Source organism: Nocardioides sp. W7 (assembly GCF_022919075.1).
Lineage (GTDB): Bacteria > Actinomycetota > Actinomycetes > Propionibacteriales > Nocardioidaceae > Nocardioides.
Genome location: NZ_CP095078.1, coordinates 3570466 through 3628136, shown reverse-complemented (window position 1 = coordinate 3628136; position 57671 = coordinate 3570466). Strand labels below are relative to the sequence as shown.

General features: G+C 70.7%; 51 protein-coding genes (2 of these 51 only partly in view). 33 read left to right on the top strand and 18 right to left on the bottom strand.

What is annotated here, in order from left to right; all coding sequences use genetic code 11:
- A protein-coding gene (locus MUB56_RS17165; protein WP_244928229.1) for an aldo/keto reductase crosses the window boundary here: on the bottom strand, positions 1-315 show its 5' end (the start). 645 nt of this gene lie to the left of the window's left edge; the window shows 315 of its 960 coding nt (coding positions 1-315); the start codon lies at positions 313-315; its stop codon lies off the left edge, out of view.
- A gap of 74 nt (positions 316-389) precedes the next feature.
- Between MUB56_RS17165 and MUB56_RS17160 the strand changes: the two genes are divergently transcribed.
- Entirely contained in the window at positions 390-1214 is an 825-nt protein-coding gene (locus MUB56_RS17160) for an undecaprenyl-diphosphate phosphatase (protein ID WP_244928228.1), read from the top strand.
- Positions 1215-1227: 13 nt separating this feature from the next.
- Here the strand turns inward: MUB56_RS17160 and corA are convergent, their stop codons facing one another.
- Positions 1228-2208 (bottom strand): magnesium/cobalt transporter CorA, encoded by a 981-nt coding sequence (gene corA / locus MUB56_RS17155; protein WP_244928227.1) that lies wholly within the window; start codon positions 2206-2208, stop codon positions 1228-1230.
- A 43-nt stretch (positions 2209-2251) separates the two neighbouring features.
- Here corA and MUB56_RS17150 point away from each other — a divergent pair, with 43 nt between their 5' ends.
- From MUB56_RS17150 to mshC, 4 genes are read left to right on the top strand one after another with little or no spacing between them, the layout of a single operon-like run.
- Positions 2252-2983: a histidine phosphatase family protein gene (locus MUB56_RS17150; protein WP_244928226.1), complete on the top strand. Its 732-nt coding sequence runs from the start codon at positions 2252-2254 to the stop codon at positions 2981-2983.
- A 10-nt stretch (positions 2984-2993) separates the two neighbouring features.
- On the top strand, positions 2994-3569 hold the full coding sequence (locus MUB56_RS17145; protein WP_244928225.1) for a DUF3090 domain-containing protein: 576 nt from the start codon (positions 2994-2996) through the stop codon (positions 3567-3569).
- Positions 3566-4348: an SCO1664 family protein gene (locus tag MUB56_RS17140; RefSeq protein ID WP_244928224.1), complete on the top strand. Its 783-nt coding sequence runs from the start codon at positions 3566-3568 to the stop codon at positions 4346-4348. The genes MUB56_RS17145 and MUB56_RS17140 overlap by 4 nt, the downstream gene beginning before the upstream one ends.
- A 24-nt stretch (positions 4349-4372) precedes the next feature.
- Positions 4373-5611: a cysteine--1-D-myo-inosityl 2-amino-2-deoxy-alpha-D-glucopyranoside ligase gene (gene mshC, locus MUB56_RS17135; RefSeq protein WP_244928223.1), complete on the top strand. Its 1239-nt coding sequence runs from the start codon at positions 4373-4375 to the stop codon at positions 5609-5611.
- 108 nt (positions 5612-5719) lie between these two features.
- On the opposite strand, the gene MUB56_RS17130 is transcribed toward mshC, so the two are convergent.
- Complete coding sequence (locus MUB56_RS17130; protein ID WP_244928222.1) at positions 5720-6568, bottom strand: PAC2 family protein; 849 nt, start codon at positions 6566-6568, stop codon at positions 5720-5722.
- Between the two features lie 201 nt (positions 6569-6769).
- On the opposite strand from MUB56_RS17130, the gene metH reads away from it, so the two are divergent.
- The 4 genes from metH to MUB56_RS17110 all read left to right on the top strand — a co-directional run bounded on the left by metH (position 6770) and on the right by MUB56_RS17110 (position 16301).
- Positions 6770-10456, top strand: a complete 3687-nt coding sequence (gene metH, locus MUB56_RS17125; RefSeq protein ID WP_348536731.1) for a methionine synthase — start codon at positions 6770-6772, stop codon at positions 10454-10456.
- A 479-nt stretch (positions 10457-10935) separates the two neighbouring features.
- On the top strand, positions 10936-15117 hold the full coding sequence (locus MUB56_RS17120; RefSeq protein ID WP_244928221.1) for an Ig-like domain repeat protein: 4182 nt from the start codon (positions 10936-10938) through the stop codon (positions 15115-15117).
- 218 nt (positions 15118-15335) lie between these two features.
- The gene (locus MUB56_RS17115; RefSeq protein WP_244928220.1) at positions 15336-15989 is read left to right on the top strand and encodes an HAD family phosphatase; all 654 of its coding nucleotides are present in this window, start codon (positions 15336-15338) and stop codon (positions 15987-15989) included.
- A 57-nt stretch (positions 15990-16046) separates the two neighbouring features.
- Positions 16047-16301 (top strand): hypothetical protein, encoded by a 255-nt coding sequence (locus MUB56_RS17110; RefSeq protein WP_244928219.1) that lies wholly within the window; start codon positions 16047-16049, stop codon positions 16299-16301.
- 22 nt (positions 16302-16323) lie between these two features.
- Here MUB56_RS17110 and MUB56_RS17105 read toward each other — a convergent pair whose 3' ends face one another.
- Positions 16324-17184 (bottom strand): PD-(D/E)XK nuclease family protein, encoded by an 861-nt coding sequence (locus MUB56_RS17105; RefSeq protein WP_244928218.1) that lies wholly within the window; start codon positions 17182-17184, stop codon positions 16324-16326.
- A 56-nt stretch (positions 17185-17240) separates the two neighbouring features.
- Between MUB56_RS17105 and MUB56_RS17100 the strand changes: the two genes are divergently transcribed.
- The 3 genes from MUB56_RS17100 to arc all read left to right on the top strand — a co-directional run bounded on the left by MUB56_RS17100 (position 17241) and on the right by arc (position 21301).
- Positions 17241-18371 (top strand): site-2 protease family protein, encoded by a 1131-nt coding sequence (locus tag MUB56_RS17100; RefSeq protein ID WP_244928217.1) that lies wholly within the window; start codon positions 17241-17243, stop codon positions 18369-18371.
- Between the two features lie 98 nt (positions 18372-18469).
- On the top strand, positions 18470-19351 hold the full coding sequence (locus MUB56_RS17095; RefSeq protein ID WP_244932431.1) for a tRNA (adenine-N1)-methyltransferase: 882 nt from the start codon (positions 18470-18472) through the stop codon (positions 19349-19351).
- 186 nt (positions 19352-19537) lie between these two features.
- A complete protein-coding gene (arc, locus tag MUB56_RS17090) occupies positions 19538-21301 on the top strand; it encodes a proteasome ATPase (protein WP_244928216.1) in 1764 nt (587 codons plus the stop codon).
- Positions 21302-21448: 147 nt separating this feature from the next.
- Here arc and MUB56_RS17085 read toward each other — a convergent pair whose 3' ends face one another.
- From MUB56_RS17085 to MUB56_RS17075, 3 genes are read right to left on the bottom strand one after another with little or no spacing between them, the layout of a single operon-like run.
- Positions 21449-22630 (bottom strand): benzoate/H(+) symporter BenE family transporter, encoded by a 1182-nt coding sequence (locus MUB56_RS17085; protein ID WP_244928215.1) that lies wholly within the window; start codon positions 22628-22630, stop codon positions 21449-21451.
- Positions 22627-23103: a YbaK/EbsC family protein gene (locus MUB56_RS17080; RefSeq protein ID WP_244928214.1), complete on the bottom strand. Its 477-nt coding sequence runs from the start codon at positions 23101-23103 to the stop codon at positions 22627-22629. The genes MUB56_RS17085 and MUB56_RS17080 overlap by 4 nt, the downstream gene beginning before the upstream one ends.
- A 10-nt stretch (positions 23104-23113) precedes the next feature.
- Positions 23114-23740 (bottom strand): methyltransferase domain-containing protein, encoded by a 627-nt coding sequence (locus tag MUB56_RS17075; protein ID WP_244928213.1) that lies wholly within the window; start codon positions 23738-23740, stop codon positions 23114-23116.
- A 76-nt stretch (positions 23741-23816) separates the two neighbouring features.
- On the opposite strand from MUB56_RS17075, the gene dop reads away from it, so the two are divergent.
- The 14 genes from dop (at position 23817) to MUB56_RS17005 (ending at position 38341) form a co-directional block, all read left to right on the top strand.
- Positions 23817-25325: a depupylase/deamidase Dop gene (gene dop, locus MUB56_RS17070; RefSeq protein WP_280637298.1), complete on the top strand. Its 1509-nt coding sequence runs from the start codon at positions 23817-23819 to the stop codon at positions 25323-25325.
- A gap of 17 nt (positions 25326-25342) precedes the next feature.
- A complete protein-coding gene (locus MUB56_RS17065; protein ID WP_244928212.1) occupies positions 25343-25540 on the top strand; it encodes a ubiquitin-like protein Pup in 198 nt (65 codons plus the stop codon).
- Complete coding sequence (gene prcB / locus MUB56_RS17060) at positions 25537-26382, top strand: proteasome subunit beta (RefSeq protein WP_244928211.1); 846 nt, start codon at positions 25537-25539, stop codon at positions 26380-26382. Before MUB56_RS17065 ends, prcB begins: the two co-directional genes overlap by 4 nt.
- On the top strand, positions 26379-27269 hold the full coding sequence (gene prcA / locus MUB56_RS17055; protein ID WP_244928210.1) for a proteasome subunit alpha: 891 nt from the start codon (positions 26379-26381) through the stop codon (positions 27267-27269). The genes prcB and prcA overlap by 4 nt, the downstream gene beginning before the upstream one ends.
- Positions 27270-27458: 189 nt before the next feature.
- Positions 27459-28439, top strand: a complete 981-nt coding sequence (locus MUB56_RS17050) for a hypothetical protein (RefSeq protein ID WP_244928209.1) — start codon at positions 27459-27461, stop codon at positions 28437-28439.
- A 122-nt stretch (positions 28440-28561) separates the two neighbouring features.
- Positions 28562-29923, top strand: a complete 1362-nt coding sequence (gene pafA, locus MUB56_RS17045) for a Pup--protein ligase (RefSeq protein ID WP_244928208.1) — start codon at positions 28562-28564, stop codon at positions 29921-29923.
- Positions 29924-30115: 192 nt separating this feature from the next.
- Positions 30116-31063 carry an FKBP-type peptidyl-prolyl cis-trans isomerase gene (locus MUB56_RS17040; RefSeq protein ID WP_244928207.1) on the top strand — a complete coding sequence of 316 codons (948 nt, stop codon included), beginning with the start codon at positions 30116-30118 and terminating at the stop codon, positions 31061-31063.
- Between the two features lie 10 nt (positions 31064-31073).
- The gene (locus tag MUB56_RS17035; protein WP_244928206.1) at positions 31074-32048 is read left to right on the top strand and encodes a WYL domain-containing protein; all 975 of its coding nucleotides are present in this window, start codon (positions 31074-31076) and stop codon (positions 32046-32048) included.
- Entirely contained in the window at positions 32045-33028 is a 984-nt protein-coding gene (locus tag MUB56_RS17030) for a WYL domain-containing protein (protein WP_244928205.1), read from the top strand. The genes MUB56_RS17035 and MUB56_RS17030 overlap by 4 nt, the downstream gene beginning before the upstream one ends.
- Before the next feature lie 45 nt (positions 33029-33073).
- Positions 33074-33358 carry a twin-arginine translocase TatA/TatE family subunit gene (gene tatA / locus MUB56_RS17025; RefSeq protein WP_244928204.1) on the top strand — a complete coding sequence of 95 codons (285 nt, stop codon included), beginning with the start codon at positions 33074-33076 and terminating at the stop codon, positions 33356-33358.
- Between the two features lie 8 nt (positions 33359-33366).
- A complete protein-coding gene (gene tatC, locus MUB56_RS17020; protein WP_244928203.1) occupies positions 33367-34221 on the top strand; it encodes a twin-arginine translocase subunit TatC in 855 nt (284 codons plus the stop codon).
- Between the two features lies 1 nt (position 34222).
- Complete coding sequence (locus MUB56_RS17015) at positions 34223-34624, top strand: hypothetical protein (protein ID WP_244928202.1); 402 nt, start codon at positions 34223-34225, stop codon at positions 34622-34624.
- A 36-nt stretch (positions 34625-34660) separates the two neighbouring features.
- Complete coding sequence (locus MUB56_RS17010) at positions 34661-35533, top strand: diacylglycerol kinase (RefSeq protein ID WP_244928201.1); 873 nt, start codon at positions 34661-34663, stop codon at positions 35531-35533.
- Between the two features lie 9 nt (positions 35534-35542).
- The gene (locus tag MUB56_RS17005) at positions 35543-38341 is read left to right on the top strand and encodes a DEAD/DEAH box helicase (RefSeq protein WP_244928200.1); all 2799 of its coding nucleotides are present in this window, start codon (positions 35543-35545) and stop codon (positions 38339-38341) included.
- A 97-nt stretch (positions 38342-38438) separates the two neighbouring features.
- On the opposite strand, the gene MUB56_RS17000 is transcribed toward MUB56_RS17005, so the two are convergent.
- Positions 38439-39104 (bottom strand): SDR family oxidoreductase, encoded by a 666-nt coding sequence (locus tag MUB56_RS17000; RefSeq protein ID WP_244928199.1) that lies wholly within the window; start codon positions 39102-39104, stop codon positions 38439-38441.
- 28 nt (positions 39105-39132) lie between these two features.
- Entirely contained in the window at positions 39133-40062 is a 930-nt protein-coding gene (locus tag MUB56_RS16995) for a 5'-3' exonuclease (protein ID WP_348536692.1), read from the bottom strand.
- A gap of 51 nt (positions 40063-40113) precedes the next feature.
- On the opposite strand from MUB56_RS16995, the gene MUB56_RS16990 reads away from it, so the two are divergent.
- A complete protein-coding gene (locus MUB56_RS16990; RefSeq protein ID WP_280637297.1) occupies positions 40114-40569 on the top strand; it encodes an Lrp/AsnC family transcriptional regulator in 456 nt (151 codons plus the stop codon).
- 109 nt (positions 40570-40678) lie between these two features.
- Here the strand turns inward: MUB56_RS16990 and MUB56_RS16985 are convergent, their stop codons facing one another.
- The 5 genes from MUB56_RS16985 to MUB56_RS16965 are packed head-to-tail and all read right to left on the bottom strand — an operon-like array spanning position 40679 to position 46605.
- Positions 40679-42157, bottom strand: a complete 1479-nt coding sequence (locus MUB56_RS16985; protein WP_244928198.1) for a lysine 2,3-aminomutase — start codon at positions 42155-42157, stop codon at positions 40679-40681.
- A gap of 58 nt (positions 42158-42215) precedes the next feature.
- Positions 42216-42824: a GNAT family N-acetyltransferase gene (locus tag MUB56_RS16980; RefSeq protein WP_244928197.1), complete on the bottom strand. Its 609-nt coding sequence runs from the start codon at positions 42822-42824 to the stop codon at positions 42216-42218.
- Positions 42814-44433 (bottom strand): amidohydrolase, encoded by a 1620-nt coding sequence (locus tag MUB56_RS16975; RefSeq protein WP_244928196.1) that lies wholly within the window; start codon positions 44431-44433, stop codon positions 42814-42816. The genes MUB56_RS16980 and MUB56_RS16975 overlap by 11 nt, the downstream gene beginning before the upstream one ends.
- The gene (locus MUB56_RS16970; protein ID WP_244928195.1) at positions 44430-45866 is read right to left on the bottom strand and encodes an AMP-binding protein; all 1437 of its coding nucleotides are present in this window, start codon (positions 45864-45866) and stop codon (positions 44430-44432) included. The genes MUB56_RS16975 and MUB56_RS16970 overlap by 4 nt, the downstream gene beginning before the upstream one ends.
- Positions 45859-46605 carry an enoyl-CoA hydratase-related protein gene (locus MUB56_RS16965; RefSeq protein ID WP_244928194.1) on the bottom strand — a complete coding sequence of 249 codons (747 nt, stop codon included), beginning with the start codon at positions 46603-46605 and terminating at the stop codon, positions 45859-45861. The genes MUB56_RS16970 and MUB56_RS16965 overlap by 8 nt, the downstream gene beginning before the upstream one ends.
- 517 nt (positions 46606-47122) lie before the next feature.
- Between MUB56_RS16965 and lnt the strand changes: the two genes are divergently transcribed.
- The 3 genes from lnt to MUB56_RS16950 are packed head-to-tail and all read left to right on the top strand — an operon-like array spanning position 47123 to position 49918.
- Complete coding sequence (gene lnt / locus MUB56_RS16960) at positions 47123-48664, top strand: apolipoprotein N-acyltransferase (protein ID WP_244928193.1); 1542 nt, start codon at positions 47123-47125, stop codon at positions 48662-48664.
- A 10-nt stretch (positions 48665-48674) separates the two neighbouring features.
- Positions 48675-49454 (top strand): polyprenol monophosphomannose synthase, encoded by a 780-nt coding sequence (locus MUB56_RS16955; protein WP_280637296.1) that lies wholly within the window; start codon positions 48675-48677, stop codon positions 49452-49454.
- Entirely contained in the window at positions 49451-49918 is a 468-nt protein-coding gene (locus tag MUB56_RS16950) for an FxsA family protein (protein WP_244928192.1), read from the top strand. The genes MUB56_RS16955 and MUB56_RS16950 overlap by 4 nt, the downstream gene beginning before the upstream one ends.
- 28 nt (positions 49919-49946) lie before the next feature.
- Here the strand turns inward: MUB56_RS16950 and MUB56_RS16945 are convergent, their stop codons facing one another.
- The 3 genes from MUB56_RS16945 to MUB56_RS16935 all read right to left on the bottom strand — a co-directional run bounded on the left by MUB56_RS16945 (position 49947) and on the right by MUB56_RS16935 (position 52722).
- Positions 49947-50336, bottom strand: a complete 390-nt coding sequence (locus MUB56_RS16945) for an RNA polymerase-binding protein RbpA (RefSeq protein WP_244928191.1) — start codon at positions 50334-50336, stop codon at positions 49947-49949.
- 203 nt (positions 50337-50539) lie between these two features.
- The gene (locus MUB56_RS16940; RefSeq protein ID WP_244928190.1) at positions 50540-51913 is read right to left on the bottom strand and encodes an MFS transporter; all 1374 of its coding nucleotides are present in this window, start codon (positions 51911-51913) and stop codon (positions 50540-50542) included.
- 2 nt (positions 51914-51915) lie between these two features.
- On the bottom strand, positions 51916-52722 hold the full coding sequence (locus MUB56_RS16935; protein WP_244928189.1) for a glycerophosphodiester phosphodiesterase: 807 nt from the start codon (positions 52720-52722) through the stop codon (positions 51916-51918).
- 68 nt (positions 52723-52790) lie between these two features.
- Here MUB56_RS16935 and MUB56_RS16930 point away from each other — a divergent pair, with 68 nt between their 5' ends.
- Entirely contained in the window at positions 52791-53042 is a 252-nt protein-coding gene (locus MUB56_RS16930; RefSeq protein WP_244928188.1) for a zf-TFIIB domain-containing protein, read from the top strand.
- Positions 53043-53480: 438 nt separating this feature from the next.
- Here the strand turns inward: MUB56_RS16930 and MUB56_RS16925 are convergent, their stop codons facing one another.
- Entirely contained in the window at positions 53481-55007 is a 1527-nt protein-coding gene (locus MUB56_RS16925) for a UDP-N-acetylglucosamine 1-carboxyvinyltransferase (protein WP_244928187.1), read from the bottom strand.
- A 92-nt stretch (positions 55008-55099) separates the two neighbouring features.
- On the opposite strand from MUB56_RS16925, the gene MUB56_RS16920 reads away from it, so the two are divergent.
- Positions 55100-56116, top strand: a complete 1017-nt coding sequence (locus MUB56_RS16920) for a zinc-dependent alcohol dehydrogenase family protein (RefSeq protein WP_244928186.1) — start codon at positions 55100-55102, stop codon at positions 56114-56116.
- Positions 56113-57671 carry the 5' portion of an alkaline phosphatase D family protein gene (locus MUB56_RS16915; protein WP_244928185.1) on the top strand. The gene runs 118 nt beyond the window's last position, so the window shows 1559 of its 1677 coding nt (coding positions 1-1559); it begins with the start codon at positions 56113-56115; the stop codon falls past the right edge of the window. The genes MUB56_RS16920 and MUB56_RS16915 overlap by 4 nt, the downstream gene beginning before the upstream one ends.

Below are 57671 nucleotides of genomic sequence, written 5' to 3'. Positions count from 1 at the left end.
GTCGAGGGTCGTGAGCAGGTGACCGCGGGAGACGTCGTACGCCCGACCGCCGCCGCGGGTGCCGCTGATGCCGGCCTTGGTCGCGAGGACCACCTCGTCGCGGGCGACCACGTCGCCGATCAGGGTGCCGATCAGCTCCTCGGACGCCCCGTTGCCGTACCCGGCCGCGGTGTCCAGGAGCGTCCCGCCCGCCTCGGCGAACGCGACCAGCTGGTCGCGGGCCTCGTGCTCGTCGGTGTCTCGTCCCCACGTCATCGTGCCGAGCCCGAGGCGTGACACCTTGAGGCCTGTGGCGCCCAGCGACCTGTGCTGCATGGCGACAAGGTAGTAGGCAACACCACACCAGGTGACGTCGGCACGCCCAGCGAACCTCCGTAGGATCCCGTCTCGTGTGGGAATACCTCGAGGCTCTGGTCCTCGGCACCATCCAAGGCCTGACGGAGTTCCTGCCGATCTCCAGCAGCGCGCACCTGCGGATCTTCCCCGAGATGTTCGGTTGGGGGGACCCGGGTGCGGCGTTCACGGCGGTCATCCAGATCGGCACCGAGCTTGCGGTGCTCATCTATTTCCGTCACGACATCTGGCGGATCGGGTCGATGTGGCTGCGCTCCCTGGTCAAGCCGGAGTACCGCGGTCACCTGGACGCCCGGATGGGCTGGTTCATCATCATCGGCTCGCTGCCGATCGTGCTTCTCGGTGTCGCGCTCAAGGACGTGATCGAGGAGGACTTCCGCAGCCTCTGGATCATCGGCACCACGCTGATCGTCCTCGGTGTCGTCCTCGGCATCGCCGACCGGGTCAGCCGCAACAACAAGCAGATCAAGCAGATCACCCTCCGGGACGCGGTCCTGATGGGCCTCGCCCAGGCCTGCGCGCTCGTGCCCGGGGTGTCGCGCTCCGGCGCCACGATCTCGATGGGCCGGTTCCTCGGCTACGAGCGTGAGGCCGCGACCCGCTACGCCTTCCTGCTCGCGATCCCGGCGGTCGTCGGCGCCGGACTGTTCGAGCTCAAGGAGATCCCGCACGGCGACAACACCTACGGCTGGGGTCCGACGATCGTCGCCACGGCCGTGTCGTTCGTCATCGGGTACGCCGCGATCGCGTGGCTGCTGCGTTACGTCTCGACGAAGTCGTACACGCCGTTCGTGATCTACCGGATCGGGCTCGGTGCGTTGACCCTCATCCTGGTGGCGACCGGCGTGCTGAACGCCTGAGCGGATCCGAGGCTCACAGCCAGCCCGACTTCTTGAACCAGATCCACAGGCCGGCGGACACCGAGGCCATCAGGACCAGGGCGAACGGATAGCCCACGGTCCACTCCAGCTCCGGCATGTGCTCGAAGTTCATGCCGTAGATCCCGGCGATCAGCGTCGGGACCACGACGAGTGCCGCGCCCGCGGAGATCTTGCGCATGTCGTCGTTCTGCTGCACCGAGATCTGCGCCAGGTGCGCGTCGAAGGCCGAGGAGAGCAGCGACTCGAGGTTCTCGGCGATCTCGTGCGCCTGGGTGAGGTGGTCGAGGACGTCGCGGAAGAACGGCCGAGCGTCCTCGTGGATCACGGAGACCTCGCCCGCCACCAGGCGCCGCAGCGGCTCGCGCAGGGGCTGCACCGCGCGCCGTACCTCGGCGAGCTCGCGCTTGAGGGTGTAGATCCGGGCCGAGTCCTGGGTGCGCTCGGTCGAGAAGACGGACGTCTCGACCTCGTCGACGTCGATCTCGAGCTCACCCATCACGTCGAGGTAGCCGTCCACGACGGTGTCGCACACGGCGTACATCACCGCGCCGGGACCGTGGGCGAGCAGGCTCGGCTCGGTCTCGAGCTGGGCCCGGGCGCTCTGCAGCTGGGAGCCGTCTCCGTGCCGGACGGTCACGACGAAGTCGGCGCCGAGGAAGATGTTGATCTCCCCGGTCTCCACCGCGTCCTCGGCATCGACGTACCAGAGCGTCTTGAGGACCAGGAACAGGCTGTCCTCGTACCGCTCCAGCTTGGGCCGCTGGTGGGCCTGGACGGCGTCCTCCACCGCCAGTGCGTGCAGTCCGAACGCCTCGGCCACCTCGTCGAGCTCGCGCGGGCTGGGCTGGTACAGCCCCAGCCAGACGAAGTCGCCGGGATTCTCGACCCCGGCGCGAAGGCGGCCGAAGTCGCCGGGCTCGCAGGCCAGGTCCACCCGGGTGCCGGCCCGATAGAGCGCGCTGTCGACGATCACGGAGCCACGCTAGCGCCGGGTACGCCCCGCTACAGTCCGCGACATGGCAACAGTCATCCTCGTCCGGCACGGCAGGACCACGGCGAACGCCTCCGGGATGCTCGCGGGGCGCACCGCCGGGGTGAAGCTCGACGAGACGGGCCGCGCCCAGGCGGCGCGAACCGCGGAGCGGCTGGCTGCCGTCCCGCTCACGGCCGTTGTGACCAGTCCGCTCGAGCGGTGCCGGCAGACCGCCCGCGCACTGCTCGCCGAGCAGGCCGGTGAGCCGACGACGCAGGTCGAGAAGGGCATCACCGAGTGTGACTACGGCGAGTGGCAGGGCCGGCCGCTGCGCGACCTGGCCAAGGAGAAGCTCTGGCAGGTCGTGCAGTCCCAGCCCTCGGCCGCGACCTTCCCCGGCGGTGAGTCGATGACCCAGATGCAGGCGCGGTCGGTGTCGGCGGTACGACGCCTCGACGCCGCCTTCGAGGCCGAGCACGGTCCGGGCGCGGTGTGGGTCGCCGTCAGCCACGGCGACATCATCAAGTCGGTGCTCGCCGACGCGCTCGGCATGCACCTCGACCTGTTCCAGCGGCTCAACGTCGACCCGGCGTCGGTCTCGATCGTCCGCTACACCGAGTCGCGGCCCTACGTGCTCGCGACCAACACCCACGCCGGCGACCTGGGCTGGCTGGTGCCGCCCAAGAGCGCCAAGCGGGGCCGGAGCCGGCGTACCTCCGACGCTGCGGTGGGCGGCGGGGCCGGCCCTGTTCCGGCCCCTGGGGCGCGGTCATAGGGTGAGTCACATGCCTCTCGTCCACGGCTTCGACCCGCCGGAGCGCTTCGTCACCGGCACGGTCGGTCCGCCCGGGTCCCGCACCTTCTTCCTGCAGGCGCGCAGCGGCGCGCGGCTGGTGAGCGTCGCCCTGGAGAAGCAGCAGGTCGCGGCGCTGGCCGAGCGTGTCGACGAGCTGCTGGACGACGTGATGTCCAGCGACCAGCCGGCGTCGCTGATCCCGGCCGTCGCCCCGCTGGGGCTCGACGACACCGCCCCCCTGGAGCAGCCGATCGAGGAGGAGTTCCGCGCCGGCACCATGACGCTGTCGTGGGACCCCGCCGACGAGCGCGTCGTGATCGAGGTGTTCCCGTTCACCGAGGCCGCCGTCGTCAGTCCCGAGCAGCTCGACGAGGACATCATCGAGCCGGAGCCCGACGAGGTCCTGGTCGTCCGGCTGCCTCCGGGCGCGGCCCGAGCCTTCGTCAAGCGCAGCGAGCAGGTCCTCGAGGCAGGCCGACCGAGCTGCCCGTTCTGCGGCAACCCGATCGACCCCGACGGGCACCTGTGCGTGCGCGCCAACGGCTTCCGCAGACGGGACCCGTGACGGAGCCGACGGCGGATCTGCTGGAGGGAGAGCTGGCCCTCGACGGGCGGATCATGCCTGCCTCCAACGCGACCTTCCTCGCCACGATCGCCGCCGACGAGGGTCCGGTCCAGGTCGTCTACAAGCCGGTCGCCGGCGAGCGGCCGCTGTGGGACTTCCCGGACGGCGACCTGGCCGGCCGCGAGCGAGCGGCGTACCTCGTCTCCGAGGCGCTCGGCTGGGACGTCGTCCCGCAGACCTGGCTCCGCGACGGTCCGCACGGGTGGGGCATGGTGCAGCGCTGGCAGCAGGTCGACGGCGCGCAGGAGGCCGTCACGCTGGTGGCCGAGGGCCAGGTGCCGACCGGATGGCGGCACGTCTTCGACGGGATCGACGGACGCGACCTGCCGGTCTCGCTGGTTCACGAGGACACCGTGCCGCTGCGCCGGATGGCGATCTTCGACGTGGTCGTCAACAACGCCGACCGCAAGGGCGGGCACGTGCTGGCGATGGCCGGCGGACACCGGTACGGCGTCGACCACGGCATCGCCTTCCACGCCGAGAACAAGCTCCGGACCGTCCTGTGGGGCTGGCTGGGGGAGCCGCTCGTCGACGACGAGGTCGAGGCCGTGCGCGCCCTCGGAGTCGCCGCGGGCGGCCCGCTCCGGGACGCGCTGGCCCCGCTGCTGACCGACCGGGAGATCAACGCGTTCGCCCGCCGCTGCCGGCGACTCGCCGAGCACGGCGTGATGCCGGCGCCGCGCGGGGAGTACCCCGCCATCCCGTGGCCGCCCTTCTGACCTGCCTCCTCTAGAGTTCAGGTCATGCGTGCCTGGCCCTCCCCGGAGATCCCTTCCCTGCGGGTGGCCGGTCCGCCCGTGTCGCTCCACGACACGGCCACGGGAGGTCGGGTCACGACCCGCCCCGAGGGATCGGCGCGGCTCTACGTCTGTGGCATCACGCCGTACGACGCCACGCACCTGGGCCACGCCGCGACGTACCTCGCCTTCGACCTGCTCAACCGGGCCTGGCGCAGCGCCGGCCACGAGGTCACCTACGTCCAGAACGTCACCGACGTGGACGACCCGCTGCTGGAGCGGGCCACCAAGGTCAAGGTCGACTGGGTCGAGCTCGCCGAGCGCGAGACCGAGCTGTTCCGCCAAGACATGACCGCCCTGCGCGTGCTGCCCCCCGCGCACTACGTCGGCGCCGTCGAGTCGATCCCGCTGGCCGTCGAGCTGATCGAGCGGCTCCAGGCCGCCGGCGCGGTCTACCGGGTCGACCGGGACCTCTACATGTCGGTGACCGCCGACGCCGCGTTCGGCGCCGAGTCGGGCCTGGACCGCGACGAGATGCTGCGGATCTTCCCCGAGCGCGGCGGCGACCCGGACACCCCCGGCAAGAAGGACCCGCTCGACTGCGTCCTGTGGCGCGGCGCGCGGGAGGGCGAGCCGTCGTGGCCCAGCCCGTTCGGTCCCGGCCGACCCGGCTGGCACATCGAGTGCGCGGCCATCGCCATGCACCACCTCGGTGGCAACTTCGACGTCCAGGGCGGCGGCAGCGACCTGGTCTTCCCGCACCACGAGATGTGCGCCGGCCACGCGCAGGTCGCCGCGCCCGGCACGCCCTTCGCGCAGGTCTACGCCCACGCCGGGATGGTCGGGTACGACGGCGAGAAGATGTCGAAGTCGCGGGGCAACCTCGTCTTCGTCTCCGCGCTCCGCAACAGCGACGTCGACCCGATGGCGATCCGGCTCGCGCTGATGCGCCACCACTACCGCTCCGACTGGGAGTGGACCGACGCCGAGCTCTGGGGCGCCGTCGACGCCCTCGCCGACTGGCGTCGCGCCCTCGCCCTGGGCGCCGGTGCCGCCGCCGCTCCGGTCGTCGCCGAGGTGCTCGCCGCCCTCGCCGACGACCTCGACGCCCCCCGCGCCCTCGCGGCCGTCGACGGCTGGGTGCGCGCCACGCTCGGCACCGACGGCCTCGCCGACACCAGCGACCCCGATGCCGCCCTGGCCGTGCACGCGGTGCTCGATGCTGCGCTTGGGCTCGCGCTCTGACTCAGGCGCCGCTGAACGCGTTCAGAGGCGTTGCCGTTTGGTCACCAACGGCGCGCCCTGCCGTCCGGAGCTGACGTTGGTGACCAAACGGCACGGACCGGCGAGCCCTCAGCCCTCGTCCTGCCGCCGCTTCAAGTACCGCTCGAACTCGCGCGCGATGGCCTCACCGGACGCCTCGGGCAGGTCGGTGGTGTCGCGGGTCTCTTCGAGCGCCCGGACGTAGTCGGCGACGTCCTCGTCCTCCTCGGCGAGCTCGTCCACGCCGCGCTCCCACGCGCGGGCGTCCTCGGGGAGGTCGCCGAGCGGGATGCTGACCTCGAGGAGGTCCTCCAGCTGGCCGATCAGCGCGAGGGTGGCCTTGGGGCACGGTGGCTGGGCGACGTAGTGGGGGACGGCGGCCCAGTACGACACCGCCGGGATGTCGAGGCGCACGCACGCGTCCTGGAAGACGCCCACGATCCCGGTCGGTCCTTCGTACGTCGACTGCTCCAGCTTCAGGCGGTCGACGAGCTCCAGCTCGGTGGCCGTGCCGGTAACCGGGATCGGTCGCGTGTGCGGCGTGTCGGCGAGCAGCGCGCCGAGCGTGATGACGAGCTCGCCGCCGAGGTCGTCGCAGGCCGCCAGCAGCTCGGCGCAGAACTGGCGCCAGCGCATGTTCGGCTCGATCCCACGCAGCAGGATCACGTCGCGGTCCAGGTCGGGAGGTGAGGCGATCGCGATCTGGGTGCTGGGCCAGGTGATCCGTCGGTGGCCGTGCTCGTCGCTGCCGACCACGGGCCGGTTCACCTGGAAGTCGTAGAAGTCCTCGGGATCGATGGCCCCGACCACCCGGGCGTTCCAGACCTTCATCAGGTGGTCGACGACCGACGAGGCCGCGTCGGCGGCGTCGTTCCAGCCCTCGAAGGCGGCGATCACCACGGGATCGACCAGGTCCGGGGCATCTTCGATCTCGATCACCCGTCCAGCCTAGTCACGGCCCGGGATTTCGCCGGGCTCCCCGGCAGGTGTCACGATCTGAGAATCCCGTCCAGCACGTGGACATTGGTTCCTAGGGTGGAGGGCGGCCGCCCTGCACCCGGCCCGAGAGGAGTCCCCGTGAGTGGTCAGATTGACGAGACCCGGTTCGAGGCCCGGCTGCGCCCCGACTGCGCGGAGGCGCTGACCGAGACGCTGCGCGAGCGGATCATGATCCTCGACGGCGCGATGGGGACGGCGATCCAGCGCGACCGTCCGGACGAGGCCGGCTACCGCGGTGAGCGGTTCGCCGACTGGCCGAGCGATCTGCAGGGCAACAACGACCTGCTGACGCTGACCCAGCCCGACATCATCGGCGGCATCCACCGGGAGTATCTCGAGGCCGGCGCCGACATCATCGAGACCAACACGTTCAACGCGAACGCGGTCTCGCTCAGCGACTACGGGATGCAGGACCTCGCCTACGAGCTCAACTACGCGGCGGCCCGGCTCGCTCGCGACGTCGCCGACGCGGTGGCCACCCCGGAGCGACCGCGGTACGTCGCCGGCGCCCTCGGCCCGACCACCCGCACCGCCTCGATCTCGCCGGACGTCAACGACCCCGGCGCCCGCAACGTCTCCTACGACCAGCTGGTCGCGGCGTACCTCGAGGCCGCCCGCGGCCTCGTCGACGGCGGCTCGGACCTGTTCTTCATCGAGACCATCTTCGACACCCTGAACGCGAAGGCGGCGATCTTCGCGGTCGAGACGCTGTTCGAGGAGTACGGCCGCCGCTGGCCGGTCGTGGTCTCCGGCACCATCACCGACGCCTCCGGCCGCACCCTGTCCGGCCAGGTCACCGAGGCGTTCTGGACCTCGGTGCGCCACGTCGCGCCGCTCGCCGTGGGGCTGAACTGCGCCCTCGGTGCGACCGAGATGCGCCCCTACATCGCCGAGATCTCCCGGATCGCCGACTCGTTCGTCTCCTGCTATCCCAACGCCGGCCTGCCCAACGCCTTCGGCGAGTACGACGAGGCGCCGGACGAGACCGCCGCGGTGGTGGCCGAGTTCGCCGACGCGGGCTTCGTGAACCTGGTCGGCGGCTGCTGCGGCACCACGCCCGACCACATCGCGGCGATCGCGCGCGCGGTCGAGGGGAAGACCCGGCGCGAGCCCTCGACGGTCGAGCCCGCCATGCGCCTCTCGGGCCTCGAGCCGTTCACGATCAGCGAGCAGAGCCTCTTCGTCAACGTCGGCGAGCGCACCAACATCACCGGGTCGGCGAAGTTCCGCAACCTGATCAAGGCCGGCGACTACGACACCGGGCTCTCGATCGCCGCCCAGCAGGTCGAGAACGGCGCACAGGTCATCGACGTCAACATGGACGAGGGCATGATCGACGGCGTCGCGGCCATGGACCGCTTCACCAAGCTGATCGCCAGCGAGCCCGACATCAGCCGGGTCCCGATGATGATCGACTCCTCGAAGTGGGAGGTGATCGAGGCCGGCCTGAAGAACGTCCAGGGCAAGGCCATCGTCAACTCCATCTCCATGAAGGAGGGCGAGGAGAAGTTCCGCGAGCAGGCCCGGCTGGTCAAGAAGTACGGCGCGGCCGCGGTCGTGATGGCCTTCGACGAGGACGGCCAGGCCGACAACCTCGAGCGCCGCAAGGCGATCTGCGAGCGCGCCTACCGGATCCTGGTCGACGAGGTCGGCTTCCCGGCCGAGGACATCATCTTCGACCCCAATGTCTTCGCGGTGGCGACCGGCATCGAGGAGCACGCGTCGTACGGCCTGGACTTCATCGAGGCCACCCGTTGGATCAAGGCGAACCTGCCCGGCGCGAAGGTCAGCGGCGGCATCTCCAACGTGAGCTTCTCCTTCCGGGGCAACAACCCGGTGCGCGAGGCGATCCACGCCGTCTTCCTGTTCCACGCCATCGAGGCCGGCCTGGACATGGGCATCGTCAACGCCGGTGCCCTGGTGCCCTACACCGAGGTCGAGCCGGAGCTGCGCGAGCGGATCGAGGACGTCGTACTCAACCGCCGTCCCGACGCGGCCGAGCGGCTGCTGGAGATCGCGGAGGCGCACAACAAGGTGGGCGAGGAGGTCGAGGCGACCGCCGAGGAGTGGCGCTCGCTGCCGGTCGGCGAACGGATCACGCACGCCCTCGTGAAGGGCCTCGACGCCCACGTCGAGGCCGACACCGAGGAGCTGCGCCAGGAGATCGCCGCCCGCGGCGGCCGGCCGATCGAGGTCATCGAGGGTCCGCTGATGGACGGCATGGACGTCGTCGGCGACCTGTTCGGCGCCGGGAAGATGTTCCTCCCGCAGGTCGTGAAGTCGGCGCGGGTGATGAAGAAGGCCGTCGCCTACCTGATCCCGTTCATCGAGCAGGAGAAGATCGACAACCCCGCCCTGGCCACCGTCAAGGAGACCAACGGCACCATCGTGATGGCGACCGTGAAGGGCGACGTCCACGACATCGGCAAGAACATCGTCGGGGTCGTGCTGCAGTGCAACAACTACGAGGTCATCGACCTCGGCGTGATGGTGCCCGCGCAGAAGATCCTCGACACTGCCAAGGAGGTCGACGCCGACATCATCGGGCTGTCCGGCCTGATCACCCCGTCGTTGGACGAGATGGTCACGATGGCGACCGAGATGCAGCGCCTCGGGCTGAAGATCCCGCTGCTCATCGGCGGCGCGACGACCTCGCGCGCCCACACGGCGGTCAAGGTCGACCCGAAGTACGACGGACCCGTCGTCTGGGTCAAGGACGCCTCCCGATCCGTGCCGACGGCCGCCGCGCTGCTCCACGAGACCCGGCGGGTCAAGCTGCTCGCCGACCTGAAGGCGGACTACGACTCGTTGCGCACCCGGCACGCCGCCAAGAGCGACCGGCCGCAGCTGTCGTACGCCGACGCGGTGGCCAACGCCTCGCCGATCGACTGGTCGTCGTACACGCCGCCCGCGCCGCGCGAGCCCGGCATCCACGTCCTCGACGGCTACGACATCGCCGAGCTGCGCGAGTACATCGACTGGCAGCCGTTCTTCAACGCCTGGGAGATGAAGGGGAAGTTCCCCGACATCCTCAACAGCCCCACCGCCGGCGAGACGGCCCGCAAGCTGTACGACGATGCGCAGACGATGCTGGACCAGATCATCGAGGAGAAGTGGCTGACCGCGAGGGCCGTCTTCGGCCTCTTCCCGGCGGCCGCCGACGGCGACGACACGGTGGTGTACGACGACGACCGCAGCACCGAGCTGACCCGGCTGCACCACCTGCGCCAGCAGGGCAAGCATCGCGACGGCGTACCCAACCGCTCGCTCGCCGACTACGTCGCTCCGGCCTCGACCGGTCTCGCCGACCACGTCGGCGCGTTCGCCGTGACGGCCGGCATCGGCCTCCCCGCGCGGGTCCAGGCGTTCAAGGACGATCACGACGACTACAACGCGATCCTCATCGAGTCGCTGGCCGACCGGCTCGCCGAGGCCTTCGCCGAGCGGCTGCACCAGCGGGTCCGCACGGAGTTCTGGGGCCACGTCGACGACGAGCAGCTGTCCAACGAGGACCTGATCGCCGAGAAGTACGCCGGCATCCGACCCGCGCCCGGCTACCCCGCCTGCCCCGACCACACCGAGAAGAGCACCCTCTGGGAGCTGCTCGACGTGGAGGCCCACACCGGCATCGAGCTCACCGAGTCGATGGCGATGTGGCCTGGGGCCTCGGTGTCGGGCTGGTACTTCAGCCACCCCGACGCCCAGTACTTCGTCGTCGGCCGGCTCGCCCGCGACCAGGTCGCGTCGTACGCCGAGCGCAAGGGCTGGAGCCTCGCCGTGGCCGAGAAGTGGCTCTCCCCGAACCTGGGCTACGACCCGGATGACTGAGTCGGCTGCCGGCGCGGGTGACTGCCGTTTGGTCACCAACGGCATCGAATCGCCCTCCTAGCCTGCGGTTGGTGACCAAACGGCAACGGCCCCCGAGCTGCCGGCCGCCGTCCTGTGCGACATGGACGACATGGACGACATGGACGACACGTGCTGCGCAATCGGGTCCATCCGGGAGCGTTGAAGTACAACCTCGAGGGATCAGACCTCGTACACCACGTCCCTGGACTTGACCTCGACTCCTTCGGTGGAGCCGGGCGAGTGTCGCTGGCCTGCAGCTCCTCAGATCTACGGCGTTCGCCCGCCGTGCACGCTGTAGGCGGCCCGACAACACCCTCAGGTCACCGGCGACGACCAGCCTCGTGGCGATCCCCGTCATCGCGGCGGCCCCTCGGTCTCCTCACGGCTGTGCCGTGCCGACGGCTGAACTCCTTCTGAGAGGCGCCATCTTCGTCATGCCACATCTCTCGTCCGCTCCCGTGCGAGGACTTGTCCTCACCCTGGCCGGGGCTCTCCTCGCCGGACTGACCGGTCCCGCGCTGGCCTCGGCAGCCCCGCCCCCAGGCGCAACCAGCATCCAGACCCAGGTCCTTCCGCCCTCGGTCTTCGTCGAGGACGGACAGACGGTCGCCGGCACGGTGGCGCTGGCAGCCGCCGACGCCGAGGTCGCCAGTGTCCGGGTCGGAGAGGCCGACCTGGCCACCAGCCCGATGGGCAGCGCGTTCCGCCTGGTCGGAGAGGTGAGCAGCTACGACAGCGCCAACGACTACAGCCTCGAGGTCAACGGCGTCGAGCTCCCCCTGCCCAAGACCACGATCGCCGGCGGTGGCGCCGGCACCACGTGGGGCGCCTTCGACAGCGGCCCGCTGCCCGCAGGCCTGCTCCGGGCGGACGGCAACGCGCTGCGCTTCGTGCCCGGACCGAATGCCACTGGAGTCCCCGACCGGGTCTACCTGCGCGACCTCGCGGTGGTGCTGGCGGACGGAGCCGAGATCGTCGACCCCGGCTCCGCCGGGACTCGGATCGACGTCGGCTACGACCGTCCGCTCTATGAGTTCGGCTACCCGTTCAACGTCGTGGTGCCCGCGGCTAGCGTCACCTCACAGGGGTGGCTGTGGGACACCACCACGGTGCGCGACGGCATGCAGCCGGTGACGTTCACCCTGGACGATGAGACCACCGTCACCATCCGGTTGCGCGTTGACAATCAGCCGCTGGGCCTCGACCTGGTCGACGGCCAGCACCTCCAGGGGGTGGTCCCGCTGAACGCCACCGGCGACGCACCCGTCGAGGTCCGCATCGGCGAGGAGGTCCTGGAACCGAGCGTCAGCACCCAGTCCGCGACCTTCCACGCGCTGTCCAGCAGCTACGACGCACCCTGGACCTACCAGCTGTTCGTCAACGACGTCGAGGTGACGCTGCCGAAGGGTCCGATCGGTAGCTCCGGGACCACGACCTTCGGAGAGCTGGCGAGCTCCCGGATCCCTACCGGGACCCTGCGGGCCGGCACCAACACGCTCCGGTTCGTGCCCGGTCCGAACGGAAGCGGGGTGCCGGACCGGGTCTACCTCAAGGACGTCCGCCTGGTCCTCGCCGACGGCACCGAGATCATCGATCCCACCTCCCGCGACACGATCATCAACGTCGGCTACGACCGTCCGACGTACGAGTTCGAGTATCCGGTGACCATGGAGCTGGCAGCCCCCACCCTGGAGACCAACGCCTGGTCGTGGGATACCTCCATCTACCCCGACGGTGAGTACGTCGTCTCGGTCAGCGACCCGACCGGCTCGCTGACCCGCACCGTAGAGGTCGACAACACCGCGCCGGCCCTCACCGTCACCACGCCCGCCGACGGCAGTCGCCACCAGGGCTCTCCGTTCGTGATCGATGCGACCGCCTCCGACCCGATCGACGGCGACCTCGCCCTCACCCTCACCCTGGACGGCGAGCCGGTCGAGAACGGCAGCCGCTGGGACCCCGAGAAGATGACCAACGGCGAGCACACCCTGCTCGTGGAGGCGACGGACTCCCACGGCCTCACCTCTCAGCGCACCGTCACCTTCGAGACCTGGGCCGACACCCCGTTCGCGCCCACGGACCCGAGCCCGGCTGACGGCGACCTTGACGTGCCCACCCGGACGACGTCGCTGGGGGTGACGGTCGCCGACCCGACCGGAGATCCCTTGGACGTGACGTTCAAGCTGGCACGCCAGCAGGACTTCGGCAACGGCGCCGGGCTCGAGGCGCGGCAGGGCTCCACCACGGACGGCGAGCCGGCTCTCGGCTCCGGACAGAGGCTGCCGGACCCCGAGGCCGTCGCGGCCCTGGAGGAGGCGGACGGCGAGCGCGTGGAGACGACCGAGGCCGAGCGCTACCCGTTCCAGCAGTTCGACGTGGCCGTGCCCGAGGAGGCGGCCACCGACCGCGATCTGGCGGTCAGCTGGACCGGCCGCACCCGTCCCGGACACCGGGTGGTGCTCTCGGTGTTCGACCACCGCACCGAGACCTGGGTCGAGGCCGCCTCCGCCGTGGCCGGCGAGGACGACCTCACCCTCCGAGGCTCGGTCCGCACCGGGCCGTCCGTGCAGGACGGCAAGGCCACCGTGCAGGTCCAGGTGCTGCCGGGCTACATCGCGCCGACGAACGACGGGGCTGTGAAGTTCGCCTGGATGACCGACACCCAGAAGCTGGCGGAATCGGATCCGGAGACCTTCGACAAGGAAGCACAGTGGATCGTTGACCAGCGCGAGTCCGAGAACCTCGCTTACATGTTCCTGACCGGCGACATCGTCGACGACGTCGATCAGGAGTTCCAGTGGGTCAATGCCTCCGAGTCGCTGCAGATCCTCGATGACGCCGACGTCCCCTATGGGCTGGTGCCGGGCAATCACGACTTCGAGTCCGGCTACAGCCACTACCGCAAGTATTTCGGCGAGGAGCGCTTCGCTGATGACCCGTGGTACGGCGGCACGGCCAGTGACAACGTGCAGCACTACGACTACATCTCCACCCCGGAGGCGGACTACATGTTCGTGTACCTGACCTGGCGGGCGAGCGCCGCCGAATGGGCCTGGGTCAAGGACGCGATCGCGTCTCATCCCGACGCCAACGTCATCATCGGCACCCACGAGCAGTTCGACCCCACCGGTCAGCTGACCGGGCAGGGCACCCGCTTCATGAGCGAGATCATCGAGCCGTACGACAACGTGGTCGCGATCATGTCGGGGCACAAGGACTACAGCTACGTCTGGGTCAACCGTCTCGGCGACGGTCGCATCGTCCTGCAGGTGCAGGTCAACTGGCCGTCGGTCAAGGCCGGCAGCTACAGCGGCGGAGCCGGGTTCATGCGCACGGTCGAGCTCGATCCGGACGCGCAGACTTTCACCAACCGCACCTTCACCGTGCTCGACGTGTACCCGACCGCAGGCGGCCCCGACCATGCCTGGCCGCTCACCGGGTGCGAGTCGCTGACCGAGGCCCCGAGCATCGAGCGTGAGATGACCGAGGAGTGCATCACGACCGAGAACTTCGTGCGGCCGATCACGCTGCAGAAGGCGGAGCGCTCGCTGGCCACCGACCACGTCGAGGTGACCGCCCGCACCGAGGAGGTCATCGCCGAGCTCGACGCCGTTGCCTCCGGCGCGCGCGCCGAGGTCCCGGCCGGGGAGCTGTCGCTCGACAGCGACTACAGCTGGTACGTCGAGGTCGCCGACGAGGACGGCCACTCGGTGGTCTCCGACGTCTGGTCGTTCTCGACCGTCGCCGCGACGCCGACCACCATGTCGGCCGACGACCTCACCGTGGTGGACGGCGGGACGGTGCGGCTGAGCGCCGCCCTGGATCCCGTCGCCGCCACCGGCTCCGTGCTCTTCCGCAGCGGTGACGATGTCCTCTGCGAGGCCGTGCTGGCTGGGGGAGTCGCCAGCTGCGAGGCCGCCGCCATGCCCGGTGTCGGCACCCACAGCATCGAGGTGGAGTACGCAGGCGATCACGCGCACGCCGCCAGCAGCACCACGCTCCGCCTGACCGTGACGGCACGGCCGACCGACCCCACGGATCCGACTGACCCTGGGCCGATCGGCGTACGCGTGGTGGTGGGCGATCTGAGGACGACCTTCGGCAAGGCGGCAGGGATCCCCGTCACGCTGGTGGCGGAGCGGTCCAGCACCGGGACGCCGCGCGGCGTCCTCCGCATCGAGCGGCAGGGCAGGCTTCTGGCGACACAGCGCATCGACGGCTTCCACGGCCGGGTCACCCTCCCGGCGAAGGTGGTGCGAGGGCTGGCCGCAGGACGCAACAACCTGGTGGTCTCCTTCAGTGGCGGCTCCGGCTTCACCGCCGACCGATCCAGCTTCGTCGTACGCGTGGCGAAGGCCAAGACGGTGCTGCGAGCGAAGGCGCCACGTGTCGGGGTCCGCGGCCGGACGGCGACGGTCACCGTGCGACTGAAGGTCCCCGGGGACCTGAGGCCGACCGGCAGGGTGGTCGTGCGAATCGGCTCGACCACCAAGGTCGTGGAGGCGAAGGCGGGCGTCACCCGGGTACGGCTCACCATCGACAGACAGCTCCGACCAGGTTCGCAGAAGGTGGTCGTGTGGTACGCCGGCAGCCGACACCTGAAGGCAGCCACCCAGCAGTCCCGGATCCGCATCAGATGAGATGAGGACCCGTCGGCTTCGGTGATCGAGGAGCGCCCGTCCCGCCAGCCTGGCGGGGCGGGCGCTCTGCCGTGGTTGGTTCGCCGTGATGATGGCGAACGCTGCGCACCTTCGATCTAGGGTGGGGCGTCGCACGGCTCGTCGCACGGAGCATTTCGGAGGGCATTCTGAACACCGCTTCTTCTCGAGAACCTGCAGGTCAGCGCCCGGATGAGGGAGTGCGGCTGCCGGCCGCCGTCCTGTGGGACATGGACGGCACCCTGGTGGACACCGAGCCCTACTGGATCGACACCGAGCATGCGCTGGCCGAGGAGTACGGCGGCACCTGGTCGACGGCGCACGCCATGAACCTGGTCGGGAACTCGCTGATCGACTCGGCGCACTACATCAAGGAGCACATGGGCGTCCCGCTGGCGCCGGAGGCGATCGTCGAGCGGCTGCTCGACGGCGTCGTGGCGCGGGTGGAGGACGAGGTGCCGTGGCGCCCTGGAGCCCGCGACCTGCTGGTGGCGCTCGGCGAGGCCGAGGTCCGGTGCGCTCTGGTGACGATGTCGTACGAGCGGTTCGTCGCCCCGATCCTGGCGCAGCTGCCTCCGGAGACGTTCCGGGTGATCGTCACCGGTGACCAGGTCGAGTTCGGCAAGCCGCATCCCGAGCCCTACCTGAGCGCGGCCGCGGCACTCGGCGTACGTCCGAGCGACTGCGTGGCGATCGAGGACTCCAACACCGGCGCCAAGTCCGCAGAGGCGGCCGGGTGCACGGTCCTGGTCGTGGAGAACCACGTACCGGTCCTCGACGGGCCGCGCCGAATCTTCCGCGACAGCCTCCAGGGGCTCACCCCACAGGACCTGGGCGACCTGCGGATCCCGTGATCACCCGGTAGCGGCATATCGAGCACGAAGCAGCGGAATTCGGGGAAGAGTGCGCCCATGAGCACCTACGAGTCCGCTCCGGCCACCCCGTCCCAGCCGTCGTGCAGCGCCTGCGGCGCCGAGAGCCTCGAGCCCGGGTTCGTCGAGGACGCCGGCGAGTCCTCCCAGGGCTATGCCCGCTGGATCCCGGGACCGTTGGAGCGGGGCCTCTTCGGCGGTGCCCGCCGGATGGGCAAGCAGCGCTACATGATCGAGGCGAACCGATGCGCGCGGTGCGGATTCCTGATGCTCTTCGCCCGGTCGCCGGTCTGAGCCGGTCAGCTCCGGGTCGGTCTCAGCTCTGGGCCGGCAGATCCGGCAGTGGCGGGGGAGTGCCCCCGAACTCGGGACAGATCGCCTGGTGCGCGCACCAGCCGCACAGGTTGCTGCGGTGCGGCAGCCAGTCACCGGTCTCCTCGGCCGTGCGGATCGCCCGCCAGATCGCCTCGACCTTGCGCTCGGTGGCCAGCAGATCCTGCTCGTCCGGGACGTAGCGGATGATCTCGCCGCTGCCGAGGTAGACCAGCTGCAGCATCGCCGGGACGATGCCGCGCGTGCGCCACACCACGAGCGCGTAGAACCTCATCTGGAACAGCGCCTTGGCCTCGAAACCGGGCCCGGGCGCCTTCCCGGTCTTGTAGTCGACCAGCCGGATCGCACCGTCGGGGGCGACGTCGACCCGGTCGACGAAGCCCCGCAGAAGCAGCTTCGACTCCAACAGGCTCTCGACGTACAGCTCGCGCTCGGCCGGCTCCAATCGACGCGGGTCCTCCAGGGTGAAGTAGCGTTCGAGCACGGTGCGGCACGACGCGAGCCACGGCGTCACGCCGGGCCCCTCGTCGCCGAACATCTCCGCGACTTCGGGGGCCACCTCGACGAGCCGCTCCCAGGCGGGCACCAGCATCTCGCCGGCCCGCTCGGGGGTGCGCTGCTCGGCGGGGAGGTCGAACAGGTCCTCGAGCACCTTGTGCACGACGGTGCCGCGGACCGCGTCGGGGGAGTACGGCTCGGGGAGCCGGTCGACGGTGCGGAAGCGATAGAGCAGCGGGCAGGTCAGGAAGTCACCCGCCCGGCTCGGGGACAGCGCCCCCAGGACGTCGACGCCGTCGACGGGCGTCGAGACCCGGTCCGCCGGCGACTCCTGCTCCACACTCACCTGCCGCACGATAGGCGACACCACGGACAGTCCGGCCTGTCGGATAGCCTCGTCGGGTGTCAGACCAGAAGCCACGCCCGCCGGGCACGTTCAAGGTCGGCACGATCGCGGGCAGCGACGTCCTGGTGTCCTCGTCCTGGTTCCTCGTCGCGGGCCTGATCGCCGTCGTCATGGCGCCGCGGGTAGAGCAGGTCTCCCCGGGGCTGGGCGTCGGGAAGTACGTCGCGGGCTTCGCCTTCGCCGTCATCCTCTATCTCTCCGTGCTGCTGCACGAGGCCTCGCACGCCGTGGTGGCCAACCGGATGGGCTTCCCGGTCACCTCGATCACGCTGCACTTCCTCGGCGGGATGACAGCCGTGGAGGGCGAGGCCAGGACCCCGCGCCAGGAGTTCTGGATCGCTGTGGTCGGCCCGATCACCTCCCTGGCGGTCGGCCTCGCCGCCCTCGCGGCACTGCTCGCCGACCCCGAGGGGCTCATCCGGCTCGGGCTCGAGGGGCTGGCCGGTGCCAACCTGCTCGTCGGGGTCCTCAACCTGGTCCCGGGGCTGCCGCTCGACGGCGGTCGGGTGCTGAAGGCTGCCGTGTGGGGCGCCAGCGGGGACCAGCACCGCGGCACCCTGGTGGCGGGCTGGGGCGGACGCATCACCGCGGTGGCCGCGCTGTCCTGGCCGCTGTTCCAGGAACCGCTGCTCGGCGTCGAGCCCGACCTGCTCGACTTCGCCCTGGCGCTGATCGTGGCCATGTTCCTCTGGTCGGGGTCGACCGCGGCGATCACCGGTGCCAAGATCCGCCGGCGGCTCCCGGCGCTGGTGGCGCGCAACCTCGCCCGCCGTACCCTCACCGTTCCCGTCGACCTCCCGCTCGCCGAGGCGGTACGCCGGGCCCAGGACGCCGAGGCCGGGGGCATCGTCACGGTCACCACCTCCGGCGATCCCGTCGGCGTCGTCAACGAGGCAGCGCTGCTCGCCACGCCGGACGAGCGCCGTCCCTGGGTGCCTGTCTCGGCCGTCACCCGCTCGCTGGACCCGGGCCTGCGGCTGCCCGTCGCGATCGGCGGCGAGGAACTCGTGATGGCGATCAATCGCACCCCGGCGGCGGAGTACCTGCTCATGGAGGACGACGGCTCGGTGTACGGCGTACTCGCGGCCGCCGACGTCGATCGGGCGTTCCGCGAAGCCGCCCACTAGGGTTCTCGCTCGTGTCCGAGAGTGCTGAGCCCCACGCCGATCGCCCGACAGACCCCGACGTCGCACCCGAGGCCTGGTCCGGTGTTCACCGCGGGCCGCTGCGGGTCGGCGAGTGGGTACGGCTGGTCGACCAGAAGGGCCGGCGCCACAACTTCGAGCTGGTGCCGGGCAAGCGGTTCTTCTCCAACCGCGGCCACCTCGAGCACGACGACATGATCGGCCGTGACGAAGGATTCACCCTCGTCTCCTCGGCCGGTGGCGAGTATCTCGTCTTCCGCCCGCTGCTCTCCGAGTTCGTCGTCTCGATGCCGCGCGGCGCGGCGGTCGTCTATCCCAAGGACGCCGCCCAGATCGTCGCGATGGCCGACATCTTCCCGGGCGCGCACGTCGTCGAGGCCGGCGTCGGCTCGGGGGCGCTGACCTGCTCCCTGCTGCGCGCCGTCGGGCCGCACGGCCGGGTGTCGTCCTACGAGCGCCGCGAGGAGTTCGCGGACGTCGCGCGCCGCAACGTCACCCAGTTCTTCGGCGGCGACCACCCGGCCTGGGACCTGACCCTCGGGGACCTAGCCGAGGCGCTCCCGGCCTCGGGGGACCGGGTCGACCGGATCATCCTCGACATGCTCGCCCCGTGGGAGTGCCTCGACGCCGCTGCGGATGCGCTGCGTCCCGGCGGGATCGTGTGCGCGTACGTCGCCACCACCACCCAGCTCTCCCGCTTCGTGGAGACGGTGCGCCTGCACGGCGGCTTCACCGAGCCGCAGCCGTGGGAGTCGCTGGTGCGCGACTGGCACGTCGAGGGTCTGGCCGTGCGACCCGGCCACAAGATGATCGGCCACACCGCCTTCCTGGTGACCGCCCGACGGATGGCCCCCGGCCAGCGCCCGCCGCTGAAGAAGCGCAGGCCGGCTCCCGGTGCCTACGGTCCGGACTACACCGGCCCGCGACCGCCCGGCGTACCCGTGGACGAGTCGGAGGCCTGACTCTCTGCCGTTTGGTCACCAACGGCGGCTCCGGCGGCCAGGTAATGCCGTTGGTGACCAAACGGCAACACCTGCCACCACCTTCGGCGCGCGAGCCGGTGCCAAATCGTGACCAACACCGCGGACAGTCCCCTTCCGTTGTCCCCGCTCGCGGGTAGGGTCGCAGCACACAGGAGGTGCGCTGACATGACTGCAGACGGCCCGTTCGGCACAGAGTCCCACTCCAATAGCCCGAGCGCTGAGGAGCTCCTCCACCAGGTGCGCTTCCTGGAATCCGAAGTCGGGGACCTTCGTCGCCGACTCTCTGACGGACCCGGCGGGTCCCGCGGCCTCGAGCTCCGCCTGGCCGACGCCCAGCGTTCCCTGGCCGCGGTCACCAGCCAGAACGAGCGCCTCGCCCAGACCCTGCGCGAGGCGCGCGACCAGATCATGAAGCTGAAGGAGGAGGTCGACCGGCTGGCCCAGCCGCCGGCGGGCTTCGGCACCTTCCTCCAACGCAACGACGACGACTCGGTCGACGTGTTCACCGGGGGGCGCAAGCTCCGGGTCAACGTCAGCCCGACCGTGGAGGTCGACTTGTTGCGGCGCGGCCAGGAGGTCATGCTCAACGAGGCCCTCAACGTCGTGGCCGCCCTCGCCTTCGAGGAGGTCGGCGAGGTTGTGATGTTCAAGGAGCTGCTCGCCGACGGTGATCGGGCCCTGGTCATCGCGAACGCCGACGAGGAGCGCGTCGTACGCCTCGCCGAGCCGCTGCGCAACGACACCATCCGCGCCGGCGACTCGCTGCTGCTCGACTCGCGGGCGGGCTACGTCTACGAGAAGGTCCCGAAGTCGGAGGTCGAGGAGCTGATCCTCGAGGAGGTTCCCGACATCGCCTACGAGTCCATCGGCGGACTGCGAGGTCAGATCGAGCAGATCCAGGACGCGGTCGAGCTGCCCTACCTGCACCCCGAGCTGTTCAAGGAGCACCAGCTCAAGCCGCCGAAGGGTGTGCTGCTCTACGGGCCTCCCGGCTGCGGCAAGACGCTGATCGCCAAGGCTGTCGCCAACAGCCTGGCCAAGAAGGTCGCGGCCCGGACCGGCCAGGAGGGGAAGTCGTACTTCCTCAACATCAAGGGTCCCGAGCTGCTCAACAAGTACGTCGGCGAGACCGAGCGGCACATCCGCCTGGTCTTCCAGCGGGCTCGTGAGAAGGCCAGCAGCGGCACCCCGGTCATCGTCTTCTTCGACGAGATGGACTCGCTGTTCCGCACTCGTGGCTCGGGCGTCTCCTCCGATGTCGAGAACACCATCGTCCCGCAGCTGCTCAGCGAGATCGACGGCGTCGAGCTGCTGGAGAACGTGCTGGTCATCGGTGCCTCGAACCGTGAGGACATGATCGATCCGGCCATCCTGCGCCCGGGCCGGCTCGACGTGAAGATCAAGATCGAGCGCCCCGACGCCGAGTCGGCGCGTGACATCTTTTCCAAGTACCTCACCGCCAGCCTGCCGCTGCACGCCGACGACCTCGCCGAGTTCGGCAACGACCGCGACGCCACCGTGGCCGGGATGATCCAGGCCACCGTGGAGCGGATGTATACCGAGACCGAGGAGAACCGCTTCCTCGAAGTGACCTACGCCAACGGTGACAAGGAGGTCCTGTACTTCAAGGACTTCAACTCCGGCGCGATGATCCAGAACATCGTCGACCGGGCCAAGAAGATGGCGATCAAGGACTTCCTGGACCACGACCAGCGAGGTCTGCGGGTCTCGCACATGCTCCAGGCGTGCGTCGACGAGTTCAAGGAGAACGAAGACCTCCCGAACACCACCAACCCCGACGACTGGGCCCGCATCTCCGGCAAGAAGGGCGAGCGGATCGTGTTCATCCGCACCCTCATCACCGGCAAGCAGGGCACGGAGCCGGGCCGGTCGATCGACACGGTCTCCAACACCGGGCAGTACCTCTAGGCACGTCACGTCAGCAGACCCGTCGAGTCCGACGGGTCTGCTGACGTACCCGCCCGTCAGGCCGGGTGCCGCGCACGAGGCGATGCTGGCGCCTCCAGGGTGCTGGCCCGCCCTGAGTGAACTGAGCCCGCTCGAGGTCTCGGCCGCTCAGCCCGCCGACCGGGCGTGGGCGGCGCGCAGCGCAGCGAGGACCACGAGCCCGCCCACGAGGGACCAGAACGCAGGACCGACGCCGGCGATGGTCATCCCCGACGCGGCGACCGCGAGCGCGACGGCGGCGGGCAGCCGGTGCTCGGGCGCCTCGAAGGCCTGCGCGACGGCGCCGGCGAGCGTTCCGAGCAGTGCCAGCCCGGCGATCGCGGCGATGAGGCCCGCCGGGGCCGCGGTCGCCACCTCGGCGACCAGCGCGGAGAGGGGCGCGAGGACCAGGTACGTCGTGCCGCACGCGACCCCCGCCACCCACCGGCGTGCCGGGTCCGGGTGCGCCTGCGGCCCGGCCGCGAGGGCCGCCGAGATCGCGGCCAGGTTGATCGCGTGCCCACCGCCAACGGCTCCGACCGCGCTCGCCGCACCGGTGTAGAGCAGGGTGTCACGCAGCGGTGGCCGGTAGCCGAACGAGGCCAGCACGGCCATCCCGGGGATGTTCTGGCTGGTCATCGTGACCAGGAAGAGGGGGATGGCGATCGCGATGAGGGCACCGGCGTCCCATACCGGAGAGACCGACTCCAGGTGTGGTGCGGCCGCTGCGGCGTCCACCGCGGAGTACGAGCCCCGTACCGCCATCACGACCAGCGCAGCCACCAGCGCACCCGGGACCGCCCAGCGCGGTGCGAGCACGGTGAGGATCAGCCAGAGTGCGACCACCGGGGCCACCGTCCCGGGGGAATCGGCGAGCGAGCGGAAGGGCACCGTGCACAGGGTGAGCAGGACGCCGGCGAGCATCGCGTTGGCGACCGGGAGCGGAATCGCCTCGACCAGCCGGCCGAGCGGGCGGACCAGGCCGCAGGCGGCGAGCAGCACCCCGGTGACCGCGAAGGCGACCACCGCGGCACCGAAGCCGCCGGCCGGCACTGCGGCGGTGGCCAGCAGCGCGGCGCCCGGCGTGGACCAGGCGAGCGTCATGGGCATCCGCAGCCGCCACGAGAAGAGCACGCTGCCGAGTCCCATGGTCACGCAGAGGACAAGCAGGCCGGAGGATGCCTGCTCGGGCGACGCACCCACCGCGCGCAGCCCGGTGATGACGACGGCGAACGAGCTGGTGAAGCCGACCAGCGCGCAGACCAGACCGGCGACGACCGCATGGCCGGCCCCCGGCGCGGACCTGCTCACGCGGGGTCGGTGACGTCGGCGACGGTGGCATCCAACGCGGCGAGGAGGGCCGCGGCATCCACCGTGATCCCGACCCCCGGCGCGCCGCCGCCGAGCGAGACCATCCCGACGACCCGCTGGTCGGCGATGACCGGCAGCGGGGACCGGCTACCCAGGGGCGTGATCGTGCCTCGCACGTAGCCAGTGACCGCGCGGGCGGCCTCCGCACTGGGCATCGAGAGGCGGTTCACCCCCAGCAGCGCCCGCAGTCGCGGCCAGGCGATCTCGCGACCGCCCGGCACCAGTACGAACCGGTGGTCGCCCTCGGCGACCCGCACGACCATCGTCTTCAGCAGTTGGTGCGGCTCGATCCCGCGGGCCGCCGCGGCCTCCTCCAGGGAGCCGACCGGACCGTGGCGCGTCACCGCGTAGGGCAGCCCGAGGGCGTCTGCAGCGCCGATAGCCCTTGCCGATTGGTCACCAACGTCAACCATGGGCCGCAATCTAGGGGACCCGAGCCGCGCGCCCCAGGTTCGCGTAGATCCACGGACGCATGACGCTCGGCCCGTCCAGGTAGTGCTGGTCGAGCTCCTCGACCACCAGGCCGGCCTCGCGGAGCATCGCCGGGGTGTCGCGGGACAGCTGACAGCCACCGAAGACGGCGCCCTGCACGGGATCGAGGCGCCGCTGCCAGGCCGCCACCCGCGCGTCAGGAGCCAGCCCGTGCTCGAGGAAGCAGAAGACGCCGCCCGGGCGGAGCACCCGTCGTACCTCCGCGACCGCGCGGGCCGCGTCGGGGATCGTGCACAGCGTGAAGGTTGACAGCGCCGCGTCGTACGACGCGTCCGCAGCGGCGAGCCGCTGGCCGTCCAGGCCCGTGCGGGCGACGGGCACGCGCGACGACGTACGCCGCGCCTCCGACCGCGCCCAACCGAGATCGGACGGCTCGACCGCATCGATGCTCTCCACCTCGTCCGGGTAGCAGCCCAGGTTGAGGCCGCTGCCGAAGCCGATCTCCAGCACCCGACCCCGCAGCTCGCGGCAGGCCTGCTCGCGCAGCTCCATCACCGGGGGGCGGGAGAGGGGCGCGTCGGTCAGTCGAGGTACCACGTGCTCGTCCCACCAGCTCATCAGCCGAGCGTAGGCACGCTCGTTGGCAGGTGGCTATCGCTCCGCTGACACCCTCGGACGCCGTAGGCTCCCAGGTATGAGTGTGCGCCGCGTCATGGGGACGGAGGTCGAGTACGGCATCAGCGTGCAGGGCCAGCCCCTGGCGAACCCGATGGTGGCGTCATCGCAGGTCGTCAACGCCTACGCCTCGGCGACCGTGCGGGCCCGGCGGGCCCGCTGGGACTTCGAGGAGGAGTCGCCGCTGCGCGACGCCCGCGGCTTCGACATGGCCCGCCAGGTGGCGGACCCGGGCCTACTGACCGACGAGGATCTCGGCCTCGCCAACATCATCCTCACCAACGGTGCCCGGCTGTACGTCGACCACGCCCACCCGGAGTACTCCACCCCCGAGGTGACGACACCGCTCGACATCGTCCGCTGGGACAAGGCCGGCGAGCAGGTGATGCTCGACGCCCAGCGCCGGGCCGCTCAGCTGCCCGGTGGTGCGCCGATCCTGCTCTACAAGAACAACACCGACAACAAGGGTGCGTCGTACGGCGCCCACGAGAACTACCTGATGCGTCGCTCGACGCCGTTCGGCGAGATCGTCAAGCACCTGACCCCGTTCTTCGTCTCCCGCCAGGTCGTCACCGGCTCGGGACGGGTCGGGATCGGGCAGGACGGGCGCGGCCACGGGTTCCAGATCAGCCAGCGAGCCGACTACTTCGAGGTCGAGGTCGGGCTCGAGACGACCCTGAAGCGCCCGATCATCAACACCCGGGACGAGCCGCACGCCGACCCGGAGAAGTACCGCCGCCTGCACGTCATCATCGGCGACGCCAACCTCGCGGAGGTGTCGACGTACCTCAAGGTCGGCACCACCGCCCTGGTGCTCGCGATGATCGAGGACCGCTTCATCTCCGTCGATCTGAGCATCGACGGCCCGGTCTCGGCGCTCCGCGCGGTCTCCCACGACCCGTCGCTGCGCGAGCTGGTCACCCTCCGCGACGGTCGCAAGTTGACCGCGGTACAGCTGCAGCTGGAGTACCTCGACCTGGCGAAGAAGTACGTCGAGGACCGGTACGGCGCGGACGCCGACGCCCAGACCGTCGACGTGCTCGCCCGGTGGGAGTCGGTCCTGGACCGGTTGGAGCGCGACCCGATGTCCCTGGCCCGCGAGCTGGACTGGGTGGCCAAGCTGAAGCTGCTGCAGCAGTACCGCGACCGCGACGGGCTGGACTGGGACGACGCGAAGCTGCAGATGATCGACCTCCAGTACTCCGACATCCGTCCCGAGAAGGGCCTCTACAACCGCCTCGTCGCGAGCGGTCGGATCGAGCGGCTCCTCGAGGACGCGTCGGTGACGGCGTCGATGCATGACCCGCCGACCGACACCCGGGCGTACTTCCGCGGCCGCTGCCTGGAGAAGTACGCCGAGCACGTCGCCGCCGCCTCCTGGGACTCGGTCATCTTCGACCTGCCCGGACGGGAGTCGCTGCAGCGGGTGCCGACCATCGATCCGCTACGCGGCAGCAAGGCGCACGTCGGCGAGCTCCTCGACCGGTGTGAGACGGCCGAGGAGTTGTTCACCGCTCTTACCCGCTGAATGGATAGGGTCGAGTCATGGCACAGGAGCAGAAGCAACCGCGCAAGAACTCCGAGACCGAGGAGGCCGTCGAGACGGCCCCCGAGTCGGGCGTGGCCGAGCGCAAGGAAGCGCTCGACAACGACGTCGACGACCTGCTGGACGAGATCGACGACGTCCTGGAGACCAATGCCGAGGACTTCGTGAAGTCGTTCATCCAGAAGGGCGGCCAGTGACGGATCCGCGCCTGCCCGCCGCGTACCTGCGGCCGGGCGTCTCGTCCTTCGCCGACTTCGTCTCCGAGCAGGCGCCCGACCTGCTCCCGGGCCGCCGGGCGGTGCCGCAGGGCAACGCCGGTGACCTCGCGCCGCACGGCACCACGATCGTCGGCGCGACCTTCGCGGGCGGCGTGATCCTGGCCGGCGACCGGCGGGCCACGATGGGCAACATCATCGCCCAGCGCGACATCGAGAAGGTCTTCCCGGCCGATGAGTTCTCCGCGGTCGGCATCGCCGGCACCGCCGGTCTCGCGATCGAGATGGTCCGGCTGTTCCAGACCGAGCTCGAGCACTACGAGAAGATCGAGGGGACCACGCTCTCCTTCGACGGCAAGGCCAACCGCCTGGCCGCACTGATCCGCGGCAATCTCGGCATGGCCATGCAGGGTCTGGCCGTCGTACCCCTCTTCGCCGGCTACGACCTGCGGGTCGGCCACGGCCGGCTTTTCAGCTACGACGTCACCGGTGGGCGCTACGAGGAGCACGGCTTCCACTCGGTCGGCTCCGGCTCGCTGTTCGCCCGCGGGGCTCTGAAGAAGCTCTACCGCGAGGACCTCTCCGAGGCCGACTGCGTGATGGCCGTCGTACAGGCGCTGTACGACGCCGCCGACGACGACTCCGCCACCGGCGGCCCCGACGTGGCCCGCCGGATCTTCCCGGTCATCCAGGTGATCACCGCCGAGGGCGGCCGCCGCCTGCCCGACGCCGAGGTCGCCGAGGTCGCCGACCGGATGATCGCCGGCCGGATGTCCGCACCCAACGGCCCGCGCGCCGAGCTCCCTGGGGGTGAGCGCCAATGAGCATGCCGTTCTACGTCTCGCCCGAGCAGCTGATGAAGGACCGGGCCGACTTCGCCCGCAAGGGCATCGCCCGCGGTCGGTCCGTCGTCGCCGTCCAGTACGCCGACGGCATCCTGTTCGCCTCCGAGAACCCCTCCCAGGCGCTGCACAAGGTCTCCGAGATCTACGACCGGATCGCCTTCGCGGCGGTCGGTCGCTACAACGAGTTCGAGAACCTGCGGATCGCGGGCGTCCGGCTGGCCGACATGCGCGGCTACGCCTACGACCGGCGCGACGTCACCGGCCGCGGCCTCGCGAACGCCTACGCCCAGACCCTCGGCACGATCTTCTCCAGCGGCGGCGAGAAGCCGTACGAGGTGGAGATCTTCGTCGGCGAGATCGGCGACACGGCCGCGGACGACCAGATCTTCCGGCTCACGTACGACGGCCAGGTCGCCGACGTCCACCAGTACGCAGTGATGGGCGGCGCGGCCGAGTCGGTCTCGAAGTACCTCAAGGAGCGGTACGCCGCCGGCGCCTCGCTCGAGGGCGCCCTGCGGCTGGCGGTCGCAGCACTCGGCCACACCGACGCCGCGGACCGGGTGATCCCCGTCGGTGACCTCGAGGTCGCCGTCCTCGACCGGACCCGCACCCGGCCGCGCAAGTTCGCCCGCCTGATGCCTGCGCGCCTGGAGACCCTCCTCGGCGGCCGTGGCCCGGAGGTCGCGTCGGCTCCGGAAAGCGGTGACAACGACCCCGGCACCGCCTCCTCCGGCGTGCGCGAGGACCACCCCGCCGATCCCACGGACCAGACCAGCGGACACATCGCGCCGCTGGAGGACCCGATCACGGGCGAGCCGCCCATCGCCCCGCCCGACTCCGGCCCGGGGTCTGGTCGCCCGCTCTGAGCGTGCGGCGCGGGCCGTTTGTCGTCGTTGCCGTTTGGTCACCAACCGCTGCTTTGAGCGTCCTTCTGATGCCGTTGGTGACCAAACGGCACGCCAAGCGGGCGGAGCGCCCGATGCCGGCCACGACTGCTTTCCACAGGCTGCTCGACTGCGCTTTCGCCACCGAGCGGTTGCCTGCACGCTGGCGGCGTGAGTGCCTCAGCTGAGCGCGACCCGGAACGGAGCGGCGACGAGCCGATCCGGGGGCACGTGCGCAGCAGGGGGTTCCGGCGCGTCAGTCATGGTCTGTTCCTCAAGATCGTCGCCGACCTGGACCAGGCCGACGAGTTCCTTCGCGACCTGGAGGCATGGACCGAGGTGCTACCTGACTCCGCCGTCTTCACCCACGTCACCGCGGCGCGTCTGCTCGGATGGGAGCTCCCCAAGCTGCCCGAGCAGGTACCGGTCTTCGCAGCGGTCGATCGAGACGATCCCCGGCCCCGCCGGGAGGGACTGATCTGCTCCCGGCTCACCCGGAAGCGCTCCGGCTTCGTCGCGGGTGGATTTCCGATCGATTCACCGGAGGAGATCCTGCTGCGCGCCGCGCGCGATCTGGGAGTCCTCGATCTGGTCATCATGATCGACTCCGCCCGCAGTCGGGGAGATCTGGACGGTGCACGTATGAAGGCTCTCCTGGAGAGCGGTCGTCCGGGTGTGAAGGTCCTCGCCGCCGCCTTCGGCTTGTCGAACGCGAAACGAGAGTCTGGCGGCGAGACGGTTCTGGGGTGCTTCCACGCCGCGATGGAGGTCGCGTCCGAGCCCCAGGTCAGCCTGCACGACGCCGAGGGCCGCTTCATCGGTCGAGTGGACTTCCTGATCACGGGGACCGACTGGGTCCACGAGTACGACGGGGAGATGCACCGTGCCAAGTCCCAGCACCGTACCGACCTGCGCCGCGAACGCGGCTGGTCCGGCACGTCGTACCGGCGCAAGGGATTCACGCTCGACGACCTCCTGAACCACCCGCTCGTCGTGATGCACGAGATCGATCGCGACCTGGGTCGGCCGCACCGCAACCGACGCTTGGAGCGCTGGCGGACGTTGGTGCGCGAGTCCCTCTACGACGTCCCCGGCCGGGACCGCGTCCTCAACCGCTGGCGCCGGGCGATGGGAGTCGTCCAGTGGTCATGAGGGTGCAGGGTGCCGGCCCTCGTCGGAGCCGATTGTGACCAAACGGCACCCGCGGGCCGGCCAGTGAAGAGCGAGTTGGTTTCCTACCCCCGATCCCACCGGCAGCGCCGTAGTGTGCACACATGGATCGTCGGATCTTCGGGATTGAGAACGAGTACGGCGTTACGTGCACGTTCAAGGGCCAGCGGCGGCTGAGCCCGGACGAGGTTGCGCGCTACCTCTTCCGCAAGGTCGTCAGCTGGGGTCGCAGCAGCAACGTCTTCCTCCGCAACGGCGCCCGCCTCTACCTGGACGTGGGCAGCCACCCGGAGTACGCGACGCCCGAGTGCGATGACATCACCGAGCTCGTCACCCATGACAAGGCGGGGGAGCGGGTCCTGGAGGGGCTCCTCCTCGACGCCGAGCAGCGACTGCACGATGAGGGCATCGCCGGCGAGATCTATCTGTTCAAGAACAACACCGACTCGGCCGGCAACTCGTACGGCTGCCACGAGAACTACCTGGTCGGGCGGGCAGGCGAGTTCAGCCGGCTGGCCGACATCCTGATCCCGTTCCTCGTGACCCGGCAGATCGTCGTGGGCGCCGGCAAGATCACCCAGACGCCCCGCGGGGCGTCGTACAGCGTCAGTCAGCGCGCGGAGCACATCTGGGAGGGCGTCTCCAGTGCCACGACCAGGTCGCGCCCGATCATCAACACCCGCGACGAGCCGCACGCGGACGCCGAGAAGTACCGCAGGCTCCACGTCATCGTGGGCGACTCGAACATGAGCGAGACGACGACGATGCTGAAGGTCGCCAGCTGCGACCTGGTGCTCCGGATGATCGAGGAGGGCGTGGTGATGCGCGACCTCACGATGGAGAACCCCATCCGGGCGATCCGGGAGATCTCGCACGACGTCACGGGACGCCGCAAGATCCGCCTGGCCAACGGCCGTGAGGCCAGCGCGCTCGACATCCAGCAGGAGTACCTCTCGAAGGCTCGTGACTTCGTCGACCGGCGCGGGATCAGTACGCCGATCATCGAGTCCGCACTCGACCTCTGGGAGCGCGGACTGAAGGCCGTGGAGTCCGACGACCTGGGCCTGGTCGACACGGAGATCGACTGGGTCATCAAGTGGAAGCTGATCGACGCCTACCGCGCGAAGCACGGACTGCCGCTCGGGCACGCCCGGATCGCCCAGCTCGACCTCGCCTATCACGACATCCACCGCAACCGGGGCCTGTACTACCTGCTCGAGAAGCGCGGCATGGTTGCCCGGGTCACCACCGACCTGAAGATCTTCGAGGCGAAGTCGGTGCCGCCGCAGACCACCCGTGCGCGCCTGCGTGGTGAGTTCATCCGCAAGGCACAGGAGCGGCGGCGCGACTTCACCGTCGACTGGGTGCACCTCAAACTGAACGACCAGGCGCAGCGCACCGTGCTGTGCAAGGACCCGTTTCGGGCGTACGACGAGCGGGTCCAGCGGCTGATCGACGGTATGTGAGATCGCCCGGCCTGGGGTTGGGCCTGTGGTTTGGTCACCAACCGCAACCCCCAGACCCGGTCGCATGCCGTTGGTGACCAAACGGCAACAGCAAAAGCTCCGCGCCCACCCTGGGGACGCACTGAGCATTCTCTCAGGCAGGACCGTTAGGGTTTGCCCGCAACGTCACGCTCACGCCCGAAGGTTGGACTCGTGCTCCCTCGCCTGCACCGGCCGCTGGCCGCCCTGCTCCCCGTGCTGTTCCTCGGTCTCGCCGCTTGTGGTGGCGACGACGGGGCACGGCCCACTGACATCGAAGGACCGCAGGGTTTCGACGCGGTCGAGATCGCCGGCGACCAGGGCGTTCAGCCCGAGGTCACCTGGAAGGGCCAGATGGAGGCAGGCAAGCTCGAGGTCAAGACCCTGGTCGAGGGGGAGGGCGACCCGGTAGCGAAGGGTGACAGCGTCTCCACCAACCTGTGGATCGGCAACGGCTTCAGCAAGACCGAGGCCTACACGACGTACGGCGACGAGGGCGGCGGCGCGCAGCCCATCGCCGTCGACGAAGAGGAACTCGCACCCATCTTCGTCAAGGCACTCGAGGGCCAGACGAAGGGCTCCCGGGTCGCTGTCGTCGGCTCGGCCACGGAGGCCTTCGGCGAGAACGGCCAGCCGGCGCTCGGCATCGGGGACGGCGACACGGTGCTGCTGATCGCTGACCTGATGGCCGACCCGAAGCCGGTGAAGCCGAAGCGGGTCCCGGCGTCGCAGCTGCCGAAGGTCGTCGAGAAGGGTGGCGTCGTCAAGCGCCTCAGCTTCCAGGGCCTGAAGGAGCCGGCCGCCGACGGTGACCTGCTGCGCAGCGTGGTCAAGCGCGGCACGGGCGCGGTCGTGACCGAGGACATGACGGTCACCGCGAACTACCTCGGCCACGTCTACGGCGCGAAGAAGCCGTTCGACGAGAGCTTCTCGAAGGAGCCGGTGCCGTTCTCCCTGCAGGAGGTCGTGAAGGGCTGGACCTACGGGCTCTCCGGGGTGAAGGTCGGCAGCCGGGTGCTGCTCCAGATCCCGCCGGAGCTCGGGTACGGCGCGCAGGAGAAGGAGAACATCCCGGCGAACAGCACCCTCTACTTCGTCGTCGACATCATCTCCGCCGAGTGAGAACGGCTCCGTGACGGTCCGCAAGAGCGAGCGCCTGCTCAACCTGTTGATCATGCTGCTCGTCCAGCGCCACTTCGTGGCGAAGGACCGGATCCGCTCGATCCTCTACCCGGGCTCCTCCGACGAGGCGTTCGAGAAGATGTTCGAGCGGGACAAGGAGGAGTTGCGCAGCCTCGGCGTGCCGATCGAGGTCGGCCACATGGACGCCTACTTCGACGACGAGCCGGGCTACCGGATCCGCGCCGACGAGTTCGCGCTCCCGGAGATCGGGCTGCTCGCCGACGAGGCGGCGGTCATCGGCCTGGCCACCCGGGTGTGGCAGCACGCGAAGCTCGCGGAGGCCACCACGGAGGCGGTGCGCAAACTGACGGCGCTCGGGGTGGACGTCGACACGTCCGCCCTCGACATCGTCGAGCCGCGACTGAGTGCCGACGAGCCGTCGTTCGACGTGTTCTGGCAGGCCACCCAGGAGCGCGTGCCGGTGGAGTTCGAGTACGCCCGCCCCGGCCAGGAGACCGGCACCACCCGGCATCTGCAGCCTTGGGGCGTCGCCCGGTACGCCGGCCGCTGGTACGTCGTCGGCTACGACACCGACCGCGCCGACGAGCGGGTCTTCCGGCTCTCCCGGGTGCAGGGCGAGGCCCGGCGCGCCGGTGAGCCCGGGTCGTACGACGTACCTCCCGGCACCGACGTACGCGAGGTGGCCCGGCGGCTCGCCCCGGCCCCGACGCTCGACCGCGCGACCCTGCTGGCCCGCACCGGAGCCGGACTGACCCTGCGGCGGGGCGCCGACAGCGTCGAGCCCGGGGTCAGTGGACCCGACGACCGCACCGGTTGGGACCGGGTCGTGGTGACCCGCGACCACCTCGGCCTGGCCGACGAGATCCTCGGCTACGGGGCGGACGTCTTCGTCGAGGGACCGGCCGAGCTGCGCGAGAGCGTCGTCGCCCGGTTGCGCGCGACGATCGAGCAGGCGGCGTCGTGAGCGCCTCCCAGGGCGCCAAGGACCAGGTCGGACGGCTGCTGACCCTGGTCCCGTACCTCAACGTCCGCGGCGCCGTACCCCTGCAGGACGCCGCGCGCGACCTCGGCGTCACCCCCCGGCAGTTGCTCTCGGACCTGAAGGTCCTTCTCATGTGCGGTCTGCCGGGCGGCTACCCCGACGACCTCATCGACGTCGACCTCGACGCACTGCAGGACCCCGACGGCGACGGCGTGATCCGGGTGTCCAACGCCGACTACCTGGCCCGCCCCATGCGGCTGACGCCGACCGAGGCCACCGCCGTGATCGTGGCGCTGCGGGCCTTGCGCAACGGTGCCGGCACGGAGACCCGGGAGATCGTCGACCGTGCGCTCGCGAAGCTGGAGGCGGCCGCCGCGGAGGGCAGCGACGTGCCCCGCATCGATCCCGGCCAGGACGCCGCCGACACCGACCAGGCCCTCCTGGCGACCCGGCTGCAGGACGCTGCGGACCGGCGGCGACAGGTGCTGCTCACCTACTACGTGCCCTCGCGCGACGAGGAGTCCGAGCGGCGGGTGGATCCGCGGGGCGTGGTGACGGCCAACGGCTTCTCATACCTCGACGCGTGGTGCCACAGCGCCGAGGCGCCCCGGTTGTTCCGGCTCGACCGGATCCACCGGGCGGAGGTGCTCGACGAGCCGATCCGCACCGAGCCCGAGGCGCCGCGCGACCTCGCCGACGGGCTCTTCGCCCGGTCCGAGGAGACCACCCGGGTGACGCTGCTGCTGGCGCCTCAGGCGCGCTGGGTGGTCGAGTACTACCCGGTCGAGGACGCCCGCCCGCAGCCCGATGGCAGCACCGAGGTCGACCTGCTGGTGGCCGACCGGCGATGGCTGGACCGGCTGCTGCTGAGGTTGGCCCCCTACGCGTCGATCGTTCGTCCGGCCGAGTTCACCGATTCGTTCACAGCCGCCGCACAGGCGGCCCTGCGGCTGTACTCATGACCCGGCGTACGATGGTCACGACTCCGAATCGTCTGTGAGGACACCATGACCACCCCCTTCGTCGCCGGACTCGGTCCGACCGAGCTGCTGATCATCCTGGCCGTCCTGGTCCTCCTGTTCGGCGCGACCAAGCTGCCGGAGCTCGCCCGGGGCAGTGGTCGCGCGCTGCGCATCTTCAAGGCCGAGACCAAGGGCCTGCTCGACGACGACGAGGACGACGTCGCCGCGGGCCAGAAGACGCCCGAGCAGCGCGCGATCGAGGCCCGGCAGGTCGACCTCGACCTCGACGCCGAGGTCGAGCGGCAGCGTCGCGGCGACACCACGACCTGAGACGGTCAGTGGCGTCCTCCACCCCGCTCTCCGGGATCTTCGGGCTCTTCAGCGGCAAGCCGCGCCACCCGGTCGGCGCCGACGGCCGGATGGCCCTGACCGACCACCTGCGTGAGCTGCGCGCCCGGCTGCTGCGCTCGGCGCTGGTGCTGGTCGCGGCCTTCGTGGTGTCGCTGTTCTTCTACGAGCAGCTCCTCGACCTGATCGAGGCCCCGTACCTCGACGCGAGAGCCCAGCTCGGCGACGAGGTCGAGTCCGAGATCGTCATCACCGGCGTCACGCAGCCTCTGATGCTCCAGCTCAAGCTCGCCGGGGTCGCCGCCATCGTGGTCTCCAGCCCGTACTGGCTGATGCAGATCTGGGGCTTCATCGTGCCCGGACTGCACCCGCAGGAGAAGCGCTGGACGCGGGTCTTCGCGGCCATCGCGGGGCCGCTCTTCATCGCCGGCGTCGCGCTGGGCTACTACGTCCTGCCCAAGGGCATCGAGGTGCTGATCGGGTTCACCCCCGTCGACGTCACCAACCTGGTCGACTTCGGCGACTTCTTCTCCTTCGTCGTCCGGATGCTGCTCGTCTTCGGCATCGCGATGGAGATCCCGCTCTTCGTGATCATGCTCAACCTCGCCGGGGTGGTGTCCGGCAAGACGATCGGCCGCTACCGGCCGTGGATCATCATCGGCACCTTCGTGTTCGCCGCCGTCGCGACGCCGTCGACGGACCCGTTCTCGATGCTGATGCTCGCGATCCCCATGCTGGTGCTGTTCGTCGTCGCCGAGATCGTCGCCCGGTTGGTCGACCGGGCGCGTGGCCGTGGCGAGGCCGCCACAGGGCAGTGGGACGACGACGAGACATCCCCGATCTGACGTGCGGCCCGAGCTGGAGGACCTCGACCCCTTCGACCTCCCCGAGTGGCTGGGCGTCTCCGATGTGACGTGGTCGGCCGAGTCGGGGGTCCGCAGCGGCCACGACGTACGCGGCACCCTGGTCGCCGACGGCGGCGAGCTGCCCTGCGACCTCCTCGCGGTCGACGACGCCTGTCCCGAGCCGGTCGCCGACGACGACACCCGCGTGCGCGCCCACCGGGCCTGGCAGCGCGGTCAGGTGCACGTCGTGACCCGGGCGGGCCGACTCACCCTGGCGGTTCCGGGGTCGGGGTTCACTGCCGATCTGGTGCTCGACGCGCTCAGCCGGCTGGCGCTGGCGGTCGGCGCCTCGCCCGAGCACTACACCGCCCGGTTGCGCATCGGCACCGAGCGGCGGCGTTGAGCACCCGCAGAGCCACCTGAGCACTACCCTCCGGATGTGCCCCGCGAGATCGCCCTCCTGACGAACCCCACCGCCGGCAAGGGCAAGGGGGCCCGCGCCCGCGCCGCGGCGCTGCCTCGCTTCCGCGACGCCGGACTCGCCGTACGTGACCTGCAGGGTCGTGACGCCGACGAGGCGCTCGACCTCGCTCGCGAGGCGGTTGCCGACGGCGTCGAGGCCCTGGTCGTCGCCGGGGGCGACGGCATGGCCCACATCGGGGCCCAGGCGGTTGCCTCCACCGGCACCTCGCTCGGGGTGCTCCCGGCCGGCACCGGCAACGACGTGGCCCGCTCCCTGGACCTTCCGCTGAAGGACCCGGTCGCCGCGGCGGACGTGGTGATCGCCGGCCGGACCCGCACCATCGACCTGGCCCGCAGCGGCTCGTCGTACTTCGTGTCCGTGCTGGCCGCGGGCTTCGACGCGGTGGTCAACGAGCGCGCCAACCGGATGACCTGGCCGCGCGGACAGATGCGCTACAACCTGGCCACCATCGCCGAGCTGCGCACCTTCGAGCCGCTGCCGTACGCGCTCGAGCTGGACGGCGTACCGCTGCGCACCGATGCGATGCTGGTCGCCGTCGGCAACGGTCCGTCGTTCGGCGGCGGGCTGCGGATCACCGAGGGCGCCCGGCTCGACGACGGACTCCTCGACGTCGTCATCATTAAGCCGATGAGCAAGGCGGGGCTGGTCCGGACCTACCCCAAGCTCTTCAAGGGCACGCACACCACGCACCCGGCGTACGAGCACCACCTAGCCCGCACCGTGACCATCGCGGCGCCGGGCATCGTGACCTACGCCGACGGGGAGCGGTTCGGCCCCCTGCCCCTCACCGTGGAGTGCGTCCCGGGAGCGCTCACCGTGCTCGCGTAGGTTGGGTCCATGAGTACCGACGAGCTGTCCCCGTCGGAGCGGTACGCCGACTACCGCCAGAACCGTGACCACCCGGTTCTCAAGGACTTCCAGGCGCTGAACGACTTCCCGCTCGACGACTTCCAGCTCCGCGCCTGCCGCGAGATCGAGGAGGGCCGCGGCGTCCTGGTCGCGGCGCCCACCGGCTCCGGCAAGACCATCGTCGGCGAGTTCGCGATCCACCTGGGGCTGCAGGCGGGACGCAAGGCGTTCTACACGACTCCGATCAAGGCGCTGTCCAACCAGAAGTACCAGGACCTCGTCGCACGCTACGGGCCCGAGCAGGTCGGGCTGCTGACCGGTGACATCACGGTCAACGGCGAGGCACCGATCGTGGTGATGACCACCGAGGTGCTGCGCAACATGCTGTACGCCGGTTCGCGGACCCTGATGGGCCTCGGCTTCGTGATCATGGACGAGGTGCACTACCTCGCCGACCGGTCCCGCGGGGCGGTGTGGGAGGAGGTGATCATCCACCTCCCGGAGTCGGTCACGCTGGTGTCGCTCTCGGCGACGGTCTCCAACGCCGAGGAGTTCGGCGAGTGGCTGGCCACGGTTCGCGGCGAGACCGCCACGATCCTCGAGGAACGGCGGCCGGTGCCGCTGTACCAGCACGTGATGGTCGGCAAGCGGTTGCTGGACCTGTTCGCCGACTCCGACGTCGACGCCGCCGCCGGCTTCGTCAAGGACGGTGCACCCGTCAACAACGAGCTGATGAAGGTGGCCCGCGACGACTGGGCGGCCAGCAAGATCAAGGACCGCCGCTCACCGCGCGATCGCAACCGGGGCGGCGGACCCCGGCAGGTCGGCAACGGACGGCGGGTGTGGATCCCCAGCCGGTCGGACGTCATCGAGCGGCTCGACCGCGAGGGGCTGCTCCCGGCGATCGTGTTCATCTTCAGCCGGGTCGGCTGCGACGCGGCGGTCACCCAGGCGCTCAACGCCGGGATCCGGCTCACCACGCCACAGGAGCGCGACACGATCTACGCGTACGTCGAGGCCTCCTGCCGGCACCTGCCGGAGGAGGACCTGCACGTCCTCGGCTACCACGACTTCCTCGACGGGCTGACCCGTGGCATCGCGGCCCACCACGCCGGGATGCTGCCCGCGTTCAAGCAGTGCGTGGAGGAGATGTTCCTGCGCGGGCTGTGCAAGGTCGTGTTCGCCACCGAGACCCTCGCGCTCGGCATCAACATGCCGGCGCGCACGGTCGTCATCGAGAAGCTCTCGAAGTGGAACGGCGAGACCCACGCCGACCTGACGCCGGGGGAGTACACCCAGCTGACCGGCCGGGCCGGCCGGCGCGGACTCGACACCGAGGGGCACGGCGTCGTCCTGTGGCAGCCCGGCATGAACCCCCGGGAGGTGGCCGGTCTCGCCTCGACCCGGACCTACCCGCTGCGGTCGTCGTTCCGGCCGTCGTACAACATGGCCGTCAACCTGGTGCACCAGTTCGGTCGCGACACCTCGCGTCAGCTGCTGGAGCAGTCGTTCGCGCAGTTCCAGGCCGACAAGGCCGTCGTGGGGCTGGCCCGCCAGGTGCGGAAGGCCGAGACGGCGCTCGAGGGCTACCAGGAGGCCGCCACGTGCCACCTCGGCGACTTCATGGAGTACGCCGCCCTGCGCCGCCGCATCTCCGACGTCGAGAAGGACGCCAACCGGTCCCGCAGGGCCGACCGCCGCGACGAGGCGATCGCGTCGCTGAAGGAGCTGCGGCCCGGCGACGTCATCCAGATCCCGACCGGCAAGTTCGCGGGGTACGCCGTCGTCATCGATCCCGGCTGGTCGGAGGACGGGCCGCGTCCGTACGTCGTCACCGCCGACCGGCAGGCGCGGCGGCTGGCGATGATCGACTTCCCGACGCCCGTGGTGGCGCTGTCCCGGCTGAAGGTGCCCAAGAGCTTCAACGGCCGCAACCCGCAGATGCGCCGCGACCTCGCTGCCGCGCTCCGCTCCCGTACCCACGACCTGGCGCCGCCGCCGCCGGGTCGTCGTACCGCTGACTCGCGCTCGACCCTCGCGCACTCCGGCGCCGACGAGGAGGTGTCCCGGCTGCGAGCCCAGCTCCAGGCCCACCCCTGCCACGCCTGCTCGGATCGCGAGGACCACTCGCGCTGGGCCGAGCGCTGGTTCAAGCTGCACCGCGACACCGAGACGCTGAAGCGACGTGTCGAGACGCGCACCAACACCGTCGCCCGACAGTTCGACCGGGTCTGCGACGTGCTGACGGCGCTCGGCTACCTCTCCGGCGACGACATCACCCCGCGCGGGCGGCACCTGATGCGGCTCTACTCCGAGCTCGACCTGCTCGCCGCGGAGTGCCTGCGAAATGGGCTCTGGGACGACCTGGACCCCTCCGAGCTGGCGGCGGCGCTGTCCGTCCTCGTCTTCGAGGCCCGACGGCCCGACGACGCCTCCTCGCCCCGGCTCCCCGGCGGCGCGGTGCGGGAGACCATCGGCTCGATGGTGCGGCTCTGGGGCGACCTGGACCGGCTCGAGAAGGACCACAAGCTCGACTACCTGCGCCAGCCCGACCTGGGCTTCGCCTGGCTGGCCTACCGCTGGGCCGAGGGCGACGAGCTCGACGACCTGCTCGGCGCCAGCGAGCTCGCCGCCGGCGACTTCGTGCGCTGGATGAAGCAGCTGCTCGACCTCGCCGGACAGGTCGCCAACGCCGCCGGCGACTCACCCGTGCGCGAGAGCGCGCGTGAGGTGGTGCGCCGGATCCGGCGCGGAGTGGTGGCCTACTCCGGGCTCGCTGAGGCGTAAAGAGTCGGCTTAGCGTTGCGTTTGGTCACCAACCGCGCGCTGGCGCGCGAATCCGATGCCGTTGGTGACCAAACGGCAACGGCATCAAGCTCCCAGCTCAGCCGGCTTCGACCTGAGCCCGCACCGCCTCCGGAACGGGGGTGTCGCCCCCGACCAGCTCCCACTGCCGGCCGACCGTGGATTCCTGGCCGAGTACAGCGGCGACGACGGCGGCGACGTCCGCGCGCGTGACGTCGCCGCGGTCGACCTTCGGGCCGAGGGTGATGCGCCCGGTGGCGGGGTCGTCGGTGAGCCGGCCGGGGCGGATGATCGTCCAGGCCAAGCCACTGTCGCGCAGGGCGGCATCGGCGTCGCGCTTGGCCTCGACGTACGCACGCCACACCTCCGCGGTGTCGTCGGGCAGCGGCTCGTCGACGCCGATGGCCGAGATCTGCACGAAGCGCTGGATGCCGGCCCACCGGGCGCCCTCGATCGACTTCAGCGAGCCCTCCAGGTCGACGGTGCGCTTGCGGTCGATGTTTCCGTCGGGGCCGCCACCCGCGGCGAAGACCACCGCGGCGCAGCCCTCGAACGCCGCGGCGAAGGCGTCGGCATCCTGCTGCTCGATGTCGAGCAGCCGCACCTCGGCACCGCGCTGCTCGAGCTCCGCGCGGTACTCCTCCTTGCGCACCAGCGCCACCGGGCGGTGCTCGGTGCGCCGCAACTCGACGAGCAGGTGGCGGGCCACCTGGCCATGGCCTCCGACGATCGCGATCTTGTCCATGCCCTCCACCGTAGGAGGGGACCGGTGATCAGCGGGTCAGAGCCGCGGTCAGCCGCTCGGCGGGCGACTCCAGTCCCCGGCGCACGGCGAGCTCGTGCACCTTCGCCGGGTCTCGCGGAGCCAGGGGGAGCAGCAGGTCGCTGCGGTCGAGGGGCAGGTCGCGGGCGACCGCGACGACCTGCGGCGCCACCGCCAGGTAGTCGGCCGCCGCCTTGATCTTGCTGCGCGGTCCGGGCCCGAGGTCGGACGCCGGGTCGTGGACGGCGGCGATGATGCCGGCCATGTCGCCAAAGCGCTGCAGCAGGGTGGCCGCGGTCTTCTCGCCGACCCCCTTCACGCCGGGCAGACCGTCGGAGGCATCGCCTCGCAGGGTGGCGAAGTCGGCGTACTGGCGGGCGTCGATGCCGTACTTGTCGACCACCCACTGGTTGGTGATCCGCTCGTGGTTGCCCACCCCGCGGGCGATGTAGAGCACCCGGACGTCGGCGTCGTCGTCGACGAGCTGGAACAGGTCCCGGTCACCGGTGACGATGTCCACCGGTTGGCCCGCGTCGGTGGCGAGGGTGCCGATCACATCGTCGGCCTCGTAGCCGTCGTGGCCGATCACGGCGATGCCGAACGCGTCGAGGACCTCCAAGATGATCGGCACCTGAACCTGCAGGTCGTCCTCGATCACCTCGACGTCGGGCGCTGTCGCCACTTCCTCGACCACACGGTGCCCCTTGTACGACGGCACCAGGTCGACGCGCCACTGCGGACGCCAGTCGTTGTCCCAGCAGCAGACCAGGTGGCTCGGCTCGTACTGGGTGACGAGCCGGCTGATGAAGTCCATCAGGCCACGCACCGCGTTCACGGGGGTGCCGTCCGGGGCGCTGATCGGGGGCACCCCGAAGTAGGCCCGGAAGTACATCGAGGCAGTGTCGAGGAGCATCAGGCGGCCGGTCTGCGGGCTGGTCACGTCCGTGATCCTGCCATGTGGTGACGGGCGAGTGTCGCTACCCTGTCGGCCGTGAGCCCTCCCGACGTCGAAGCCACCGATCGCAAGATCCTCGACCTCCTGGCCGCCGACGGCCGGATGTCTTTCACCGATCTCGGCAAGGCCACCGGCCTGTCGACGTCGGCGGTGCACCAGCGGGTCAAGCGGCTGGAGCAGCGGGGTTTGATCCTCGGCTACGGCGCCACGATCAACCACGAGGAGGTCGGGATGCCGCTGACGGCGTTCATCTCGATCCGACCGATCGATCCCTCGCAGCCCGATGACTCACCCGAACGGCTCCGCGACGTGCCCGAGATCGAGTCCTGCTGGTCGGTGGCGGGCGAGGAGTCGTACGTGCTGAAGGTGCGGGTCGCCACGCCGCGTCACCTCGAGGAGCTGCTGGCGCGGATCCGGGCCGCGGCGAACGTCTCGACCCGCACCACGATCGTGCTCTCGACGTTCTACGAGAACCGGCCTGTCAGCGGCTGACCGACGACGGTGCCGTTTGGTCACCAACCGCAACGCGGGCGACCGATCCGCTGCCGTTGGTGACCAAACGGCACACCCCGGGCACCGCCCCCGTGACCGCAAGCAGGAATCAGTGCGCCTGCAGCGCCGCCGTACGTCGGGAGGCCTCGGCGGCCTCGGCGGCCAGCAGCTTGGACTCGTCGAGCCGTCCGTGCTGCTCCCACCACTCCCGGCCGGCGGCGGGCAGGGTGTGGATCGGGTCGTAGTACTCGTAGGTCCGGGTCAGCGCCTCGGGGTCGCTTGCCTCGATCGAGGTGCGGTAGTTCTTCGTCCAGTACGAGATGCCGCGCTCGGTGTCGTAGCCGCTGAGCTGATGCACCCAGCGCTTACCGACGAACGGGACGTCGCAGACGATCCGCGGGGTCGCGAAGCCGGGCATGTAGCCCATGATGTGGTGCTGCAGCCGCTGGGCGTGGGCGACCGAGACCCGCCAGTGCTCGGAGTAGGGGATCAGGTCGCACATGTAGAAGTAGTAGGGCATGATCCGCGCGCCGTCGAGGAGCCTGAAGCACAGGTCGAGCAGCGCGTGCGGATCGGCGTTCACGCCGTTGAGCAGCACCCCCTGGTTGCGCACGTCGCGTAGTCCGGCGTCGAGCATCGCCCCGGCCGCCTGCGCCACGATCGGCGTGATCGACTGGGCGTGGTTGGCGTGGGTGTGCATGGCCACCGATACGCCTCGGGCGCGGGCCAGCTCGGCGACCCGGCCGATGCCCTCGACCACGTCGGGCTGCAGCCAGTGCTGCGGCAGGCCGATCAGCGCCTTGGTCGCGAGGCGGATGTCGCGGACGTTCTCGATCTCCAGCACCGAGGTCAGGAACGCCTCGAGTCGGGGCCAGGGCATGTTGGCCACGTCGCCGCCGGAGACCACGACGTCGCGCACGGACGGCGTACGCCGCAGGTAGGCCAGCATGTCGCCCAGCCGGTCTTGCGGTTTGGTCACAAACCGCAATTTCTCGATCACCGGCGTGGAGTTGCCGACCAGGTCCATCCGGGTGCAGTGCCCGCAGTACTGCGGGCAGGTCGGCAGCAGCTCGGCGAGCACCTTGGTGGGGTAGCGATGGGTGAGGCCCTCGGTCGCCCACATGTCGTGCTCGTGCAGCGAGTCGCGGGTGGCGTGCGGGTGCGAGGGCCAGTCGGTACGACGGTCGCTGAAGACCGGGAGCATGTAGTGGCGGATCGGGTCGCCGTAGAAGGCCTCCGTGAACGCCTCGGTCAGCGAGCCGGACCCGGCAGGCTCGAATCCGGGGACCATCGTGTTGAGCATCTGCGGCGGCACCAGCATCGACATCGTGGCGCGCTCGGCCTGGTCACGCTCGAGGTCGGCGTAGAACCGGTCGTCGAGCAGGTCGCCCATCAGCTCACGCAGCTGCTTGACGTTCTTGACGCAGTGCGTGCGCTGCCACTGCACCGAGGCCCACTCGCTGGCGCTCACGTCCCGCCATCCGGGGAAACGGGTCCAGTCGGGCTCGACGAGCTCCACCCGCCGGTACGGGTAGGGCTGTCCGGTCTCGTCCTCCACCGGGGGCGCGATCGAAGTCTCGATGGTCATGGACCCAGGGTGCCACAGGATCTCCTGCAGTCCGAGAATGCAGCAACACGATCTTCTGTCAGAGCAGGTTGCTGGCCACCAGTGTCCGGCGTACGACGGGGGAGTCGGCCGGGACGCCGTACCGCCGCTCGTAGACGCCCTCCACCAGTTCGCGCAGCGCCTCCTCAGGTACGCCGGGCCGCAGCGGCCGGTCCATCAGCCGCAGCGCCGGCGCGTGCCCGTCGTCGTGGGGTGGGAAGTACTCCCGGACCGGGAGCAGCCGGCCGCCGAGCCGTTCGTAGAAGGCGATCCGGCGCCGGTGCTCCTCGACGGCGTGGTCGGGGAGCCCCGGCTCGTCGGGGTCCTCGACGTCCCAGACCAGGCGGGTGCGGCCCTCGGCGGCGAGCAGTGCGGTCAGGTCCGCCCACATCAGCGACCCGATGCCGCGTCCGCGGCGGCCGACGGCGTAGTAGCGCAGGAACGTCCACCCGGTCGGGCCCAGGTCGCGCACCAGCGCGAACCCGCTCGGGCCGTCGTCCTCGACGCGCACGAGCAGCCGGTCGATGAGCAGGTCGGCGAACGGCACCGTCAGCTCCTCGGGGAACGCCGCCTCGTAGATCGCGCGAACCGCCTCGAGCTCGGGGTCAGACAGGGTCGCGGCCGAGACCAGCCGCCCGTCACCAGGCACCGTGCACCACCTCTCCGCCCAGCACCGTGCCGAGCACCTCGAGGTCGCGGATCGTGGCCGGGTCGACGCTCGCCGGGTCGTCGGAGAGCACCACGAGGTCGGCCCGCTTGCCGACGGCGACCGTGCCGCGGTCGTGCTCCTGGTGCGAGGCGTACGCCGACCCGAGGGTGTACGCCGTCAGCGCCTCCAGGCCGGTGATCGCCTCCTCGGGGCCGCAGGGCGACCCGCTCTCGGTCAGGCGGTTGACCATGTCGTGGATGCCGAGCAGCGGCGCGCCGTCGACGACCGGCCGGTCGGAGCTCCCGGGTGGCGTGATGCCCGCATCCAGCAGCGAGCGATACCGGTACGCCCAGCCCGCCCGGTCGGGACCGAGCGCCCGCAGCATGCCGTCGCCGATCTCACCGACGAACCGGCCCTGCGGCACCGGAACGACCCCGAGCTCCGCCGCGCGGGCGACCTGGTCGGGGCGCGAGACCCCGAAGTGCTCGATCCGGTGGCGTACGTCGGGCCGCGGCCACCGGGACTGCGCGTCGGCGTACGCGTCGAGGACCAGGTCGATCGCGGCGTCGCCGATCGCGTGGGTCGCGACCCGCCATCCCGACCGGTGCGCCTCGAGGATGGTCCGGGTGAGCGCGTCGGCGTCGTCCTGGAGGTAGCCCCGCGAGCCGGGGGTGTCGGCGAAGTCCGCGGTCAGGGCGCAGGTGTGCCCGATCAGGGAGCCGTCGGAGAAGACCTTGACCGGCCCGATCCGCAGCCGGTCGTCGCCGAGCCCGGAGCGGATGCCGAGGTCGAGCCCGCGGACGACGCCGTCCTCGGCGTGTGCGGTCAGCGGATGCAGCGCGTCGGCGGCCACCATCAGCTCGACCCGGACCGGCAGTCGTCCGGTGTCGCGAGCCAGCTGGTAGGCCGCCACCTCGACCGGGCTCTTGCCGATCCAGCCGCCGCCGATGCCGGCCTCCACGACGCTGGTGATGCCCTGGGACAGGTACACCCGCCCGGCGCGCTCGATCGCGTCCACCAGGGTGGCGACGGGGTAGGGGAGGACCAGCCGGGAGAGCAGCTGCTGGGCCTGCTCCTGCAGCAGGCCGGTCGGTCGGCCGGCCCCGTCGACGACGACCAGGCCGCCGGGCACCTCGACGGGCGCGTCGGCGATGCCGAGCTCGGCCAGCACCGTGCTGTTCACCGTGCACATGTGCCCGGAGGTGTGCTTGAGCCAGACCGGTCGGCCGTCGGCCGCGCGGTCCAGCGAGCTGCGGTCCGGGTGGGCGCCGAGCTTGTTCTCGTCGTACCCCGCACCGACGACCCACTCGTCGGGTCCGAGCCCGGCTGCTCGGGCCGCGACGGCGTCGTACAGCGCCTCGAGGCTCGGCACCCGCAGGTCGACCTCGGCCAGCGACAGGCCGTACCAGGCCATGTGGTTGTGCGCGTCGTGGAAGCCGGGCGCGACCACCGCCCCGCCGAGGTCGATCGCGCGACGGGCGGGCACGTCCTCAAGCGCGACGATCCGACCGTTCAGCACCGCGACGGCCGGAGCCACGTCGCCGCGACCGAGCCCCTCCAGGGTGCGGACCCGGGCGTTGGTCAGCAGCAGATCGGCCTGCAGGCTCACAGCTTCGCCTTCTCCACGCGGTGCGAGGCGGTCAGCGGCAGGTCGTCGCGGAACTCCCAGAACCGCGGCACCTTGAAGTCCGCCAGCCGCTCGCGGCACCACGCGTCGAGCTCCGCGGAGCCGGCGCCGGGCGCCACGACGTACGCCTTGACCTCCTCGCCGCGGAGCTCGTCGGGTACGCCGACGACCGCGGCCAGGCGGACGGCCGGGTGGGTGAGCAACACGTCCTCCACCTCGCGCGCGGCGATGTTCTCGCCGCTGCGCCGGATCATGTCCTTGAGCCGACCGGTGAGGTAGACCCGCCCCTGCTCGTCGAGCCGGGCCAGGTCGCCGGTGGGGAACCAGCCGTCCACGAAGGGGGAGTGGTGGCCGAGGTAGCCCTCCATCATGCCGGGACCGCGCAGCCACAGCTCGCCCTCGACGAGTTTGACCTGCCGGTGCGCCGCCGGCCGGCCGAGGCAGCCGGTGCCGACCAGCTCGTCGTGGTCGTCGGCGCCGACCCGGAGGTCGGCGCCGGTCTCGGTCATGCCGAACGCCTCGTACCACGCGACGCCCCAGCGCTCCTCCAGCTCGGCGTGCAGCGCGGCCGGGATGGCCGAGCACTGCACCGCGCGCACGCGGTGCGCCCGGTCGAGCGGGTCCGGCGGCATCCGGAGCAGCAGCGTCGGCATGGCGGCCAGGCAGTAGAAGTAGGTCACCTCGTGCTCGCGGACCTTGGCCCAGAAGCTCGAGGGGTGGAAGCCGTCGAGGGCCACCAGGTGGGCGCCGGACAGCAGCGCGGTCACCACGTTCCACTGCGGGTCGAGGTAGAAGAAGGGCTGCGCGGTCAGCATCACGTCAGCGGTCACCACGTGCGGGAACTCCTGCAGCATCGAGGTGCCCAGGGTCGTCCAGTAGCGGTGGGTGAGCAGGCAGCCCTTGGGGTTCCCGGTGGTGCCCGAGGTGTACTGCACGTTGACGACCGTGTCGGGGTCGACCAGGCCCTGCGCCCAGGCGCCCATCGGCGCGAGGTCCTCGACCAGCACGACATCGGTGAGCGGGTCGAGCAGGTCGTCGTACGACGGCGAGGTGACCGCGATCCGCGAACCGGCATCAGTCAGGACGTGTCCGACGTCGGTCGAGCGGTAGCGGACGTTGAGCGGCACCATCGCCGCCCCGATCCGCATCAGGGCCAGCCAGACCAGCGGGAACTCGGGCTGGTTGTCCAGCATCACCGCCACCCGGTCGCCGGGGACGACCCCACGCTCGTGCAGGGCCTGGGCGTACGCCGCGGAGCGCTGCGCGACCTCCAGGAAGCTCAGCGTCGCGCTCGGCCCGTCGCCCGGGTCGAAGGTCCAGGCCGGCCGGTCCGGCCACCGCTCGGCAGCCAGCAGGAGGTGGTCGACCAGGCTGTGATCGATCAGGCTGTGGTCGACCAGCGGCTGCTCAGCCACGGCCGAACGCCTCCCGCGGTGCGTCGCCCTCCCCGGAGAGGGAGGTCAGCAGGGCGTGGTCGACCTCGCGGCCCAGCGCCTCCTCGAAGCTCGCGTCGAGACCCTCGTCGAGCACCCGCTTGGCCAGGCTCACCGACAGCGGCGGACGCTGAGCGATCCGCCGGGCGATCTCGAGGGCGACCGTCTCGTGCTCGCCGGGGGGTACGACGCGTGCCACCAGCCCGATCTCACCCGCCCGGGTCCCGGTGACCCGCTCCCCGAGCAGCATCAGCTCCTTGGCGCGCGCCCAGCCCACGAGGGCGGGCAGCAGCCGGGAGATGCCGCCCGTGACGCTGAGCCCCACCTCGACCTCCGGGAAGCCGAACTGGGCGTCCTCGGTCGCGACGACGACGTCGCACGCGAGGGCGAACTCGCAGCCCGCGCCGAGCGCGTGGCCGTGCACCGCAGCGACGACCGGACCGGGGAAGGCGCGGACCAGGCGGGTGACGTCCTGGATCACCTCGAGGCGGGCCCGGGTCTCCAGGGGCGACTCGACCGGCTCGGGCTCCTTCAGGTCGTGCCCGGCGCAGAAGGACCGTCCCCGTCCGGCCAGCACCACCGCGCGCGCCCCCTCGGCGGCGGCCCGGCGCAGCGCGTCGGCCAGCCCCTCGGTGAGGGCCGGCACCACGGCGTTGAGCCGGTCGGGCCGGTTGAGATGCACCTGGACGACGTCATCGTCGCGGGTGTAGTCGACCGTCACGGGTCGCTCCTTCCTGGCTGTGCCACAGCCGACGACTCGGTGCGTCCTGCGGCACGCAGACGCTACGCCGGGTCGGTCCGGAAGCGACAGCGCGCCCGGCTCGGATAGCAGCCTTTGCACGCGTTCGCGAGATTCGTTCCGCGACACGCCGAGCTGGTCTGGAATCTGGCCGAAATTCTGGTGAATTCTGCGCGCCGCTGACCTGCGACGACGCACGTTTGTGCAGGTCACTGCCGTGTTGACAGGCCCTGGTGAAAACCGCGACTGTGTGCCGTCCGCTCATGCAGATCGTGGCCGGTGGACCGACGTCCGAGTGGCCGTGTCGGAGGGTGGGGTGCCACCCACCCGTCCGACACAGTTCGCGGAGGTCGGTCCGCTCCGCGAGGGTGGACTCGGAAGGACCTCGGACCCCCTAGACAACAACCCGAGCTCGGCAGCCGGTCATTCCCGGGTTGGTCCGAAGGGTTTCGGGGTCCTTCCGGAGCTCTGCAACACCCCACCGGATACCTTCACACCTGTGCTGTCCCGGACCCTCCTGGCCCTCGTCGCAGGAGTGACCCTCTCGCTGGCCTTCGAGCCCGTGGCCGCGCCCGTGGTGCTGCCGTTCGCGGTGGCGGCGTTCTTCGTCTGCGCCCGGGGCCTCCGTGCCCGCCAGGGCTGGTGGGTCGGGCTGGCCTTCGGCGTCGGCTTCTACTTCGTGCACATCTGGTGGATGCGCGCCGTCGCGACCGCTGCCTGGGTGGGGTTGGCCGGGGTCGAGGCCCTCTTCTACGGGCTCCTCGGCGCCGTCGTCGCCGTCCTCGGCACCCGGCGCTGGTGGCCGCTGTGGGTCGCCGCGGCCTGGGTGAGCGTGGAGGTCTGGCGCAGCGGCTGGCCGTTCAGCGGCATGCCGTGGGGCCGGCTGGCCTTCGCCACGGTCGACACGCCGGTCGCCGCATCCCTCCCGTACGTCGGCATGGTCGGCGTGTCGGCCCTGCTCGCGCTCGCCGGTGCACTGCTGGCCTGGCTGGCCGTCGCCCGCGGCCGGGAGCGCCGGTTCGCGCTCGGGTCGGTCGCCGCCCTCGTGGTGGTGCTCGCGGTGCCCGCAATCGCGTCGTACGACCCGGAGGAGGTCGGCTCGACCACCGTGGCGGTGGTCCAGGGCGACGTCCCCGGGCCGGGCAACGACATCCTGTACGACGCCGACGGGGTCACCGAGAACCACGTCCGGGCGACCGTCGGACTGGCCGCCGACGTGGCGGCCGGCGACCAGCCGCAGCCGGACTTCGTGCTCTGGCCGGAGAACTCGACGGCGTCCGACCCGTTCCGGCGGCAGGTGATCGGCGACGGCATCCGCGAGGCGGCCGCCGCGATCGGCGTACCCGTGCTGGTCGGGGCGATCGTCGACGCCGGCGAGGACCACGTCCTCAACCAGGGGATCGTGTGGGATCCCGTCACCGGAGCGGGGGAGCGCTACACCAAGCGACACCCGGTGCCGTACGGCGAGTACATCCCGTTCCGCCAGTACATCGACGCCAACTTCGGCGAGCTCGCCCGGATCGGGCGCGACATGCTGAGCGGCACCCGCAAGGAGCCGATCACCGTCGCCGGGGTCCCCGTCGTCGACGCGATCTGCTTCGACATCGCCTACGACGACGGGCTGCAGGCGCAGCTGACCCGCGGCGGGCAGCTGCTCGCGGTCCAGACCAGCAACGCGACCTTCATCGAGACCGACCAGATCGACCAGCAGTTCGCCATCACCCGGCTGCGCGCGATCGAGGCGGGCCGGTGGCTGGTCGTCGCGTCGACGAACGGCGTCAGCGGGGTGGTCGCCCCCGACGGCTCGGTGGTCGCCACCCCCGACCCGCGCACCACCGCGGTCCTGGTCGAGGAGGTCGGACTGGTCGACGCCGTGACACCCGGCATCCGGGTCGGCCCCTGGGTCGCTCGGCTCTGCATCCTGGTGACACTGGCCGGCCTGCTGTACTCCCTGCTCGCGTATCGTCGACAGCGGAGACGGTCACGAGTCGTCGTCCCCGGTCCACCCGGACCCGAGCTGCAGGAGACGAAGCAGGAATGAGGCTTCCCGCGTGAGCACTGGAGACCCCTCGGGGCTGGGCCGCGTCGTGATCGTGATGCCGACGTACGACGAGGCCGACAACCTGGCCTGGATCGTGGCCCGGCTGCGCGCCGCCCAGCCGGACGTCGACGTGCTCGTGGTCGACGACGACTCGCCCGACGGCACCGGCCGGATCGCCGACGAGCTGGCGGCCGCGGACCCCCGGGTCCAGGTGCTCCACCGCACCGCGAAGGGCGGCCTCGGTGCCGCCTACCGTCATGGCTTCGCCTTCGCCCTCGCGGAGGGCTACGACGTCATCGGCGAGATGGACGCCGACGGGTCACACCAGCCCGAGCAGCTCGGACTGCTCCTGGACGCGCTCGCCGACGCCGACCTGGTGATCGGCTCGCGCTACGTCCCCGGGGGCTCCGTGGTCAACTGGCCGCGCTCGCGGGAGTGGCTCTCGCGTGGCGGCAACCTGTACGTCCGGCTGCTGCTCGGGATCAAGGTCCGCGACGCCACGGCCGGCTTCCGGCTGTTCCGCCGCGGCACGCTGGAGAAGATCGACCTCGCCTCGGTCGTCTCGACCGGCTACGTCTTCCAGACCGACATGGTCGCGCGCACGCTGAGTGCCGGGCTGACCGTGCGCGAGGTGCCGATCGAGTTCGTCGAGCGTGAGCGGGGCGACTCCAAGATGAGCCGGGCGGTCGCGGTGGAATCCCTGCAGCGGATCACCTGGTGGGGCCTGCGTGAGCGTCGCGACCAGGCTCGCCGGGTGTGGCAGGACCGTTCCTGGGGGACTCGCTCATGAGCCGGCGTCGAAGCACCCGATGGGTGCTCTTCGTCCTGTTCGTGGTGGTGCCACTGGCCGAGCTCTACGTGCTGATCCAGGTCGGGCAGGTGATCGGTGCGTGGTGGACGATCCTGCTGCTGGTGCTCGACAGCATCCTGGGCACCTGGCTCATCCGCCGCGAGGGCGGCCGGGCGCTCAGCGCGTTGCGCACCGCCCTGGAGAGCGGTCGGATGCCGGCCCGCGAGCTCGCCGACGGCGCCCTGCTGCTCGTCGGCGGCACGCTGATGCTCAGCCCGGGCTTCGTCACCGACCTGTTCGGCATCCTGCTGATCCTGCCCGTCACCCGGCCGGTGTTCCGGCGCATCCTGACCCGCGTGGTCACCGCACGGCTGCTCGCCACGTCCCTGGGGCCGAACGCACAGCGCCCCGGACCGGGATCCGACGGATCCGTGGTCCGGGGCGAGGTCGTCGACGACTCCTGAGCACCCGAGATCGGTTGCCCAGGCGGCGTCAGGCCGAGGCCGCCTTGCGTTTCTTCGCGTTGGCCCGGTGCAGATGCGCCGGACCGATCTCGCCGCCACGCAGCAGCTCGAGGCGCTCCTTGAGGATGTCCTCGAGCTCCTTCTCCGAGCGGCGCTCGAGCAGCATGTCCCAGTGCGTGCGGGCAGGCTTCTCGTTCTTCGCCTCGGGCTCGATGCCCGAGGTGCTGAGGCTCTCCGCGCCACAGCGCGGGCACTCCCAGATGGCTGGTACGTCGGCTTCGACGGACATCGTGATCTCGAACTCGTGCCCCTGCGGGCAGCGATATCCGACCTGCTGACGAGCCGCGAACTCGATCCCGCGCTCGTCCTCGAAGCTCTGGCCTCCGAGTCGGGCACCGCGCAACGTGCGCTCCGCCATGAGGCACCTCCGTTTTCTGTCCCCCGTGGACGATGACCGAGAGGACCTGGATGGTTTCTCTCAGAAGTCTTCAACGGTACTGAGCGGTCCAAGATTCCGACAATCGGCGCTCCGCGCCCCGAACGCCCGAGATTCTCGGCTTCCTCTCAGGTACCCCGTGCGACGGCAGTCACACCGCACACCACAGCGGGCAGGCCAGGCGACTAGACCACGGCCGGGACCTCGTTGCCGGCCTCGCGGATCCCGCGGGCGGTGTCGACCTTGGAGAGGAAGAAGAAGCCGATGACGAACAGCGCGATCAGGGCCAGCAGGGCCGGCCGGTAGGAGTCGGTCACCTGGTGCACGACGCCGAAGATCAGGGTGCCGACCCAGCTCGTGCCCCGCTCGCAGGCCTGGTAGAGCGAGAAGTACTCCGCCTCCCGACCGCGAGGGATCAGCTGGCTGAAGAACGAGCGACTCAACGCCTGGGTGCCACCGAGGACCAGGCCGATCCCCGCGGCCAGGGCCAGGAACAGCGCGAAGTTGTCGGCGGGGGTGAAGAAGCCGAGCACGACCACCACGATCCAGATCACCAGGCCGCCCATGATCGTCGCGTGCGCACCGCGCCGCTGCGCGATCCGGCCGAACAGCAGCGCACCGGCGATGCCGACGAACTGGACCACGAGGAACGCGGAGAGGACGGTGCTGGCCTCGAAGCCGAGCTGCTTCTCGCCGTACACCGAGGCGGCGTAGATCACCGTCTGGATGCCGTCGTTGTAGAACAGGTAGCCGACGAGGAAGGTCAGCGTGACCGGGTAGTTCCGCAGGTCCTTGAGCGTGTGCCACAGCTGGGCGAAGGACTGGCGGACGAGGGTGCCGGACTCGGGTACGACGTTGCTGGCCGGCCGGTTGCGGACCCCGCGAAACGGGATGATCGTGAAGGCCGCCCACCAGATGCCCGCGCTGAGCAGGCTGATCCGCACGGCGAGCGCGGTGTCGTCGATCACCGACAGCAGGCCGAAGTTCAGGGCCAGCAGGATGCCGCCGCCCAGGTAGCCCATCGCCCAGCCGCGCGAGGAGACCCGGTCGCGCTCGTGCGGCTCGGCGATCTCGCACAGGATCGCGTCGTACACGACCAGGCTGGAGCCGAGGCACAGGGTTGCGGCCACCAGCAGCGCCGCGCCGAGCTGCCAGTTGTCGCCGGTCACGAAGTACATGCACATCGCGAAGACGCTGCCGGTCCAGGCCAGGCCCGCCATCATCGTCGTCTTGCGCGAGGACCGGTCGGCGATGGCACCCACGATCGGCAGCACGACGGCCGAGATCAGCGTGCTGATCGTGACGATGTAGAAGACCAGGGAGCCGGGGGAGACGTCGAGGCCGAGGATCGAGAGGTCGGCGGTGCACTTGAGGCCCTTGTCCTCGTCGGTGACGAAGCCGCACGCGGCCTTCTCGGCGACCGAGGTGAGGTACGGCGCGAACAGCACCGCGGCGATCGTGGTGACGAAGGCGCTGTTGGCCCAGTCGTACCAGTACCAGGCCCGCTGCTCGCGCGCCCGCTCGTCGGTAGGTCGGCTGGTCGGTCGGCTGGTCGTCATCGTCATCCCCTCCACTGGCCGCGCTCGGCGAGCACGGCCTTCAGCACGTCGGTGCGGTCGGTGAACAGCCCGTCGATCCCGAGATCGAGGAGTTCACCCATCTCGACCGGGTCGTCCACGGTCCACACGTGGACGTGCTTGCCCGCCGTGTGCGCCCGGCGGACCAGCCCCCGGGTCACGAGGACCAGGCGGCCACGGCGGCGCGGGATCTGGAGCGCGGCCACCCGGCCCCGGGTGAGCAGGTCGGCGAGTCGACCCGACGGCAGCAGCCGGTACGCCGCCACCTCCAGGGGGTGCGCCGAGGTCGGGACCCGGCCACCGGTGAGCTCACGGAACAACCGGAGCCGGCGCGGCGAGAACGAGCCGACCAGCACCCGGTCCCAAGCGTCCCGGGCAGCGATGAACTCCGCCAGGGCCGGGACGGCGCCCTCGGACTTCAGGTCGATGTTGAACCGGACCGCCGGGAACTCCTCGAACAGCCGCGCGAGCGTGGGGACCTCCTCGCGACCGGCGACGTGCGCGCCGCGGACCTCGGCGTACGTCAGGGTGGCGATCGTGCCCTCGCGGTCGGTGACCCGGTCGAGGACGGAGTCGTGGAAGGCCAGCAGCACGCCGTCGCGGGTCACGTGCACGTCGGTCTCGAGGTAGTCGTAGCCCAACGACACGGCGTGCTTGAACGCCGCGAGGGTGTTCTCCAGACCCTCGATCTCGGGGTGGTAGGCACCCCCGCGGTGGGCGAAGGCCAAGGCGCTCCCCGGCCGCTCGAGGACGGCATCGAGGTAGCCGAACCCGGTACGCGGCGTGCTCACGCGAGCAGTATCCACGGCGCGGGTCCAGCGCGCTCTCAGACACGAGGTCTACCGTCGCTGTTATGACGATGAACTGCCCTGAGTGCGGCACCGGGATGGTGGAGAGCCCCGTCGCTGCCGCGTCCGTCCTGCGGTGCCCCGACGGGCACGGCGTCTACCTCGACCGCGCCTCGCTCGGCGCGCTCGTCGAGGCCGAGTCCGACTGGCACCGCTTCGCCGGCCAGCACACCGCGCCGATGCCGCGGATCACCCCCGACACGGCGCCCGCCCCGCCGCCCGCGAAGGCGCCCGCGCGGGCCTGGGTGGAGACCCTCTTCTGACCGCGACTGACGCTGGTTGAGGTGCGAAGGACGAAGTCCTGAACCCTCGTGTGCCAGGACTCGGCCCCGGCCCGGCGCCGAGGGTCGGCTCACCGGGTTGCAAGGCTCGCTTCGCTCGCACCTCGACCGGCGTCGGGTCGTTCGCTGGTCAGGGTGCGATCGCTTTCCCCGTTGGTCGAGTAGCGACCACTTTCCCGTTGGTCGAGTAGCGAGCGCCAGCGAGCGAATCGAGACCCTGGGTCGGGGTCTCGATACGCCCGTCGCGGCTTCGTTCCTCAGCCGCGGAGCTACTCGACCTGGCGCCTGCCATCGAGCCCGAGCAAGCTCAGGCTCGGGGCGCTCAGTCTCGATACGCCCGTCGCGTCCTCCTTCGTCGGACGCGGGGCTACTCGACCTGGCGCGTGCCTCCTCGCCCTCGCAAGCTCGGGCGAGGCGCGCTCAGATGTCGCGGAACGGCTCGATCTGCGCGCCGAGCAGGTTGAGCCGCTCGGCGAGGTCCTCGTAGCCGCGGTGGATGACGTAGGTGCCGCGCAGCACCGAGGTGCCCTTCGAGGCCAGCATCGCCAGCAGGATCACCACGGCCGGGCGCAACGCGGGCGGGCAGACCAGCTCGGTGCCGGTGAACGACGTCGGGCCCTCGATCATCACCCGGTGCGGGTCGAGCAGCTTGACCTGGCCACCGAGCTTGTTGAGGTCGGTGAGGTAGATCGCGCGGTTCTCGTAGACCCAGTCGTGCAGCAGCGTCTGCCCCTCCGCCACGGCGGCGATCACCGCGAAGAACGGCAGGTTGTCGATGTTCAGGCCCGGGAACGGCATCGGGTGGATCTTGTCCAGCGGCGCGTGCAGCTGGGACGGCTTCGTCGTGAGGTCGACCAGCCGGGTGTGCTCGTTCTCGGCGACGTACTCCTCGGAGCGGTGGTACTGGAAGCCCATCTCCTCCAACAGCGCCAGCTCGATCTCGAGGAACTCGATGGGCACCCGACGGATGGTGATCTCCGACTTCGTGACGATCGCGGCGGCCAGCAGCGACATCGCCTCGATCGGGTCCTCGCTCGGCGCGTAGTCGACGTCGACGTCGATCTCCTCGACCCCGGTCACGGTCAGCGTGGTGGAGCCGACGCCCTCGACGGTGACCCCGAGTCGCTGAAGGTAGAAGCAGAGGTCCTGGACCATGTAGTTCGACGAGGCGTTGCGGATCACGGTGGTGCCCGGGTGCAGCGCCGCGGCCATGAGCGCGTTCTCGGTGACGGTGTCGCCACGCTCGGTCAGCACGATCGGCCGGCCGGGCTCGATGGCCCGGTTGACCTGCGCGTGGTACATCCCGTCGGTCGCCTTGACCTCCAGGCCGAACGGCCGCAGGGCCGCCATGTGCGGCTCGACGGTGCGGGTGCCGAGGTTGCAGCCGCCGGCGTAGGGCAGGTCGAAGGTGTCGGCGCGGTGCAGCAGCGGGCCGAGGAACATGATCACCGAGCGGGTACGACGCGCGGCGGCCTCGTCGATGTGGTCGAGGTCCAGCTCGTGCGGCGGGATGATCTCGAGGTCGTTGTCGGCGTTGAGCCACTTGGTCTGTACGCCGAGGCTGCCGAGCACCTCCAGCAGCCGGTTGACCTCCTCGATGCGTGCGACCTTGCGGAGGGTCGTGCGGCCCCGGTTGAGCAGCGAGGCGCAGAGCAGCGCGACGCCGGCGTTCTTGGAGGTCTTCACGTCGATCGTGCCGGAGAGCGTGGTCGGGCCGGTGACGCGCAGGTGCGTCGGCCCGGCGCCGACGGCCACGATCTCGGAGTCGAGCGCGGCCCCGATGCGGGCCAGCATCTCCAGCGAGAGGTTCTGGTGGCCCTTCTCGATCCGGTTGATCGCGCTCTGGCTGGTGGCGAGCAGCTCGGCGAGCTGCTGCTGGGTCAGCCCCCGGTGCTTGCGGGCGTCTCGGATGAGGTTCCCGATGCGGCCCTTGTATCCCTCAGTCATGTCACCCACGGTAACTCACATGTGAGATAACGCAACACGGGCTGCGACCGGGCGTGGCCGGGGGGAGTGGAGCGCCCTGCAAGGATGCCAGCATGCGAGCGACGACCATCCACGCCCCCGGGGACATTCGCGTGTCGGAGGTCCCCGACCCCACCATCGAGGCGCCGACCGACGCCATCGTCAGGGTCACCGCCGGCTGCATCTGCGGATCCGACCTGTGGCCCTATCGCGGCGAGAACGACATCACCGCCGGGCAGACCATCGGCCACGAGTGCATCGGCGTGGTCGAGGAGGTCGGTGGCGCCGTGTCCTCGTTCCGGCCCGGCGACTTCGTGATCGTCCCGTTCGACCACTGCGACAACACCTGCGTCCACTGCCAGGCCGGCGTGCAAAGCGCATGCGTGAACTACGGGATCACGGTGAGCGGCCAGGCGGAGTACGCCCGGGTCACCCAGGCCGAGGGCAGCCTGGTGAAGCTCGACGGTGTCCCCGACGCCACGATGGTTCCGTCCCTGCTGGCGCTGTCCGACGTGATGCCGACCGGCTGGCACGCCGCGGTCGCGGCCGGCGTACGGGAGGGCGGGACCGCCGTCGTCATCGGCGACGGCGCGGTCGGGCTCTGCGGGGTCCTGGCCGCCGCCACGATGGGCGCCGAGACGATCATCGCCATGTCGCGCCACCAGCCGCGCCAGGAGCTGGCCCGCGCGTTCGGTGCCACCCACATCGTGGCGGAGCGGGGCCGGGAGGGCGGCGCGGCCGTCAAGGAGATCACCGGGGGAGTCGGGGCCGACTCGGTCCTGGAGTGCGTCGGCACCGACGCGGCGATGCGCACCGCGTTCGGCGTGGCCCGTCCCGGCTCGACGGTGGGCTTCGTCGGCGTCCCGCACGGCGTCGAGCTCCCGGTCCGCACGATGTTCTCCAAGAACGTCGGCCTGGCCGGCGGGATCGCCCCTGTGCGCCGCTACCTGCCCGAGCTCCTGGAGCTGGTGCTCGACGGCCGGATCGACCCAGGCCGGGTCTTCGACGCCACGCTGCCGCTCGACGAGGTCGCCGAGGGCTACCGGGCGATGGATGAAAGACGAGCGATCAAGGTAATGATCCAGCCGTGACCTCACCGCTCCGCCTCGGCCCGCTGTTGCGACACGTCGACGACACGTCCGCCACCGTCTGGGTCGAGACCGAGGACGCCGCCACGGTGGTCGTCACCGCGGGGGACCGGGCCGCGACCGCCCGCACCTTCGCGGCGCACGGGCACCACTACGCCCTGGTCGAGGTGGAGGGACTCGAGCCGGGCAGCCACACGGCGTACTCCGTCTCCGTCGACGGGGAGCGCGTGTGGCCCCTGGCCGACCACGAGTACGGCGACAGCCTGATCGCGACGCTCCGGCCCGGCAAGCCGCTGCGGATGGCGTTCGGGTCCTGCCGGGTCAGCGTGTCCCACGACGAGACCGGCCACGCCGCGCACGGGGTGGACGCGCTGCGCGCCTACGCGCTGAGGATGGCCGGCATCACCGACGACGGCGACGCGGACGGGTGGCCGGACCTGGTGCTGTTCCTCGGCGACCAGGTCTACGCCGACGACACCAGCGACGAGATGAAGGCGTTCATCGAGGACCGCCGCGACCCGACGCAGTCGCCGTGGTACGAGCTGAAGGACTACGAGGAGTACGCCCACCTCTACCGGCTCGCCTGGAGCGACCCGGCGAACCGGTGGCTGCTGTCGACGATGCCGAGCGCGATGATCTTCGACGACCACGACATCCGCGACGACTGGAACACCAGTCTGAGCTGGCGCCGCAAGATGGAGGCCACCGACTGGTGGCGCGAACGGGTCGTGGCCGGGCTGGCGTCGTACTGGGTCTACCAGCACATCGGCAACCTGAGCCGGGCCGATCGGGCCGACGATCCGCTCTGGCAGCGGATCGCGTCGTACGACGGCCCGGGGGAGCTGGACATCACCGAGGAGCTCGACCGGCTCGCCGACGACGCGGACCAGCGTCCGGACAGCTATCGCTGGAGCTTCGCGCGCGACTTCGACACCCAGGCGCGGCTGGTGGTCGTCGACTCCCGCGCGGCCCGGGTGCTCCAGCCCGAGCGTCGCTCGATCCTCGACGACGCCGAGATGGCGTGGCTCGACGAGCAGCTGCGCGGCGACGTCGACCACCTGCTGATCGGTACGTCGCTGCCGTTCCTGCTCGCGCCGGCGATCCACCACGCCGAGTCGTTCAGCGAGGCCGTGGCGACCGGTCGGTTCGGACGGCTGCTGATGCCGCTGGGGGAGAAGGTGCGCCAGGGGGCCGACCTGGAGCACTGGGCGGCCTTCCAGGAGGGCTTCGCGCAGGTGGGCCGGATGGTCCTCGAAGTCGGCGCTGGCCGTCGTGGCCGGGCGCCGCGCTCGGTGACCTTCCTCTCCGGCGACGTGCACCACAGCTACGTGGCGGAGGCGTGGCCGGACCCGGCCGAGGGCGTCGAGGTCACCAGCCGGATCGTCCAGGCGGTCTGCTCGCCGATCCGCAATCCGCTGCCGGCGTTCATGCGTCGCGCCACCAAGCTGGCCGGCATGGGGCGCGCGCGGCCCACCGGCCGCCTGACCCGCGGACGGATGCCGCGGTCACCGCTGCGCTGGCGGCTCACGAAGGGGCCCTGGTACGACAACAACCTCGC

What these genes read in the sequence shown, in the direction of transcription:
- tatA (WP_244928204.1), top strand. Translation starts at nt 33,074, where the DNA reads ATGACCACCCCCTTCGTCGCCGGACTCGGTCCGACCGAGCTGCTGATC.
- MUB56_RS17150 (WP_244928226.1), top strand. Translation starts at nt 2,252, where the DNA reads ATGGCAACAGTCATCCTCGTCCGGCACGGCAGGACCACGGCGAACGCC.
- MUB56_RS16940 (WP_244928190.1), bottom strand. Translation starts at nt 51,913, where the DNA reads ATGACGACCAGCCGACCGACCAGCCGACCTACCGACGAGCGGGCGCGC.
- MUB56_RS17110 (WP_244928219.1), top strand. Translation starts at nt 16,047, where the DNA reads ATGAGCACCTACGAGTCCGCTCCGGCCACCCCGTCCCAGCCGTCGTGC.
- MUB56_RS16950 (WP_244928192.1), top strand. Translation starts at nt 49,451, where the DNA reads ATGAGCCGGCGTCGAAGCACCCGATGGGTGCTCTTCGTCCTGTTCGTG.
- dop (WP_280637298.1), top strand. Translation starts at nt 23,817, where the DNA reads ATGAGTGTGCGCCGCGTCATGGGGACGGAGGTCGAGTACGGCATCAGC.
- MUB56_RS17065 (WP_244928212.1), top strand. Translation starts at nt 25,343, where the DNA reads ATGGCACAGGAGCAGAAGCAACCGCGCAAGAACTCCGAGACCGAGGAG.
- MUB56_RS16930 (WP_244928188.1), top strand. Translation starts at nt 52,791, where the DNA reads ATGAACTGCCCTGAGTGCGGCACCGGGATGGTGGAGAGCCCCGTCGCT.
- MUB56_RS16925 (WP_244928187.1), bottom strand. Translation starts at nt 55,007, where the DNA reads ATGACTGAGGGATACAAGGGCCGCATCGGGAACCTCATCCGAGACGCC.
- arc (WP_244928216.1), top strand. Translation starts at nt 19,538, where the DNA reads ATGACTGCAGACGGCCCGTTCGGCACAGAGTCCCACTCCAATAGCCCG.
- MUB56_RS17005 (WP_244928200.1), top strand. Translation starts at nt 35,543, where the DNA reads ATGAGTACCGACGAGCTGTCCCCGTCGGAGCGGTACGCCGACTACCGC.
- MUB56_RS17075 (WP_244928213.1), bottom strand. Translation starts at nt 23,740, where the DNA reads ATGAGCTGGTGGGACGAGCACGTGGTACCTCGACTGACCGACGCGCCC.
- MUB56_RS16985 (WP_244928198.1), bottom strand. Translation starts at nt 42,157, where the DNA reads ATGACCATCGAGACTTCGATCGCGCCCCCGGTGGAGGACGAGACCGGA.
- MUB56_RS17080 (WP_244928214.1), bottom strand. Translation starts at nt 23,103, where the DNA reads ATGGTTGACGTTGGTGACCAATCGGCAAGGGCTATCGGCGCTGCAGAC.
- MUB56_RS17000 (WP_244928199.1), bottom strand. Translation starts at nt 39,104, where the DNA reads ATGGACAAGATCGCGATCGTCGGAGGCCATGGCCAGGTGGCCCGCCAC.
- MUB56_RS17145 (WP_244928225.1), top strand. Translation starts at nt 2,994, where the DNA reads ATGCCTCTCGTCCACGGCTTCGACCCGCCGGAGCGCTTCGTCACCGGC.
- MUB56_RS16920 (WP_244928186.1), top strand. Translation starts at nt 55,100, where the DNA reads ATGCGAGCGACGACCATCCACGCCCCCGGGGACATTCGCGTGTCGGAG.
- mshC (WP_244928223.1), top strand. Translation starts at nt 4,373, where the DNA reads ATGCGTGCCTGGCCCTCCCCGGAGATCCCTTCCCTGCGGGTGGCCGGT.
- pafA (WP_244928208.1), top strand. Translation starts at nt 28,562, where the DNA reads ATGGATCGTCGGATCTTCGGGATTGAGAACGAGTACGGCGTTACGTGC.
- prcA (WP_244928210.1), top strand. Translation starts at nt 26,379, where the DNA reads ATGAGCATGCCGTTCTACGTCTCGCCCGAGCAGCTGATGAAGGACCGG.
- MUB56_RS16945 (WP_244928191.1), bottom strand. Translation starts at nt 50,336, where the DNA reads ATGGCGGAGCGCACGTTGCGCGGTGCCCGACTCGGAGGCCAGAGCTTC.